Below are 57508 nucleotides of genomic sequence, written 5' to 3'. Positions count from 1 at the left end.
GGTTTCGTTCCAGCCATAGTGCATCGAGAAACTGCTCGACCAGCATTTGGCCATCGTCTGGTTTAGGCACATTTTCTCCTTTATCCTGTTTCCAGGCATTGCTTACAGTGAAGGTAACACCCGCACATTATGCCTTAATTTGGCACAAGTCTGGTACACTCAACGCTATTCATTGATTGACTCAGTACGGCAGCAAGAATAATGAAAATCGGTCTTTTCTACGGTTCAAGCACCTGTTACACCGAAATGGCAGCAGAGAAAATTCGCGAAATTTTGGGCGAAGACTTGGTGGAACTGCACAATTTAAAAGATGTCGAGCCATCCAGAATGGAGGATTACGACATACTTATCCTTGGGATTCCTACCTGGGACTTTGGCGAGATTCAGGAAGACTGGGAGGCAGTCTGGGACCAGCTCGCCACCTTGAACCTGCGCGGTAAAATCGTTGCTATGTACGGCATGGGCGACCAGCTCGGTTACGGTGAGTGGTTCCTTGATGCTCTGGGCATGCTCTACGATCGACTGCTTCCTTTAGGCGTGCAATTCATCGGTTTCTGGCCAATTGAAGGCTTCGAGTTCACCAGTCCCAAGCCTCTAAGCGCCGATGGAAAACATTTTGTCGGTCTGGCGCTGGATGAAGTTAATCAGTTCGAAATGAGCGAAGACCGACTGCAAGAGTGGTGCGATCAAATCCTGCTCGAGATGGACGCCCTGCTTTAGTCGCAGCAAATACCTAACTCTGCAAGTTAAAGGCCTTATGAACAAAAGCAAGAACTGCCAGCCGCCTGCGAGGATCCCTAAAGCGGGTGGTGGTGGTTCTTGGCCGGCTCCGAATCGCGCTTGCCGGTAAGCAAAATTTGCCGTAAATGCCGCCATTCAGCCTCGCTCATGCTGTCAGATGCGAGCCACAGTTTCTGTTTATTGCTGCGAAATATCCGACGCCACCCGCGGCGCTTTTGCTCTCGTGTCAGTGATAACAGTATTCCGCTGTCGATCATCCACACAGGCTGCCTGATGCGCCACTCAAGCTTGCGCCACAGCAGTCGATCCTGTGCCAACAGTGCTATTTCACCGTGTCTGGCGCTGATGCGGCGTTGACTGCGGATTGCCTGCGAAACCATGATCACCAGCAATATCAACCAGATTATCCAGTAGCCCGGCGGCCACGGCAGCAGCAGAATCAGCAAAATCACCATGCCATGAACAGCCAGCGAAAACAGCTGGCTGCGCCACGACACGCGAAGATCACATTGCCACAGGGCCACGGTCTTTATTTCGCGTCTGAATCAGGCTAACAATACGTTTTAACTCGAGATCGTTCGGCTCGCCGTAGTTCATCAGCCAGTTAAACAGATCCGGGTCGTCACACTCCAGCAGGCGAGCAAACTGCGTTTTATCTTCATCGCTAAGGGTATCAAACTCATACACAAAGAACGGCATGATGGCCATATCCAGCTCTTTCATGCCTCGGCGGCAGGCCCATTGGATGCGGGATTTATTGTTTATATCCATTGTGCGGGTATCCATTTTTGTAGAAATACGGCAAATCTGATTTTTATCATTTCAGGGGGGATTCTATCAGCCCAGGGTCTTGAGGCGTAACTTTTCAGCTCACTGATGCCACAGGATGTTAATTTTTGGACGACATGCCGCAAAAGTTCCGGCATCTTCGGCAACAACTAAGCAATCGATGCGAGACATCCCGTAAAGAGTAGCAATAAGTGTTTTCAAAGCGGGTAAGCTCTTTTACCATGCCTGTATACATCCCTGCATCAGCTGCCCAGGATTAGGACATCACATGACGTACAAGTACCCGTTTCCTCCGCAAAAACCTTCATCTTCGTCGCACCTTCCTCTGACCGTTGTGTCTCTGGAAGACTGGGCGCTGGTCACCATGACCGGGGCCGATACTCTCTCTTATTTGCAGGGTCAGGTTACCGCCGACGTCGAGAAGCTGGCTCCTGAACACCACGTGCTTTGCGCCCACTGCGACGCCAAAGGCAAAATGTGGAGCAATATGCGTCTGTTCAAGCGCGGCGATGGCATGGCGTTTATCGAGCGCCGTAACCTGCGCGATCAGCAGATGACCGAGATGAAGAAGTACGCGGTCTTCTCCAAAATTACCTTCGTTGCCGATGATGACGTGGTCCTGCTTGGCGTCGCCGGTTTCCAGGCTAGCGCGGCGCTGAAAGGTATCTTCGCCACCCTGCCTGACGCAACGACTCAGGTGGTGCAAGAAGATGAATCTACACTGCTTTATCTACCGCTGCCTGCCGAGCGCTATCTGATTGTCACTAGCCCGGAGAAAGCGCAGCAGATAACGGAGGAAATCGGCGAACAGGCTCAGTTGAACGATAGCCAACAGTGGCTGGCGCTGGACATTGAAGCCGGATTCCCAATTATCGATACCGTTAATAGTGTGCAGTTTATTCCACAGGCCACTAATATTCAGGCGCTTGAAGGTATCAGTTTTACCAAAGGTTGCTACGCGGGCCAGGAGATGGTTGCACGCGCCAAGTATCGCGGGGCGAACAAGCGAGCACTGTATTGGCTGGCGGGTAAATCCAGCAAAGTTCCGGCCGCGGGAGACGATCTTGAGCTTCAACTTGGCGAGAACTGGCGCAGAACAGGCACAGTATTGGCTGCCGTTCAGCTTAATGATGGCGCAGTGTGGGTTCAGGCGGTGCTAAACAATGATTTAGACACTGACAGTGTGCTGCGCGTGCGTGATGAAGCCAGCAGTACTCTGCGAGTTCAGCCACTGCCGTACTCTCTGGAAGAAGATAAATAATAGGTTAACCAGGCAATCACCCCAGCGCTTCGCCTATGCGCAACGCTGGGGAACAAGTTAGTAGTAATAAATTTTAGACGTAGTAATAAATTGCCAGAAAATGGCAGAAGCACCCGCCCAACACAAAGCCGTGCCAAATTGCATGGCCAAAACGAAAACGCTTGGAAGCATAGAAGATCACGCCAAGCGTATAGATGATGCCCCCGGCTGCCAGCAGGATGACACCTCCTATCGAGAGTTTCATTGCCAGCTGATAAATCACAATCAGCGACAGCCAGCCCATCGTCAGATAAATCACCAATGACAGCACTTCAAAGCGGTGTGCAAAGGCCAGTTTAAAAATCACCCCAAATCCGGCGATGGACCAGATAACGATCATCAGCCCCTTTGCCAACGGGGAATCGAGCCCGACCAACAAGAACGGCGTATATGTCCCGGCAATCAATAAATAGATTGCGCAGTGATCGAGCTTTTTAAGCCAATATTTGGCCCTTTCATGTGGAATAGCGTGATAAAGCGTAGAGGCAGAGAACAGCAAAATCATGCTGCCGCCGTAAAGGCTGTAGCTGGTGATGGCAGTGACATTGGCATTGACGCCAATAGCCTGAACCAATAACAGCACCAGGCCGACGATGCCTAAAACGATGCCAACGCCATGACTTATGCTATTGGCGATCTCTTCTGCCCACGGATATCGATGTGGTGAAACTTTATCCATTTATTGAGAACCTCGAGACCAGGAAGCTAATAATTACCACGACCAGAAATTAAACAATTTTGTGCATTGGCACTCTAGCTGACAACGATTCCAGTGTACACGTGTAAGCTTAAAAATTGTATATGCCGATGTAACTACCCCTTAAGCAACTTTACAATTTATGTCTGAATGCTGAGGGCTGTGTCTGGGATAATTAGTATCAAATATGCTTAAAGCATGATTTTTTTACTCTTTAGCTTTATCGTATTAACTCAAATGCATTTGAAATGCAGGGTTAAAGGATTTTTCTGAAATAGCCGTCTCTAATGACTAAGGTGTAATTATGTCCGTAGCCTCCCCGGCACTTGATTTCGGCCCGATGACCGAAGTTTTTCAATTTCTTATGGAAATCGATAAATTGAAAAGCGTGCAACGCCGTACCAAGGTTCTGGGTACGCAGCGTCAGGAAAACTCGGCGGAGCACAGCTGGCATTTCGCCGTTGCCGCGATGAGTCTGGCACCTTTTGCCGGTAAAGACGTCGATATTCAAAAAGTTATTCGCATGGCGCTGCTGCATGACATCGTAGAGATCGATGCCGGTGACGTGCTTGTCTACGATCTGGCTGCCCGTGAAGCTGTTCATTCCAAAGAGGTCGAAGCTGCCTGTCGCCTGTTTGGCCTGCTGCCTGCTCCTTTGAATCAGCAATTTCGCGACCTGTGGGACGAATACGAAGCTGGCGAAACGCCAGAAGCGCGGTTTGCCCTGGTCATTGACCGTGTCTTGCCGGTGGTGATGAACCTTAGCAATCAGGGGCAGAGCTGGGTCGAGAACAACATTCGCCTTGAGCAGGTATTGTCCCGCAACGCCTTTATCAGCGAAATTAACCCGCAACTGTGGGAGCATCTGCTTGTGCACCTCAACCATGCGTATGAGCAGGGCTGGTTAAAGTAATCTCGCTCTAAAAATTTCATTAGACTTTGATTAATAATGAGATTTAAAACGACAAAGCAGCAATTAAAACCCCGGCAGTCTGGAAAATCCAGTAACCGGGGGAAATGTTGAAATATTTATATGGCTGTGGTGCATAAATGACAGCGGATAAATTAAGGCACTTTTAATGCAGTCTGCTGGTTGTATGGCATCATAATTTCATCAGCCTGCTTTTGCGCCGCTGCGGCTGCCGCTTCCGGCGTCAGCTTGGCGTCATTCATCAAGGCTCCTAACTGGTTTTCCATTGCCTGACGCACAGCCACCGTTTCATAGGTTGCGTACCACGGTTGAGCATATTTCAGCTGCTGCAAGGCGATTTCCGCGCGCGGATCCCTGGCAAGATAGTCCTTCATTTCCGGCGTGTCGTAAGAAGCGATACGCGGTGAGAAGTAGCCGGTAAATCGACTCCAGCTGCCGTTTACTTTCGGGCTGACAAGGTATTGCAGGAAGGTATACGCTGCCTTTTTCTGATCTTCAGAAATACCTTTAAAGCTCACCAGACTTGCGCCGCCAATGGTCACTGCGTTGCGTACTTCTTTTGGCATCATCGCCACGCCCAGCTCAAAATCCTTGGTATTTTCACGCATAAAGCCCAGCGCACCAGTGCTTAACATCGCCATCCCCAGCTTGCCGGAGAAAAAAGCTGCGCTTATCTGTTTAGAATTCAGCACGCCCTCGGGCATGACTTTGTCGCGATACACTAGATTCTGCCAGAAACGCAACGCGCCAATGGTCGATGGCTGGTTGTAATAGACTTCACCGGGATAATCGGCATTGTAGTAGTTACCGCCATTGGCACGGGTCAGTGCAGACAAAATCCAGGCACCGTAATCGTCATTGGTTGAAGGCAGCATCACGCCCCATTGCCCTTTTGACTGGTCGGTCAATTTTTTTGCGTCGGCCAGCAGCTCCGTCCAATCAGTCGGTGGATGATCGATTCCAGCCTTCTTGAACATGTCCTTGTTGTAATAAAGGATTGGCGTCGAGTTATGGAAAGGAATGGCGTAGGTCACGCCATTGACCTGCGCATTTTGACGCATCGCTGGCCAGAAGTTTTCTGTCAGGAACGGCGTGGCTTTTTCATTACCGTATTTGAACAGTTCGTCCATTGGCAGGATTTCATTTTTAATCGCCAGATCGGCAGTAAAGTTGGCAGACATAATCACCAGCGCCGGTGGCTCACCGGATTTCGCCGCTGCTTCGGCCTTGACCTTGGTGGTATCATAGCTGCCAGTAAAAATACCGCGCACCTCGACATCATTCTGTGACTGGTTGAACTCTTTGATTACCCGAGTCATTTCCATTGTCAGTTTGCCGTCTACCGGCGCGGGAAACATAAAATCGATATTCTGTTTAGCTGATACAGCGCCTGCAGTCATCATGGTGACTGCTAAGGTGAGCGCCTTGATATTACGCATGTGAACTCTCCCGGTGTAAATTTTGCTGGTTTTGGCCTGAAAAAAAGTGAAGGTCTTGCAAAGAAAAGCTCAAGCTAACCTGTTGATTGGCCTGTGGTGCATTGCCACGGTTTTCTCTCAGGTAGCGGATTTCGCCGAGCGCCGTTTGTGCATGATTCAGATAATCAGCCCCCAGCAGCTCGCAGTAGGTCAGTGAAGCTTCCAGATTGACCCATTCGTCAGACTGATGAAGTTCCCCGCCGTTGATGCCCACGTTATCGTTGATATGCTCGGGTCTGATGCCCAAATACACCTCGGTCAACTGACGAGCATGAGCAGTATCAGGCAATTTCACTGCCTGATTGGCGACCATCACCACGCCGTCGCGGCAAGGAAGTTTGAAAATGTTCATCGCTGGAGTGCCGATAAATCCGGCAACAAACAGATTGGCGGGATGCGCATACAGCTCCTGCGGCTTGCCTATCTGCTGTAAATGTCCGCCGTTAAGCACCGCAATACGGTCGGCCATGGTCATGGCTTCCATCTGATCGTGGGTCACGTATACGGTGCTGGTTTTTAACTGTTGGTGCAGGACCATAATGCCGTCGCGAACTTCTGTACGGAGACGGGCATCAAGATTCGACAGCGGTTCGTCCATCAAAAACAGTTTCGGATCCCGAACAATGGCTCGCGCCATGGCCACGCGCTGGCGCTGTCCACCGGAAAGCTTGCCCGGTTTGCGGCCCAGCAGCTCACCCAACTGCAACAAATCTGCGACACGATCCACCCGTGCACGATGCTGTGACTTGGGTTCGTTACGCATGCGCATGCCGAAAGTGATGTTCTGCTCGACGGTCATGTGCGGAAACAGTGCATAGTTCTGGAAAATCATCGAGAAATTACGCTCTCGTGGTTCAAGGTCGGTAATGTCAGTGCCCGCCTGCAAAATCCGCCCTTCACTCACCTGCTCCAGGCCAGCCAGCAGCCGCAGCAGCGTACTCTTGCCGCAGCCGGACGGCCCCACCAGCACGAGAAACTCACCATCGGCGATTTCCAGCGACAAATTATTGACCGCCATGCTGCCTTCAAACTGCTTGCTGATATTTTCCAGACGGATACTCGACATTATTTTTCATCCACCGGGCAGCTGATATTCGCGTCGTAAAGATATGGACCCGCGTACTGCGTCAGGGGATGCAGATAGCTGACCAGACCGGTGTTGTTTACCAGGCGATGCATCAGACAGGCGGCTGGCTCGAGGTTGTAATACGGCGCAGGATTTTCGTGGAAGTACGGCACCTGATGCACAGTACCGGGGATTGTCGTGATAATCGCCTGTCGATACTGGGTAAAAATGAGACGATGAGTATGTCCACAAAATACGCGAACCAAAGACGGGAAGCGGTCAATCAGCGCCAGCAGCTGGTCACCATTTTCACAGGCGATGCGGTCCATCTGCGCAGAACCCAGTTTCATGGGTGGATGATGCATAAAAACTGCGGTCGGTTTGTCGCCGCCCTGCTCCAGCTGCGCTTCCAGCCATGACAGCGTTTCCAGCGTCAGCCAGCCTTTGGACTCTCCCGGCAGGCTGGTGTCAATAAACAGCAGGCGCATGTCGAAATCATCGACCGCATAGTGCATGTTTTGCGGATCAGTGCCCAATTGCGGGCACAGCGGGCCCATGGCCTCAAGAAATTGGGCTTTATCGTCGTGATTTCCGGGAATGATATACAGCGGGTAATGCAGATTGCTCAACGTCTGACGCGCCACCTGATATTCGCTGGCTAAACCGCAGTTAACGATATCGCCGGTAATCACCACCGCATCCGGGCGTTCTTCCAGCGCATTGAGTTGGCTCACCACTTCGGCGTTGCAGCCATTAACGTCAATAAAATCATATAGCTTGCGGCCGTGGCTGCGGAAATGCATATCGGAAATTTGAGCTAAAAACATCTGAGATCCTTATTTGATGCCTGAAAAGCCAAAGCTTTTAAGGAACTGTTTTTGAAAGAGAATAAAAGCCAGCATCAGCGGGAAGCACACCATCAGTGTTCCGGCGGTAATTAATCCCCACTGGCCGCCTGACTCGGCCCCCATGGCAAACGACACCAGACCCACGGTCAGCACCTGCTTGTCCGGATCGTTGAGCACCATCAGCGGCCATAAGTATTCATTCCAGTGATAGGTGATGCTGACGGTGGCGAACGCCATGATCGCTGGCCAAGACATTGGGATCAGTACGCGAAACACCACTTGCCACCAGCGGCAGCCTTCCATCAGCGCGGCCTCTTCAATTTCTTTCGGAATAGCGAGAAATGCCTGCCGCATCAGGAACACGCCAAACGCCGAGGCGAAATACGGCATCATGGTGCCGGTTAGCGTATTCAGCAGGCCTATGTGTTTTAGGATCATCATATTGGGCACCATCATGATTACCGGCATAATCATCAGCTGAATCAATAACAGGTAGAACAGCGTCTGTTTGCCGCGAAATTCGTGATAGGCAAAAACATAACCGGCGGTAGTAATGGTCACCAGTTGAACCAGAAAGGTGCCGAAAGCGAAGAAAATCGTGTTGGCGTAGAGGCGCAACCAATCGGCGCTTTCCCAGGCCTGCTTAAAATTGTCTAAAGTCAGCGGAAAACGCGGCAGCATTGAGGCCATATCTGCCGAAAAACTGCTTTCACTAAACGCTGACGACAGCATCCAGATAAACGGCGTTAGCCAAAGCAGCGCGGCGCAGCAGAGCAAGATCGGCAGTGTCATACGCGAGCTGCGTCGCAACAGCAGCGAACTTCGACGAGCCGTTGTTCGCACGGCGGCAGACTTCTTCAACAGGGGCTGTGGCGAAGTTTCAACGCTCATGGTGGGCTCCTCTTTCCAGAACGCGCAAATTGAGAACGGAGAAAGCAAACAGCAGCAGCAGGGTGATAAAGGTGGCGGCAGACGCTTTGCCTAAATCGTGGGTGTCATTTGCAAGGCTTTGAATGTAATAGAGCAGCACGGTGGTGGCGTTATTCGGACCGCCCTGAGTCATTACCGCAACGTGGTCAATTTGAGTTATCGAATAGATAAGCGCGATAGTAATTACAAAACTGAGGGTTGGCCGCAGCAGTGGCAGAGTGATATAGAAGAAAACCTGCGTGCGCGTTGCGCCTTCCATCAACGCGGCTTCGCGGGCTGAAGCAGGAATTGACTGTAATCCGGCGAGGAAAAACAGCATGTAATAACCGGCAAATTTCCACACGCCGATTACGCTCAACGCAATCAGCGCGCTGTTGCTCATGCCGAGATAGTTATTGTTTTGCGGGCCGAAAAGTTTGGCGAGATAATAGTCAAGCAGCCCCATGCCGGGCATAAAGATAAACAGCCAAAGTGTCGCGGCACTGACCAGCGGAATAATCATTGGAAAGAAAAAAGCAGTGCGCAGCCAGCGATTCAGGCCGGTGTTTTCCCACAGTGCCACCGCCAGCAGCAAGGCCAGCACGATACCGGGGATCACTGTCATCAGGATATAGGCGATATTGTTGAGCAGTGCGCGCCAAAAGACGCCATCCGCAAACAGGCGTTGATAGTTTTGCAGACCGACAAACGGCGGATTGTCGCTCGCCATGCGGCTGTCGAACAGGCTGTCCATCGCTGACTGCAGCAGCGGGAAGTAGGTAAAAGCTAACAGAAAGACTAGTGTCGGCAGTAAAATCAGATAAGGGAAAATCTTGTGTCGCATCGCTAATTTCCAGCGGGTCTTGATAGGATGCTTACCCTAGTCCTTCTGTATTTCAGTAAAATGTCATTCTGGTGATTATTTACTACCTAAATGTTATTGAACAAGCAGCGGTTGCGCGCTGTTTTGACGCTCCAGGGCTTCTTCATAAGTTGGCATCGATGACGCAGCGCCAGCCCTTTCAACACACACCGAAGCATAAGCCGAGGCAAAAGTTGCCGCCTCTGCCAGCGCTACACCGCTAGAAAGCTGGGCCGCCAATGCGCCGTTAAAGGCGTCACCTGCGCCGGTGGTATCTTTGGGTACTGCCGGGAATGCGGCAACCAGCTGTGTTTCACCCGCCACCGACAACAGCGCGCCCTGCGTGCCCAAAGTAATGATCAGCGCATTGATACCTTTACCATGTAAAAGCTGCGCCGCCAGCCGGGCAGAAGGCAAATCGTGAACCTGGACTCCGGTCAGCAGCGAACACTCGGTGGCGTTGGGGGTCAGCAAATCGACCTGCCCCAGTAGCGCATCGGATACCGGCTGGAAAGGAGCAGGATTGAGAATAATATAAGTCCCCGCCTCTTTGGCGATACCAATCACTTTCTCGATCGCTGGAAGGTTGTTTTCCAGCTGAGTCAGCAGGATATCGGCGGCGGCAATCGCCGGACGACAAGACTCGATCTCTTCTTGCGTGAAAGTCAGATTGGCCCCCGGATCGACAGCGATCATGTTTTCCGCATCGACCCCTGCGACGTAAATCAAAGCATTACCCGTTGGAAAATCACCGGTAGAAAACAGCGTTACCGCGTCAAATCCTGCGCTATCAAGGTGGCGGCGGGCAAAGGTACCGAAATCGTCGCGCCCTACCTTGCCGATGTAATGCACCCGAGCTCCGGCGCGCAGCGCGGCGACGGCCTGGTTTGCCCCCTTGCCCCCCGCGCCCATCATGCTGTTATGGGCTATCAATGATTCGCCCGGTTGCGGGAAACGTGACATTCCCGCCACGATATCCAGATTAAATGAGCCAAGAACGCAGACTTTGCCTTTTTTCATGCCTTTCTCCTTACGGGCATTTCTATGCCGGAACCCAATGGTTCACCACGCTGATCGGTGGGCTCAAAACGATGAAAATCTCGCTGCGCCGCCAGACAGGCTCCACGACAGCCGGTCTCGTCAGTCACACCACTGAGCACAATCTTCAGGCCGTTGGCCGGTTGCGGGCCACGCAGATGGCTACGGATCTGCTGCTCCAGCCGCGTCAGCGGGAATCCGGCCATCGACGATACGCCGCCACCGAGAATCAGAATTTGCGGATCGAGAATGTTCATCTCGGTAGCAATTGTCCGCCCCAGTCGCTCCACAAACTCCAACAGATCCGGATGATCGCCGTAGATAGCAAACACCTGTTCAAAGGCTGTATTGGCAGCATGCTGTCTTTTCCAGCCGGCCAGCCAATTACCCGAAGTCAGAGTCTCGACGCAGCCGGTTTTGCCACAGGGACAAAATGCCGGATTTCCAGCCAGAGGAATGTGACCCAACTCTCCTGCTGCGCCGTGCGCACCGTGATAAAAGTCCCTGTTCAACCACAGACTGTTGCCCATTCCGGTCCCGAGATACAAACCTACTGCCACATCAGGAAGCTGGGGAAGACGGGTTAAATCCCACCACATCAGATGGTTAACGTCTTTATCCATCACTACCGGTAGCCCCAGACGATCGCTGAGCAACACCGCAACCGGCTGGTCATCCAGCGACGGAATAAACGGCAGCGACAGCACAGTCTGCCGGTCGCGCGAAAGGATCCCCGGCAGACCGAGCATAATCCGGGCGACCTGCAGCGTTTTCCCAACCTGATGCAAATAGTCACTGATAAGCTGTTGAAGTCCGTTTAAAGGATCGCTGAGTCCAGCCCAGGACTGCGTCGCGACCTTTTGATATCCTTGAAAATTCTGATTCTCATCCATCAACATCAAACGCGTGTTGGTGCCGCCAATATCTACGCCGAGAAAATGCTGCATACGGCTCTCCTGCCCTTAGGCTGCCTGACGTGCCAGACGCATCTGATCGAGCATTTTGTCCCAGGCTTTATCCAGATCTTTATCCAGATTAAACAGGCCAGAAGTGCCCACGATTAATACTTCTGCGCCTGCGCCCATCAGATCCTGATAAGTGCGCTCGTTGCAGGATCCATCAATTTCGATCAGGTATTTGTAGCCGTGTTTGTTTTTTAGATCACGCAGCTGGCTGACTTTATTAAGCATTTCCGGGATAAATGGCTGCCCGGCATAGCCAGGATCGACAGTCATGATGGTAATTTTATCCAGCAGGTGAATGTAGTGCTGAATGAATTCTACGGGCGTCGCCGGGTTCAGCACGATGCCGACTTTTTTGCCAAACGATCGGATCTGGTTGATCACCCTAAACGCATCGCGGTTGATCGTTTCGGCATGCGGACAGATAAAATCGGCACCGGCCCTGGCGATCGCTTCGATGAAATCGGTCGGGTTTTCCACCATCATATGAACATCAAGCACCAGCTGAGTGTGCGGGCGGATCTGCTCGATAAAGAACGGCGACAGTGTGATATTTTTCACGTAATGCCCGTCCATAATGTCGATATGCAACATGTCAGCGCGGCGGTTGAGCACCGATAATTGTTCTTTAATATCAAACAGGCTCATGCACATTAACGAAGGAGAAATTTTATATTCCATGGCGTTTTCCTAAAGGCCCCAGAGGCCGATATACAGGTTAAATGTCGGTAATTTCGATTTAAAGTAAGCTTGCTCGCGCTTTTGCAGCACTACGGCGACTGGCCCGACGTTGCAAATAGCGGGTGCGGAAGAATTTCACTGCCAAAACCACAATCAGCACCGCGCCCCACATCGCCAGGCTAAAATGTGGGCTGACGTTTAATAGATTTAAACCAGTGGCAATGACCTGCAAAACAATCAGTGACAGCACCACACCACTGACTTTACCGAAGCCGCCAAACGGGTCGGTGCCGCCAAGAATGATCGCCAACACGGTAAGCAGGAGATATGAGTCGCCGTAGCCCATTCGAGCCGAGTTAAAACGAGCCATCATGATCAATCCGGCAATCACGCACAGCATGCTCGACAACACATAAATGGCGATCAATACGCGGTGAGTGTTCACTCCACTAAAGTGAGTCGCGTTGATATTGCTGCCGCTCATATAAATATATTTACCGAGGCGGGTGCGTTCGAGGAACACTGAAATCAGAACCGCAGTGGCGAGAAACACAATCAGTGGGAACGGGATGCCCAGCACGGTTTCGGCACCGATAAAACGCACGATGTCTGGCATACCACTCAGCGCCGCGCCGCGAGACAGGTAAATCCCGATGCCGTTAACCATGGTCATGGTAGCCAGCGTCACCAGAATTGGGTGCGCGCCAATATATGCCACCAGCGCGCCGGTCAAAATGCCAATCGCCAGTGCCAGAATCATTGCTCCAACCAGTGCAATGGTCAGCCACACTGCCTGCATCAGCATGCTGGCATCCGGCGGCAGATAGGTCATAAATACCCAGGCCATCAGCAGACTGGTCAGGTTGGCGGTAGCGATAATGCATAAATTCAGACCGCCGCTGAGGATCGGAATAAACATCGCCAGCGTTAACAGGCCCAGCTCAGGCAGTTGAAACGCCACGCTCATAAAAGTGGCGTCGCTGAAGAAACGTCCCGGCATGGCAATACTGAAACCAATGACCACCAGAACCAGCAGCAGCGACAGCCCCATATTGGTCGGGTCCATTCTGAAGCGCGGGATCTGTGGCAGATTGCCGTCGGTTTTTTGTTTCATATTCAAACTTTTAGATTTGGCAAACATGGTTACACTCCTTGGAAATCAGGCAAAACCAACGTCGGTTTCTTTGCGTTTTTTGTAGTGCGTAACGGTGATAGCCACCACAATCACGACGCCGATGACCACGTTCATAAAGTAATTGGAGACGCCGATCAGGTTGAGTCCGTTTTTCAGGATGCCAATCAGGAACACGCCCATGAGTGTCCCGACTACGCTACCTTTGCCGCCGTTGAGACTGGCCCCGCCGAGCACTGCTGCCGCAAGCACGTCCAGCTCGCCGCCGACCAGCGCGTTTGGCACCACTTCGCCAACGCGATAAACCTGAACCAGCCCGCCGATGGCCGCCATCGCGCCAAGATAGCCGTAGGCAAACAGGTGCAGCAGGCCAACGCGAATACCGATACGGCGCGCTGACTCCTGATCTCCGCCAACCGCAAACAGTTGGCGTCCAAGGTGCGTTTTGTTAAGCAGAACCCAGGTCAGCGCCGCGACCGCCAACATCACCACCAGCGGCAATCCTATCTGGTAACTTTGAGTCCCTACGCTAAATGGCAGGATTTTCAGCGGCGTAATCAGCCAGTCGGGCAGGTCATACAGGCTAGTGCCCTTGGTCAGCCACATCAGCATCCCGAACAAAAACGACTGCATACTGATGGTTACAATGATCGATGCGATACGCAGGCAGTAAATCAGCACCGCATTCACCATTCCCAGCGTGGTGCCGATGGCGATGGCCAGCACGATGCTGCCCGCTGGATTGCTCATCCCATAGCTGATTGCCAGTGTCGCAATGATGTACTGCACCACCGAGGCTACGGCGGCGAAGGAAATATCAATCCCGCCGGTCACCAGCACGACAAACAGTCCCAATGCGAAAATGCCGCTGACTGCGTAGCTTTCGCTGAGATCCAGCAAGTTGCGCAGGGTAAGAAACTGGCTTGTTGATAAAGAGAAAATGATGATTAATACCACCAGCACCCAGGCCAGATAGCCTTCGTTGGTAGAGGGTTTGAATCGATTAAGGCTAAGCATTGACCGCCTCCGCAAGCTGCTGCTGAGTTATCCCGCGAGGGAAATATTCGCCGAGCACGGTGCCTTCGCTAAAGTGCAGCACCCGATCGCAGTTGAAATACACTTCAGGAACCTCATCAGAGATAAGCAAGATTGAGATCCCCTCTGCTGCCAGTTGGTGGATAAGTTGGTAGATACTGGCTTTCGCGCCGACGTCTACGCCCACGGTTGGCGAGTCGAGGATCAAGATCTTCGGCTGTGTCAGCACCCACTTGGCAAGTACGATCTTTTGCTGATTACCGCCGGAAAGCGTCGAGATCGCCTGATTCGGATCCGCGACTTTGACGCCAAGTTTTTCGATCCACTGGTAGACGATCTTGTTTTTGCGATACTCGTCGATCAGGTGAAAACGGCTGCGCAACTGGTCCATGATCGCCAGCACGGTGTTGTCTCCCACCGACTGCTGCTGCACCAGACCCAGCGTCAGGCGATCTTCCGAGACATAGCCGATACCGGATTTGATCGCGTCTTCATGGCCGCGAAAACGCACCGGCTTGCTGTCGAGATAGATTTTGCCGCTATCAGGTTTAGTCATACCAAACAGGCTCAGCGCCAGCTCGGTTCGCCCGGATCCCAACAAACCACAAAGGCCCAGAACTTCACCCTGATACAGTTTGAGATTAACGTTGTGATACTGTCCGGCCCGGCTGAGGTTATCCAGCTCAAGCATGATTCGCTCGTCGTGCTGGTTAGCAGCTTTCAAGGCATAATTTAGCTTGAGACCGGTCATCAGCTCGGTCAGCCGTTCGCTACTGACTTCGGCGGCCGGGAAAGTGCCGACCTTTTGCCCATCGCGGATAACCGTGACACTGTCGGAAATCTCCAACACCTCATCCAGGCGGTGACTGACGAACACCACGCTGATACCCTTATTTTTCAAGTAATGCACGGTTCGCAACAGCTGATTGACCTCGGTGCGAGTCAACGATGCGGTCGGTTCGTCCATAATCACCAGACGCGCATCCGCCACCAGCGCACGACAAATTGCCACCTGCTGACGCTGGGCAATCGGCAGTGAAGATACTTTGCTGTCAAGATTGAGAGTGAAATTCAGCTCTTCAAGAATTCGCTGCGCGGTTTGGCGCAGACGGCCCGGTCGATACCAGCCGAGCAGGCCGTGCAGGTTGTGTTCGAAAGCGATGTTTTCTGCCACGGTCAGATTCGGAAACAGCGACAGATCCTGATAGATCACCTGTATGCCGAAACTACGCGCCTGATCCGGCGTCAAGCGATTAAATGAACGATCGCCCAATGTAATCGTGCAGCCGTTATCTGGCTGATAGACCCCCGAGATAACCTTGATAAGCGTGCTCTTACCGCAGCCGTTGGTTCCGGCCAGGCAGTGCACTTCGCCCGGCATCAGCCGCAAAGAAATATTGTTCAGCGCGCGCTGTCCGCCGAAAGTCACGGAAAGATCCTTGACGTCGATTAACGGCTTCACGCCTGCAACGTCGGTGGTGTCATGCTGGATAATCTCGGAGATCGCCATAATTACAGCCCCATTTTGACCAGTTTCGGCAAGTTTTCTTTGTCGAGACTTTCTGTACGGTTGCCCACAATAGTGTGTGTCGTTTCATCGACTTTCACTTTGCCCATTCCCTCGATATCCATGCCGTCAGTGATTTTCTCGCCTTTGGAAATCATGCCCGCAATACGCACGAAGATTTCGCCTGCCACCATCGGGTTCCAGATATAACCGCCGGTAATTGCGCCGCTTTTAACCAGTGAAGACCCCTGACCCGGGCTGAACGGCCCGAATACACAAATATCGCCCGCCTTGCCGCGGTTAAGCACCGCGCGACCTGCGCCGATGGGGCCTTGCGAACCGATGGCCAAAATACCCTTCAGATCTGGATACTTAGACATCAAATCATTGGTGGTACGAATGGTGTCATCAAGAGATTCGGCAACGCCAAAGCGGTCACCCACCTGATGCATGTTCGGATAATGTTCCTGCTGGTATTTCACCGCTGCATCGGCCCAAGTCTTGTGGACTGGCACGGTCAGACTGCCGACATAAACTGCATAACTGCCGGTCTCTTTCATACATTTCGCCAGTGCAATCATATGGTTGATGCCGTGCTGCTGCGCATCGACCATTTCAAAATCCCAGTTGGCGTATTTCTGATCCGGTGATTCGTGGGTAATGACTTTGATTCCGGCATCGCGAGCGCGCTTCAGCACTGGCTCCAGCACTTTGGCGTCGTTGGGCACCACGCCGATAATGTCGACTTTCTGCGCAATCAGGTCTTCAATCGCGCGAACCTGCAAGGCCGGATCCGCACCTGTCGGGCCAACCTGCCAGGCATCGATTCCCTCTTTCGCCGCTTCTTGCTTGATGCCGACTTCCATCGCATTGAACCAGGGATTTCCTCCGACTTTAACCACTACCCCCATGCGGATCTTGTCGGCCGCGTGGGCAGACAGAGACAGACATGCCGTGGCAAACAGGCAGGCAAGGACAGTTTTTTTCATGTTATTTACTCCATAAAATGTCAGTTTTTTACCGCAGTCAGTGGATCGCCACGGCTGTTATTGTTGTTGTGACTTATAGGTAAGATGTCATTCAGATGTAGTGGGATTTCCCCGGTGTATCTTGGTGCTGACTTGCTTACTCCTGACCGGCGCAACCTCAATGACGTTGACGTTGCTCCAGGCCAGTTCCTGACGGAATTCATCGTCTTCCAGCGAATCGGTGATCAGCGTATCTATCTCGCGGTAGTGGCAAATACGAGCGAAAGAGCGGCGACCAAACTTGCTCGAGTCGGCCAGCAAAATCTTGTGCTCTGAAGACAGCAACATTTGCTGTTTAAGCCGCGCATGATGCTCGTTGCTTTCGCGAATTCCGCCTTCATGACTGATGCCATGACAGGAGAAAAACAGTTTGTTAATCACGAACTCTTTTAAAATCTTCTCGGCCAGTACGCCGATAAAGTCTTCATATTTCGCAGAATATTCTCCGCCCAGTCCGATAGTTTTCACGTTGGCCTTGGCGGCCAGAGTCTGGATGATATGCAGCGAGTTGGTCAGCACCACCAGTTGAATATCCGGCAATTGACGGGCCAAAAACCAGCTGGTCGAGCTGCTGTCGAGCAACAGGCAGTCTCCTGGATTAATTAACGACAGCGCTCGTTTGGCGATGCGGGTTTTCTGGTCTGCCGACTGATTGCTACGTTCACGAAATGACTCGCCCTGTTCGATTTGCTCGATATGCGAGGCAACATACAGCTTTTCGCTTTCTTGCTGATTAACAAACACCGCCCCGCCGTGGCTGCGTAACAGCACGCCATGTTTTTCAAGCAACGCCAGGTCGCGGCGCGCGGTTTCCATGGATATTTGGCACATGGCGGCCACTTCCTGCACCAGCACTCGACCACGCTGGCTTAGGACTTCGGTAATAAAGCGATGACGTTCAACAGGCAGCATTTTTTTCCCCTTCCCGATGATTAATAAGATACGCAAGCTGTGACTTTCAGAATGCGCGTTGCCTCAAAGCCGACCGTGCAGTCTTTCTGCTGCACTCATCGTGTGACATACATCTAAATAAAATGAAAAAAGATGAAACGTTAAGCTTGGAAAATGTCGTACTGCCTGCATTAGTCAGGAATTACTCTTGCAAGCGGTCATCGTGTTCGCAGCAAACGGTCACAATCCCTCGTTAAACAAAGTGACCGTTTATGACCGTTTATGTGGGATTTACCGAATTAGGTCATCATGCACGGTTCTGTTGAGGAAAAAAGTGACCTGGGTTCGTTAAGACATGTTTAAGATTTATGCCATCGCATTCTCTGCAATGGAAAGAATTAAAAATCGCTCATTTCTTGGCGATGAGCTGTTTTTATAACCAGTGAAACAGAAGGCGGTGATAATGTGTTTATATTGATACGGAGGATGTATGAAATATAAAAAATATCTTGAGAATAGTCACAAGCAACTCTTGGCTAATGCGATATATAAAGCGGACCAGTATTTCCGTTGCCACCTCTCTTTTGGCCGAGTCATTAGCACCTCAAGAGATTGAGCGCCGACTTCACCAACTTCATGACTCAATGCTTAACACTCCCGGAATTTAAATTGGGCTGTATTTAAGAGCTGAACAGCTGAGTCATCAGTTAGTTGAAAAGGTTGAAAATAAATTATGGCCCTCTGTAAATTAGCAGAAAAATATCTAAAAACTATTTGATATTAAACCAGAGCCAAATAAATCATTATTACATTCTAATTAAAAAGCGACCTATTAAGGCCGCCTTTAATATTAAAGACAATGTAATGTACTTACATTACTTATAACGGTTTTTTGGCCGTTTCTTTGGCAGCGAATACCGCGAGCAGGGTGATCAGCAGCGTGACCGTGACATACCCAGAAACAGCCAGCGTAGTGCTGTACTCTTTATATAGCGAGGTGATGATCAGTGGCGCAAAGCCGCCGCCAACGATGCCCGAAAGGGTGTAGGCCAACGAAGAGCCAGCGTAACGGACACGGGTTGGAAACTGCTCGGTCACGAAAGCCGCCTGCGGGCCGTACATAATGGCGTGAACCTGTAAACCGCCAATCACCGCCAGACAAATCAGCACCGGATGCGCACTGTCGAGCAGCATAAAGAATACGAACGACCAGACAATCGCCAGCACGGCTCCCATGATATAGACCGGGCGACGCCCCCATTTGTCTGACAGCGCCCCAAACATCGGCACGGTAATCGCATTACCCAGGGCACCGAGCATGGTTGCAGTCAGCGCCAACGGACGTGGCAAATGCAAAACAGTCGTGACGTAGGTCAGTGTAAAGACTACCACCAGCGCATAAAGCACGTCGGAGCCGATACGCGCGCCACCCGCTACCAGCAACGGGCGAAAATGCTGGGTAAATACTTCTTTAATCGGCGTGTGGGTGGTGTTTTTGCTGCGTTCAAGTTTAAGAAACTCCGGCGTTTCGCCAACGCCACGGCGCAACCATAGGCCAAATAGCACCAACACCAGGCTCAATACGAATGGGATACGCCAGCCCCATTGCTGGAAATCATCGGCGGAGAGAAACACCGTAGCCAGTGTGATAATACCGGTGCCGATCAGCGTGCCGCATGAAGGGCCGACCTGTGCAAAAGAGGCATTGCGGCCACGTTGCTCGGGCTTGCCGTGTTCCATAGACAACAGTACTGCTCCGGCCCATTCGCCGCCGAGAGCGATCCCCTGAATAAAGCGCAGGGTAACCAACAGCAGCGGGCTCCAGATACCCCAGCTTGCGTAACCTGGCAACAGGCCCATCAGCGCGGTGGTTACGCCCATGATAACCAGTGTGGTAACCAGTACAAATTTTCGACCCAATACGTCGCCAAGATGACCAAATACCATGCCGCCAATTGGCCGTGACACATACCCCACCGCATAGGTAGAGAAAGCCAGAATCGTCCCCACTAGTGGGTCGAACGATGGGAAAAATACGTGGTTGAAGATAAGCGCCGCCATAATGTTATAGACGGTGAAGTCGTACCACTCCAATGCAGTGCCGATGGAACTAGCCGCCGCCAAACGCCCGGTATTAGGCCGTTTATGCCCTACGCTTTCTGCATTTGGGGGCAAAGTTTTAGGGTTTTCGGTAGAGGAAAGACTCATGATTTCAACTCCTGTGCGGTAAGTTGCCAGCTGAGGCCGTAATGAATCACATCAGCCAGTGGGCAGTCGAGAGCGTGACAGGCATGAGCAGCCAGGCGTTGGGAAGCCTCGGCGCTGCTGCTTTCAATCAACATCATCGGCAGTAGCTGACGAATGTCTTTAGACTCTTTAGGTAGGGGCGTGCTCAGCGCAGTATCCGGCGTCAGCAGGCTAGAACTGATAAAACCGGCGTGAGCAAACAGCATTTCACCGAGTTCAGTGATTTGGCTCTCTGCTGTTCCGGCAGTCAGTGTAATAATTGCCAGATGACTGCCGCTGCCAAAACCGACTACGGCATCAATGGCGCAAACCCGGCGCATCGGCGAAATCATTTTTTGCAGATTCGCGACCGACCATGCCGTCTGACGGGTAAAGGCGGCGTGGTAAGCTTCTGAAGTGAAGCTTTCCAACGATTCCGTTTTGTACAGGCCGAGATATTTACGCCCGCCCTGCAAGGACTGATAGCGGGTGCCGGAAAGAAATCCTTCAATACGTACGCGTTCTTCCACGTGCTCGCGGTCGTACCATTGGTTAAAGTCCGCTTCATCCTGAGCGGCCACATTGGTGGCTACAAAAAGCATGCCTGGTTTAGAAGAAGTCATCATCGGTCCTGTATTTATCCAGAGTTGTCGTTATGTGTTGTGTTTTTGTTTTTATAAATTTAGGTCTTGAGATTTAAGGCAACGCTCGATTTCCTGCGCCCAGCTCATTAGCGCTTCGTCCTGCATCGGCAAAGCCGCAACCATTAATCCAACCGGTGCCGCGCCGGATTTCTGGCAGGGTAATGACACCGCACAGCCATCGAGAAAATTGATTACCGAAGGGTTACGCAGTGCTGCACCGTTGACGCGGAAATAGGTCTCCTCGTCGGCTTCCAGCTCGGCAATTGTCGGGGCAATAAACGGCACCGTTGGCATCAGCAGGGCATCATATTGCTGAACTTTACTGCTAATCCGCTGCTGCCAGTCAGCACGCTGTTGCACCAGCTGCACTCGGTCTTTCTCACCTAACGGTTCGCCACGGCGAATACGTGAAACGACGCGCGGATCGTAGCCGTCGGCGCGTGCGGCAATCAGCGGTTTGTGCCAGGCCCAGGACTCCAGCGCGGTAAAGCCGCCGGTGGCATTGATGCTGGCAAGCTCAGAGATTTCGCCAAGTGGGATTTCGCTGATTTTTGCACCGGCCTGTTTCAGGGCAGCAATTGCAGCAGCAAAGGCCGAGCTGACCTGCTCGTCGAGCCCGTCCAACACCAGCGTTTGCGGGATAGCGAAATGCGCTGCGGCCAGATCTTTAACGGTGAGTGAAAGAGGTTGCCCGGAGATTGCAGCATCAAGCGCAACGCAGCTGGCTACGTCGTGGGCAATAGTTCCCACCGAATCAAGAGAGGCTGAAAGCGGCAGCACGCCAGCCATCGAGATCCTGCGCGCGGTGGGTTTGAAACCGGTCAATCCGCAGAAAGCGGCGGGAATACGCACCGAACCGCCGGTGTCGCTGCCAACCGCGCCGAAGCTCATCGCGTCACTGACAGACACCGCTGCGCCCGATGAAGATCCGCCCGGAATGCGGCGAGATTCGCGATCCCAGGGGTTTGCAGGCGTGCCGTAATGGGGATTGATCCCTAAACCCGAATAGGCAAATTCGGTCATATTGGTTTTACCGATAATCACCGCGCCAGCGGCCAACAGGCGGGTCACTATTTCTGCATGGGCCGCAGCAGCAGGGGCGTCGGCCAGCACGCGAGATCCCCCTGTCGTGGCCTCGCCCTGCACATCAAACAGGTCTTTAATCGATATCGGCACACCGTCAATCGGCGAAAGCGCCTTATTGGCTGCACGACGAGCGCTAGATGCCGCAGCCTGCTCCCTCGCCCACTGCTCATAAACTTGAGTAAAGGCAAGACTGCCCTCGCCCTCGGTGTCTCGAATATTTTTCAGTGCTGTTTCAGTCAATTGAGCAGAGGTCAGATTGCCTAAAGCCAATTGTTCAATCGCCTGCTGCAAACTTAAAGGAAAAGGAGAAGTCATCACGGTGTTCCTTGCTTCAACTAAATCGGGTTTGATCACCTTTAGGCAACCACGGGCAGTTCAAGGCTTTGGTAGGCATGGCTGATGCTGCGCCCTAAACGTTCATCAACCAGCTCCATGCGAAACTCTGTTGCAGGACGAATGCCACCTATGGCTGCGACAGTGCCACAGGTCATACCCAATCCATTCGCCGGAAGCGCTCCCTGATTCAGATAGCGGCTCAGCAAATCCCCTGGTTCGCGCAGAGTGGAAAGTGGTCCTTGTTGATAAAGATGATACTCGCCGTCTTCTTTTATCCATGCGCGCAGAATCAGTTGGTCCCAATGTTCTGCAACGTCGCTCATACGCCAAGCTGTGGTCGCCACGGGTTTAACGCAGAGCTGCTTGGAGAGCGCAACGCTGTGGGATTCCAATTCACGGTCGGTATGGTCGGAAGCTAACGAAACATATAGCTCACCCTGATGAGTAAAAATAAATACTTCGGCTTCGCCAGAGCTGGCAGATCCAATAACTTCTACTGTTTTATTTTGTGTCAGCTGATTTGCAGCTACGCGATAAAACAGCGGCACTGCACTCGGACGGGGCACGCCCAGCGCTTCAAGTTCACTGATATGGTGCATAATCGCTTCAGGATCTCGCCCGGCCCAACCGGCAATCACCAATTGGTCTATATTGACCTCAAGCGTTGCTGCGCTTGGGCTAGCAGGCTGTGTTACCGATAATTCGGCGGGCAGAGTAAAGGTCAGTTTCATGGGATTAGATCCTTGTTTATCGATTCTTTTTAAAAACACAGTGAAATTTCACTATAACTTCATTCATTAAATAAGCGATTTCCGTGCCATGTTTTTGTGTAGAATGTCTAAAAATCTTTTCAGCAGGAGCTGGATGTGAAGACCGATGTCACACAAACGCAGGAAAGACCGGTGTATAAAGCCGCAGGATTATCATTGAACGAGCAGGCTTACCGAGGTTTTAAGCTGGCTCTGGTCACCCTGAGCTATAAGCCGGGTGAATACTTGAATACCGCGCAGGTGATGAATGATTTGTCGATGGGCCGCACGCCTATCAATCAGGCTATCCATCGCTTGGCGAACGAAGGCTTGCTGCAAATCATTCCGCGCAAGGGAGTAATGGTGTCGCCTTTGTCGATCGACGACGCGCTGGAGTTGATTGAAGTTCGTCTGGCAAATGAAATCTTGTGTATGAAGCTGGCCAGTCAGCGTATCTCGCCGCAGGATATCGTCGAGCTTGAAGCCATTAACCAGCAGATAGAATCAGCCAGTGAGCTGCGCGATCGCAATCAGTTGATGCTGTTGGATAATCAGTTTCATCAGTTGCTGGCGAAAATTACCGGTAACAAAATGCTGATAGATATTCTTAGCGTGCTACACGCGCAGGCTCAACGTTTCTGGGCCAGCTCGTTGTCGAAAGAGGGACATATGCAAGAAGTGATCGAGGAGCATCGGGCGATTATCAGCGCGCTGGCGGCTCAGGATGCGCGCTCTGCCGCCGCCGCCGCAGAGGTGCACATTCTTTCATTCCGCAACGCGTTACTGCGCGGGTAACAGTTAACCCGCGCCGGGTAAAACTATCTTCCACCCGCCAAATCGATAAAACTGCCGGTGACGTAGGAAGCAGAGTCGGACAGCAACCAGGCAATGGCCTCTGCGACTTCTTGTGGCTCGCCGCCGCGCTGCATCGGCAGATTGGCTTTCAATCTATCGACTCGGTCAGGCTCTCCGCCGCTGGCGTGGATTTCGGTGTAAATCAAGCCCGGCCTGACGCAGTTAACGCGTATTCCGTAGGGAGCTACCTCCAGTGACAGCCCGGTAGTCAGAGTATCAACTGCGCCTTTTGAGGCCGCATAATCGATATATTCACCTGGGGCCCCCAGCCGCGAAGCCGCCGAAGAAACATTGACGATCCCTCCACCCTGCCCGCCATGCTTTTTGGACATCACTTTTACCGCTTCGCGACAGCAGAGAAAATAACCGGTCACGTTAGTGCTCATCACTTGATTAATTCGCTCGGCGGTGAGGTTTTCTATCGTTGATTGAGTAAACAGAATGCCTGCATTATTTACCAGCGCGGTCAGCGGCCCGAGTTCACGAGCTATCTGCGTGAACATGGCAACGACTTGCTGTTCATCGGCGATATCAGCCTGAATAGCGATTGCCTGGCTGCCTCTAGCCGTTATCTCGTTAACTACCTTTTGCGCCGCCTGAGCATTATTCAGGTAATTAACCGCGACGCGATACCCCTGTTCAGCCAGCAAAATCGCGGTGGCGCGACCAATTCCACGGCTTCCACCGGTTACTAAAGCAACTTTAATCATCATCTTAAACCTTAAGCTAACGTCATCCATTGATGAATAAAAATAAGGACGTTGTACTGCCCGTTTTTTACCCAATTAAGTATCATGCTTAATGTACTGCCACTAACATAGCCAAAATTAAAGGAATAATTAACAATGAAGCCGATTTATTCTCTGCTCAACCCGCGCGCCATAATCGTATTTTCTGCTTTGACCCGAAAAAATCTTGCTGGCCTGATCCTGGCTTTTACAACTCTCTTCGCAGTAACACTGCACGCGCAAGCCTCTGAAAACGGCAGTCTGCCGGGCCTGATCAACGAGCGGCTTTCTTATATGAAGGACGTGGCAAGCAGCAAAGCCGAGCATCATCAGCCGGTTGAAGCGTTGGAGCAGGAAGAGAAAGTATTACAGGCAACCCAAAAAACCGCTGAAGGTTTGGGACTCGATCCGCAGTCTATAAAACCGTTTATTGTGGCGCAGATGAGTGCAGCGAAGGCGATTCAATATCGCTATCGCGCAGACTGGCTTGCCTCCCCTGAAGATAGCTGGAAACCGCGCCCGCTGGAGGAGATCAGAAAGAATATTGCTGCGTTGTCGGACCAAATACTGCGTCGTCTGGCCGACGAGCTTAAGGCCAGCGGTAAGATCTCTCCTGACAGTCAGGCCGAATTTATTGCAGAAATCCAGCAAAAGAATCTTGGTAAAGCCGATAAGGTTCAATTGTTTAAAACATTAGAGCAGGTTCGATTAAAAGATACACATTGATAACAGTAAGTTATGCAATATGAGCAAAAGTTGCTATTTTGTGAGATAACACATTTCGAATCATTTGGTTCAATGTATAATGCGCCGGATTTCTTTCTGCACACCAGGCCTTATATATAATGAAAACCAAATTTTTAACTCTTTCTCCGTTGGCGGCCAGCATTCTGCTCTGGTCTGCGGGGAGCATTGTTCAAGCACAAGCTACTGATTTTCTTAATCAAGATACGTTGACCGGTGACTGGGGTGGCTATCGCACCCAGCTGAAAAACGACGGTGTCACCCTAAGCGGAGAGTATGTTTCTGAAACTGCTGGTATTTTACACGGTGGTATTAGTAACGGCACTCGCTATGCGCAACAGGTAAAAATTGGCGCAACCTTCGATTTGAGCCGCATGTTTGATGTCGAGCATGCAGGTACTTTTCAGCTAACTATTAATGACCGTCGCGGAAAAAGCGCTTCCAACGATCTGGTCGGCAACCGTTTGCCGATGCAGGAAGATTACGGCGGCGAATATACCAGGCTTTCCGAGTTCAGCTATTCCAACTGGCTGCTGACGCCGAAACTGACCTACAAAGTCGGCCTGATGGCGATGGGTAATGATTTTGGCGGTATGCCGATCCTGAGCAACTTTGTGAACGCCGGATTCGATGCTCACCCGCTCAGTTTGTCCGGCGGTAGCGGCTGGGGCAACTATCCGACCGCACATTTTGGCGGCGAAGTCAGATATGACTTTGACTCGGGCTGGTCTATTCATACCGCTATCTTTGATGTTAATCCGCGCACCAATTCGGCCTCTTCAAAAGCCTTCATGCCGTTCACTCACGGTACGACCGGCGCGATTATTCCTGTCGAAGCGATATATGCCTATCGTGGCGCGTTGCCGGGCCTTTATAAATTTGGCTACTATCACGATACCTCCAAGGTTGCGCGCATTGGCAACAGCAACAGTCGCACCAAAGGCCGTAACGGTGGATACGTACTGGGCGACCAAACCGTTTGGCAATCTGAGACATTAAAATCACAAAACCTGCATGTATTTGGCCAGTGGACCACCGCCGATACTCAGAGCTCGCCATTCCATCACTGGTATTCAACCGGTCTCGTGTTAAACGGTCCGTTTGAATCGCGCCCTAAAGACTCTATCGCTATCGGTTATGGCAGAGCGGTTTACAATAAGAAGAGCCGTGATGTTGATATTGATAGCCTGCTTGGCGCAGGTAACTATTACGCTGCCGGTCAGGCCGAAAATCTGAGCATGGCCGAAAAACTGGTTGAACTGTCTTATAACGTGCAGGCGACGCCTTGGCTTTCTGTTCGCCCAAGCCTGCAATATGACAAGGATCCCGGCGCGTTCTCCAGCAAAAAGATCACTGATGCCTGGGTAGCTGCGGTACAGGTTAAAATCGAACTTTAATCTCGACTCTCCCTGTTGATTTGCAAAGAAAGATGATTCAAAAAGCAAAAATCCCTGACAGTAATGCCAGGGATTTTTTTATTGCCGACTCTGCTGACTTAAAGCAGGGTTAACACGGCGATTATTCGTAATCGCTGATCGGCACGCAAGAACAAAACAGGTTACGGTCGCCGTACACGTCATCAAGACGCTTCACGGTTGGCCAGTACTTGTCTTCGGTGCCTGCCGGGAATACCGCCAACTCACGGGTATAATCGTGAGTCCAGTTGCAGACCAGTTCAGCCTGCGTATGCGGTGCGTTAACCAGCGGGTTGTCTTCCAGCGTCCATTTACCCTGCGCGACGTTTTCGATTTCGCCACGGATTGCCAACAGTGCATCGACAAAGCGGTCGATCTCGACTTTGCTTTCAGACTCGGTCGGCTCAACCATCAGCGTACCCGCTACCGGGAAAGACATGGTTGGAGCGTGGAATCCGTAGTCGATAAGACGCTTGGCAATGTCCATTTCGCTGATGCCGGTCGCTTCTTTCAGCGGGCGAATATCCAGAATACATTCGTGCGCAACGCGGCCGTCGCGGCCGGTGTACAGCACTGGGTAAGCATCTTTCAAACGCGTCGCAATATAGTTAGCGTTCAGAATGGCCACCTGGCTCGCCTGCTTCAGACCTTCGGCACCCATCATGCGGATGTACATCCAACTGATTGGCAAGATAGATGCGCTGCCGAACGGTGCCGCAGAAACTGCGCCATTTTGCGTCAGTACGCCGTCAATCTGTACCACGCTGTGACCAGGAACGAACGGTGCCAAATGCGCTTTTACGCCGATTGGACCCATGCCCGGGCCGCCACCACCGTGCGGGATACAGAAAGTTTTATGCAGGTTAAGGTGCGAAACATCGGCGCCGATATAGCCCGGAGTCGTGATACCAACCTGTGCGTTCATGTTGGCGCCGTCGAGGTAAACCTGACCGCCATACTGGTGAACAATCTGGCAAACTTCGCGAATAGTTTCTTCGTAAACGCCGTGAGTTGACGGATAGGTAACCATGATACAAGACAGCTCGTCGCCAGCCTGCGCCGCTTTCTCACGCAGGTCGCTGAGGTCGATATTGCCCTGTTTGTCACAGGCAACCACCACCACGCTCATGCTGGCCATCTGTGCCGACGCCGGGTTGGTGCCGTGGGCAGAACTTGGGATCAGGCAGATATGACGGCTGCCTTCATTGCGGCTTTCGTGGTAATGACGAATTGCCAGCAGGCCCGCATATTCGCCCTGCGCGCCAGAGTTAGGCTGCATACAGATTGCGTCGTAACCGGTTAATTGCACTAACCATTGAGACAGCTGGCCAATCATCTGCTGATATCCGCTGGCCTGCTCAATCGGGCAGAACGGGTGCAGCGAAGCAAATTCCGGCCAGGTGATCGGGATCATTTCTGCCGCGGCATTCAGCTTCATGGTGCAAGAGCCTAATGGGATCATTGCCTGATTTAGCGCCAGATCCTTTTTCTCAAGACGGTGCATATAACGCATCATCTCGGTTTCGCTGTGGTACTTATTGAATACCGGATGAGTCAGGATCGGATCCTGACGCAGCACGGCGGCCGGGATCGAGTTGCTGTCAATGCTGACAGCCTTGTCCAGCTGTTCGATATCCAAACCGTGATTGTCACCCAGCAGCACGGAGAACAATACCTGCACGTCTTCGCGCGAGGTTGCTTCATCCAGCGTAATGCCTACAGCATGATGAATATCGGTACGGAAGTTCAGACCAAAGCTCAGAGCACGATCCAGCACCGCGGCTTTATCTTGTACTTCGACGCAAAGCGTATCGAACCAGCTGTCGTGACGCAGCGACAGGCCGCCTTTCTTCAGGCCAGCGGCCAGAATATCAGTCAGGCGATGGATGCGACCGGCAATGCGTTTCAGACCTTCAGGTCCGTGGAACACGGCGTACAGGCTGGCAATATTGGCCAACAGCACCTGAGAGGTACAAATGTTGGAGTTAGCTTTTTCGCGACGGATATGTTGTTCGCGGGTTTGCATCGCCATACGCAGCGCGGTGTTGCCTGCGGCATCGCGGGAAACGCCAATGATACGACCCGGCATTGAGCGTTTGAATTCGTCACGGCAGGCGAAGAATGCTGCGTGTGGACCGCCGTACCCCATTGGCACGCCAAAACGCTGTGCAGAGCCGAAGACAACGTCAGCGCCTTGCTTGCCCGGTGCGCCAAGCAGCACCAAAGCCATGATATCAGCGGCAACGCTGGTGATGATTTTGCGAGATTTCAGTTCAGAGAACAGCGCGCTGTAATCGTGTATCTCGCCGGTAGTGCCTACCTGCTGCACCAGCACGCCGAAGATACCTTCGAGATCTAATACTTTTTCTGCTTTATCGACGATTATCTCGAAACCAAAAGTCTCGGCGCGGGTGCGAACCACGTCCAGCGTTTGCGGATGCACATCATCGGCCACGAAGAAGCGGTTAGCATCTTTCAATTTGCTGGCGCGTTTGGCTAACGCCATGGCTTCGGCAGCGGCGGTAGCTTCATCAAGCAAAGAAGCAGACGCCAGATCCAGACCGGTCAGGTCGAGGGTCAGCGTCTGGAAGTTCAGCAGTGCTTCAAGGCGGCCCTGGGAAACTTCAGGCTGATACGGAGTATAAGCGGTATACCAGCCTGGATTTTCCAGCATGTTACGCAGGATAACCGGCGGGGTCAGCACCGCGCTGTAGCCCATACCAATATACGATTTGTAGCACTGGTTCTGGCTGGCAATCGCTTTCAGCTCAGCCAACGCCTGATGTTCGGTAACTGCATCGCCAACAGCCGGAGGGCCAGGTAACTGGATATCCGCCGGAACTATTTGCTGGATCAAGGCGTTCAACGAGCTAGCGCCTACAGTATCCAGCATTTGTTGCTGCTGTGAGGATGAAGGGCCGATGTGGCGACCAATAAAGGCTTCGCTGTGTTCAAGTTGGCTGAGAGTCTGAGTCATTTGCTACGCATTCCTGAAATCTTGCATTGAGGTATCGAGAGCTAACTAAATCTTTGTTTAAATCTGCACCTGCTGTTGCGTTTGCAAATGCAACAGCAGCATTTCTCTCTTTCATTGGAGCTACAGCAAGGCAACAAGTTTGAAGAGTCTCCGGGAACTTACTCAAGTAAGTCACTGAGGCCAACAAACGCTGCCAACGCCGCTGCAGCTTCAAGGACGACGAGAAATTTAGTCTTCCAGAGTGGCCTGATATCCGGCTGCATCTAAAAGATTGTCCAGCTCGGCTTCATCGGAAGCTTTAATCTGGAACAGGAAGCCTTCGCCATAAGGCGCGCTGTTAACCAGCTCAGGTGAGGATTCCAGTTCGCTGTTGATAGCCACAATTTCACCGCTAATTGGCGAATAAATGTCGGATGCGGCTTTAACGGACTCTGCAACTGCGCAGTCTTCGCCCGCGTCAACGGTGCGACCAACCTCTGGCAGATCGACGAATACCATATCGCCCAACAAGCCTTGCGCGTGTTCGGTAATGCCTACGCTATACAGGCCGTTGCCTTCTGAACGAACCCACTCGTGAGAGGTTGCGTATTTCAATTCTGCTGGAACATTGCTCATAAATAATCTCCGAAAAAGTTTGTTCTAAATTTAATAAATATTATTAAATCAAAATGTTAGCTGCGCATTACAGCAGGCTTTTACCGTTGCGAACAAAGCCGGCCCTGGTCACTCGAACCGGCATTTCACGATTGCGGATCTGCACAATCGCCTGCTCGCCAATCCCGGCCGGGACACGAGCCAACGCAATGCTATAGCCTAAAGTTGGCGAGAAAGAACCGCTGGTGATCACGCCTTCCTGCACATTACCGGCAGCATCGGTAAAACGCACCGGCAGCTCATTACGTAATACACCTTTTTCGGTCATGATTAAACCAACCAGCTGTTCGGTGCCAGCGGCGCGCTGTTTTTCCAGCGCATCGCGGCCAATAAACTGACGATCTTCCGGCTGCCAGGCGATAGTCCAGCCCATATTGGCGGCCAGTGGTGAAACGGCTTCGTCCATTTCCTGCCCGTATAAATTCATTCCAGCTTCCAGACGCAGCGTATCGCGAGCGCCCAGTCCGGCAGGCTTCACGCCCGCCACCAGCAGTTTTTGCCAGAAATCAGCCGCTTCTTCTTGCGGTAGCGCAATTTCATAACCCGCTTCGCCGGTATAACCGGTAGTGGCAATAAAAAGAGAACCGGCCTGAACGCCAAAGAATGGCTTCATGCCACTGACGGCCTGTTTTTGCTCGTCGGTAAACAGCGTCTGTGCGCGTTCCTGTGCCTGCGGGCCTTGCACGGCGATCAGCGCCAGGTCGTCACGAACGGTAAGCTCAATTGAATACGGTTTGGCGTGTTCGCTTATCCACGCGAGATCTTTTTCACGGGTCGCGGAGTTAACGACCAGACGGAAGAAATCTTCGTTAAAGAAATAAACAATCAGGTCATCGATTACGCCGCCGGACGCATTAAGCATGCCGGTGTAGAGCGCCTTGCCCGGTTGAGTCAATTTGGCCACGTCATTAGCCAGCAGATAACGCAGGAATTCGCGGGTGCGTGCGCCGTGTAAATCGACGATGGTCATATGGGAAACGTCAAACATACCCGCATCGCGACGAACAATATGGTGTTCATCCATTTGGGAGCCGTAATGCAGCGGCATCATCCAGCCGTGAAAGTCGACCATTCGTGCGCCACAGGCAACATGTTGATCATATAACCGAGTCTGCTTTGTCATCTTATTCCTCATTCTTTCCAGAGCGATTTACTCAATTGCGACCCGCCGCTCATCAATGGATGAGTCAAGTGACGGTGCAAGAATTGTGCCGACGCAAACGATACCTTTATCCAGACGTTATCACTGAATGACCCTGCTAACCATAAGTTAAAATATTCGTTGTTCAGGATTTGTCAGAAAATGGCGGAACGTATAATGCAGAGTTTTTCGCTGGAAAAATGCGGTTTATGACGCAATATCTATAATTAAACAGCAAATTGATTGATGTTATATAACGTGAGGGCCAGATTTCGCACCATTTGCAAAGTGAGAAATCCAGCCCCGGATTAGATAAAGTAATGGAAAAAATGCACTGGAATTAGATTATTTCAGCTGAAGTTCTTTGGTTTGTAGATACTCGGGAAGATCGTTCAACCCCATTGCCTGACGCAGCAGTTTTGGCTTCACGCCCGGCAGAGAATCAGCCAGCGTCAAACCAATATCACGCAGTAATTTCTTCGCCGGATTATTGCCGGCAAACAGTTCACGGAAACCTTGCATGCCGGCCAGCATCACCGCCGCGCTGTGTTTACGTTTGCGTTCAAAACGACGCAGGTACATATGCTGACCAAAGTCTTTGCCTTCGCGCTGCAAGCGTTTGATTTCAGAGGCCAACTCGGCAACGTCCATAAATCCGAGATTCACGCCCTGCCCGGCCAAAGGATGCACAGTGTGCGCGGCGTCGCCAATCAAAGCCAAACGCTGGGCGGCAAAACTGCGCGCATAGCGGCCCGTGAGCGGGAAGGTCTGCCGCTCGCTAACCACCTCACAGACACCGAGGCGCAGGTCAAAGGTACTGGCGAGAACTTTGTTGAATTCCGCATCAGACAGTGCCGCCAGTCGCTCAGCCTCTTCAGGCTCGACAGACCACACAATAGAAGACAGATGCGCATCGGACAGCGGCAAAAAAGCCAGAATGCCTTCACCGTGGAACACTTGCCGTGCCACAGATTGGTGCGCTTCGTCGGTGCGAATTGTCGCTACCAGTGCATGATGACGATAGTCCCAGAAGGTCAGTGGGATATCGGCGTGCTGGCGCAACCACGAATGCGCGCCGTCGGCACCCACCACGAGACGCGTGGTCAGCATGCGGCCATCTTCAAGGGTGATAAAAGCTTCATTCTCGCCCCAGGCGACATTTTTCAACTGCGCAGGTGCCAGAAGCTCGATGTCGTTCAGTTGCTCGGCGCGTTGCCAGAGGGCGCGATGAATGACCTGATTTTCGATAATGTGTCCGAGATGGCTAAAGCCGTACTCGTCGCTGCGAAACGCAATTTTGCCAAAGCTGTCGCGATCCCACACTTCCATACATTGATACGGATTGGCGCGCTGAGCGATGATATTGTCCCAGGCTCCGATATGTTGCAGCAAACGCTCGCTGGCGGCGTTGATTGCCGATACGCGAACGCCGGGAATTTCAGGCAGCGGAGTGTCGCCAGGCTGCTGGTTTTCGAGTACTGCAATACGCAGGCCGCTGCCGCTCAGGCTACAGGCCAGCGCCAGTCCGACCATGCCGCCACCGGCGATAACCACATCAAAAGATTGCATAATTTAATTCATTCCTGTCATTTTCTGCGGTCAGGCTGAGCCTGCGCAAGCGCCTTCAGCGTTCTGTCCAGCCCAAGGTACGGCGGGTAAATGCATCACGCAGCGGAGGGATTCGCTCCATTGCCATCAGGCCAAGATTACGCCCTGCGACCAGCGGCGTATAGCGATTGGCAAACAAACGCACCAGGCCATCGGTAATGCCGACGGTGGCCCGCTGGTCAGGCTGACGGCGCTGTTGATAGCGGCTTAAAATCTGGTAACTGCCGATGTCCTGCTGTTGCTGCCAGGCTTCGGCGAGCGTTTCGCTCAAGGTCATTACGTCGCGCAGACCAAGGTTGAAGCCTTGACCCGCGATCGGATGCAGCGTTTGCGCCGCATTGCCAACCAGCGCCAGACGATGGCTGATATGCCCGCTGGCGGTTAATAATTGTAGGGGATAACTGTGACGCGCGCCGGTTTGCAGCATTTTCCCAAGACGCCAGCCAAAGGCCTGCTGTAGCTCAAACAAAAACTGTTCGTCGCTCCAGCCATTCACTTCGGCCTGCTTTTCAATAGGATGGCACCACACCAGCGAGCTTCGCCCTTTCGACATTGGCAACAGTGCCAGCGGGCCGTGCTCGGTGAAACGTTCGAAAGCGCGTCCGCCGTGTGGCAAACTCGTGGTGATATTGGCGATCACGCCGACCTGCTGATAGCTCTCGCGCTGCCAGCGGATGCCACAGGCCTGCGCCAGTGTAGAGTTTGATCCGTCAGCGGCCACCAGCAAGCGGGCCTCCAGTGTTTCGCCGTTATCCAGCGTGACGCTGGCGCTGTCCGCATGGCGGTTCACTGTCACCACGCGAGCCGGACAATGCAAATGCACGCCCGGTGCCTTCGAGAGCAAAGCAAACAGGCGTTGCCCCGCGTCGTGTAGCTCAACGACCTGCCCCAGCGCCTCGACGCCATAATGTTTGGCATTGAGATTTACTGAACCTGCGTGACCGCGATCGCTGACGTGGATATCGGTAATCGGCGTCGCGCAGTTGGCCATAACCGACCAGACGCCAATAGCCGACAGCTGTTGGCAGGTGCCCTGTGCCAGCGCGATCGCTCGGGCATCAAAGCCGGGATGGGTAAAATCTTCCGGTGAGGTCGCTTCAATCAAGTGCACCGGCAGGCGTCCCTGAGTCAGCGAAGAAATCGCCAGCGCCAGAGTCGCACCAGCCATGCCCCCCCCTACAATAATCATGCTCATGCTATTTTCTTGCCGCCGCCATCAGTGCTTCGATATCGTCGGCCTCTTTGACCACGTCGCCAGTCAGGATTTCGATACCCGTTTCAGTAATCACAATGTCGTCTTCAATACGGATACCAATCCCGCGATAGGCTTCCGGCACGTCGGCGTCCGGGGCAATGTACAAGCCCGGCTCAACGGTGAGCACCATGCCCGGCACCAGCGTGCGGCTGCGCTCGACAGTGCCGTAATTACCCACATCGTGGACGTCCAACCCCAGCCAGTGAGACAAACCGTGCATAAAGAACTGGCGGTGGGCCTGCTCGGCAATCAGCTGATCAACGTCACCTTTCATCACGCCAATCTCCACCAATCCCTCAACCATGACACGCACGGCGGCTTCGGTAGCTTCCTGAATGCTGCGACCCGGTCCAAACACCTCCAGCGCCTTGTATTCGGAGGCCAGCACGATGTCGTAAACCTGACGCTGTGCCGGAGTAAACTTGCCGCTGACCGGGAAGGTGCGAGTGATATCACCGGAGTAATTCTGGTACTCGCAGCCGGCGTCGATCAGCACCAGATCGCCATTGCGCAGCTCGCATTCATTTTCGGTGTAATGCAAAATACAGCCGTTTTCTCCACTACCGACAATAGTGTTATAAGACGGCGTGCGCGAACCGTGACGACTGAATTCGTAATGAATTTCGCCTTCAAGATGATACTCATACAAACCGGCTCGGCAGGTTTGCATTGCACGGGTATGGCCTCTGGCGGTGATTTCACCAGCGCGGCGCATAATGGCGATTTCCTGCGGAGATTTGATCAGGCGCATCTCATGCACCCACGGACGCCAGTCGGTGACAGTTGCTGGAGCAGAAAGATTCTGGCGAAAACCCTTGCGCAGTTTTTCCATTGCGCAATCGACAATACGGTCAGCGTAAGCGTAATAACCCTGAGCGTGATAAACCACGTCCAGCCCGTTCAAAAGCAGGTGCAGCTGCTCGTTGATATCATCAAACGGCAGCGCGCGGCTAACGCCCAAATGCGCAGGGGCAGCATCCTGACCGAGGCGGCGACCAAACCAGATCTCGGCGGTTAAGTCACGTACTCGATTAAATAGCACCGAGTGATTATGATTTTCATCGCTTTTTACCAGCACCAGCGCCGCTTCTGGCTCGTTGAAACCGGTTAGATACCAAAAATCGCTGCTTTGACGATACGGATATTCGCTGTCGGCGTTGCGAGTTGCCTCCGGTGCCGCAAAAATAATTGCCGCGCTGCCGGGGGCCATTTTGGCGATAAGTGCCTGACGACGAGCCTCGTATTCCTGCTGAGTAATGGTCACTGTAGTCATCACCTGCTCCTGAAATCGGATGTTATCCACGTTAACTGTTTTTATTGTAAGGACTTAAGGCTCAATAGTCTGAGCAATTAATGCAGGGTACGCTGATTCTCGGGTGCCGTCGGATGGCTGCGGCTAAATTCGCCAAAACAAAGGATTGAAGCCACGCGAACGTATTCGACGACCTCTTCCAGTGACTGAGCCAGCATCTCCTGATCTTCGTCATCATCGTAGCCCAACTGACCAATACTGCGCAGATCATCAATGGCTTCGCCGACTTCGCCTTTAACTTTGGCAAGCTTGGGCTGCATCATGCCGAGGCCCAGCAGGAAATGGTTGACCCAGCCAGCCAGCGCATCGGCGCGTTCGAAAACGCTGGTATCGTCGGAGGGCATCAGCATCTTAAATTCAAAGCTGTCGTCTTCCAGCGTATCGGCGGTGATTTTTCGCAATTGTTGAAGCATATCGGCCAACTGGTGGCTAAAAGCCATCCCCTCGTTGGTCAGGTCATGCACCATCGTCAGCCAGCTGCCGTCACGGTTGCCGCCGCAAAGTAAGCCACTGATAAGCCCGTGCATTTCTGCCGGGGTCAAGGCTACGGACTGCTGTTTCAGGCTTTGATTCAGCGAATCATAGTTTGGATAGGTATTCTCAATAGACATGCGCATTCGCCATCGTTGGCAGGTTAAGTTCGTGTTATGCTACCACCAAGGCAAGTCTCAGTACCAGATTAGCTCGCCATGCTTAAGTGCTTAACGGCGTTGCAAATCAGGAGTGGGGTATATATAGTTGCGCCCGTTTTCGATGTCCTGTGCGTTTCGGCAGTGTTTCAATCGGAGGCCGGCGAATAATATGGCAGGAAGGTGGCATGTCTGCACAACCGGTAGATATACAAATTTTTGGTCGCTCATTAAGAGTAAATTGTCCGCCAGAACAACAAGAAGCGTTGAACATGGCTGCAGAGGATCTTAATCAGCGGTTGCAAGATCTTAAAGTTCGCACTAGAGTCACAAATACAGAGCAACTAGTATTTATCGCGGCATTGAACGTCTGTCACGAACTTGCTCAAGAACGCTTGAAAACTCGCGATTATGCCTCCAATATGGAACAGCGTATTCGGATGTTGCAACAAACCATCGAGCAGGCTTTGCTCGAACAAGGACGCATCACTGAACGTGAAGGGGCGCCTTTCGAATAAGTCAAGCTGTTGATATTTATCTCTTTCTATGAGAGACTGTGTCCACAGTAAGAATACAAAATTTCTCTGAGATGTTTGCCAGCGGGCCCGTCCCCTGAGCCGATAATTAGTACCAACAGAATGTGATGATCCGCAATCGGTGCGCATGCTCGGTCCGCCGAGAAGCCTAAAGATTGTGACTGAACGTTCACCTTGAACCATGGGTTCAAGGGTTACAGCCTGCGGCGGCATCTCGGAGATTCCCCTTTCTCCCCTGTAATATTTTCTCTGGCTTTCTCTATGTCTTTTACAGCTCAACACGCGCTGGTCAGGCAGGCGATTCGTACCGAAGTACGTCAGCGCAGAAAACAACTTACCCAGCAGCAACAGCAAGTCTTTGCCTTTCAGGCAACTCAGCGTATTGCCCGTCATCCCAAAGTTCAGCAAGCTAAAACGCTGTCAGTGTTCCTGTCGTTTGATGGCGAACTCGACACTTCTCCGCTGATCGACCGCCTGTGGCAAGACGGCAAACGACTGTGTCTTCCAGTGCTGCATCCATTCACCGAGGGACATTTACTGTTCTTAAACTATCGTCCCGGCACCAAACTGGTACGGAATCGTCTGAATATTTTCGAGCCGGAGCTGGACGTCCGCGAGATTTTGCCGCTCGGCGAACTGGATATCATCCTGACACCGCTGGTCGCCTTTGACTCAACCGGTCAACGACTCGGCATGGGCGGTGGCTTTTACGATCGCACCCTGCAAAACTGGCGCGAAAAAGGCCCCTATCCGATCGGTATTGCCCATGACTGTCAACAGGTTGACACCCTGCCGAGCGAAGAGTGGGACATTCCGCTACCGGAAATTCTCACCCCAAATCACAGCTGGCGGTGGATAAGCTGAACGCTGGAATGCAAAAAGGGCCTCAATTGAGGCCCTTTTGTTTTGCTTAACAATTTTTAGAACAAGCGTTAAGCAGATTAGTACAGCAGGCGAGCACGAATGGTGCCCGGAATGCCTTTCATCAGCTGCAATGCGGTGTCGACCGTTTCAACGTCGGCTTCAACGTCAATAACCACGTAGCCCACTTCAGGGCTGGTTTGCAGATACTGAGCGGCAATGTTGATACCCTGCTCGGCGAAGATTTTGTTGATGCTGGTCAGCATGCCTGGACGGTTTTCGTGGATGTGCAGCAGGCGACTGGCATTTTTGCCGTGCATCGGCAGCGAAGCTTCCGGGAAGTTAACCGCTGACAGCGTTGAACCGTTGTCAGAGTATTTCGCCAGTTTACCCGCCACTTCCAGACCAATACCTTCCTGCGCTTCCATGGTAGAACCACCAATGTGCGGAGTCAGGATCACGTTATCGAATTCACACAATGGTGAAATAAACGGATCGCTGTTGGTTGCTGGCTCTTCAGGGAATACGTCGATAGCCGCGCCAGAAAGATGCTTGCTGCGCAGCGATTCACACAGCGCCGGGATATCAATAACCGTGCCGCGTGAGGCGTTGATCAGCAGTGAGCCCGGTTTCATCTGTGCCAGCTGTTCTACGCTAATCATGTCTTTGGTATTAGCGGTTTCTGGCACGTGCAGGGTCACGACATCGCTGGTATTCAGCAATTCATTCAGTGTCGGGATCTGTTGCGCGTTGCCCAGTGGCAGCTTGCTTTCGGTGTCATAGAAGAAAACGCGCATGCCCAGGCCTTCGGCCAGGATGCCGAGCTGTGTGCCGATGTGGCCGTAACCAATGATGCCCAGACGCTTGCCACGCGCTTCATAAGAACCTACAGCAAGTTTGTTCCAGATACCGCGGTGTGCTTTGGCGTTGGCTGCAGGAATACCACGCATCAGCAGCAGCATTTCACCCAGCACCATTTCTGCTACAGAACGGGTGTTGGAGAACGGCGCGTTGAACACGGGAATACCGCGCTTGGTCGCAGAGTTCAGGCTTACCTGGTTGGTGCCGATACAGAAACAACCGACGGCAACCAGTTTTTCAGCAGCGGCAAAGACTTCTTCGGTCAGTTGGGTACGGGATCGGATCCCTACGAAATGAGCATCACGGATCGACTCTTTCAGCGCTTCAGTATCCAGCGCTCCTTTATGAAATTCAATATTGGTATAACCAGCGGCGTGAAGGGTGTCGATCGCACTTTGGTGAACACCTTCAACCAGCAGAAACTTAATTTTGTCTTTTCCGAGTGATACTTTTGCCATTTCCCGACCCTACTGTTTTATTCATACCGGCAGTAATGCATACCGAAAGTGATTTTCATGCTGAATGCAGACTTCAGAAGTCACTGCTTTATGCAGTTCACAGTCAACATAACAAAATTTTTGCGTGGGGCAATACAAACGATTGCCTGCCCCATAGCACAAGCCCTGAGCGGCTTGGCATTTTTCAGAACTAAACACTCACAATGCAGGCCATGCCGGAGGTAAACATTAAAACTGCGCAGTTATGTGACATAAGTCACCAAATTCGCCGCTTTAAATAAAAGATGATTCAATCTAAAAATTATCATCTTCATAACATTGCATTATGGCTAGCCATTTAGGCAGAGCTTCTGCTTATCGAAAAACGACTATTTAACGATTTTTTTAACGCCGTCCGCCGTACCTACCAGCGCGACATCTGCACCACGATTGGCAAACAGGCCGACGGTTACCACACCGGCAATGCTGTTGATCTTGTTTTCCAGCGCGATGGCGTCGAGGATTTCCAGATTGTGCACGTCGAGGATTACGTTTCCATTGTCGGTGACGACATTCTGTCGATACTCCGGCAAGCCGCCAAGTTTGACCAGTTCACGAGCCACGTAGGAGCGAGCCATCGGAATGACTTCAACCGGCAGCGGGAATTTACCCAGCACGTCGACCTGCTTGGAGGCGTCAACGATGCACACAAACTTGCGCGCGATGGCAGAGATGATTTTTTCACGAGTCAACGCCGCGCCGCCGCCTTTGATCATCTGCATGTGGCCATTGATCTCGTCGGCACCGTCAACGTAAACGTCTAACTCATCGACTTCATTGGTATCAAAAACGTGAATGCCGTAGGCTTTAAGCTTGGCGGTCGAAGCTTCTGAACTCGACACCGCACCTTCAATCTGATGTTTAATCGAAGCCAGCGCGTCGATAAAGTGCGCCGCCGTTGTCCCGGTGCCGACGCCAACAATAGTACCCGGCGTGACATACTCCAGCGCAGCCCAACCTACCGCTTTTTTCAATTCATCTTGAGTCATAATGATTTCTCTCTGGCAAACAACCCGACGTTGTTGAAGTGTGAGTAGTATAAAGCAAGGCTCGAAGGAACGGTGAGCAGACTCTCACAGGAAAAGCATAAGATTTTGTGCGCCACAAATTTAAACAAACTGTGGCATAGTGTCTGAATATGTACTAAATCCCGAACGAGCCAAGGAATAGATTTTCGATGAAACGCCCAGACTATAGAACGCTGCAAGCGCTGGACGCCGTGATCCGTGAACGCGGTTTTGAACGCGCGGCACAAAAGCTGTGCATTACCCAATCCGCGGTTTCGCAACGAATTAAACAGTTGGAAAATTTATTTGGTCAGCCTCTGCTGGTGCGAACTGTGCCGCCTCGACCGACCGAACAGGGTCAAAAGCTGCTGGCGCTGCTGCATCAGGTTGAATTACTTGAAGAAGAGTGGCTCGGCAGTGACAATACGAATGACAGCAATGACACGCCGCTGCTGCTGTCGCTGGCGGTCAATGCCGACAGTCTGGCAACCTGGCTGTTACCGGCGCTGAAATCCGTATTGGTCGACTCGCCAATTCGTTTAAATCTGCAGGTTGAAGACGAAACCCGCACTCAGGAGCGCCTGCGCCGTGGTGAAGTGGTCGGTGCGGTCAGTATCCAGCCGCAGCCGTTACCGAGCTGCCTGGTGGATCAACTCGGCGCGCTAGACTACCTGTTTGTAGCCTCGAAAGGTTTCGCCGAACGCTATTTCCCCAACGGCGTCACGCGTTCTGCACTGCTGAAAGCCCCCGCGGTAGCGTTTGACCATCTTGATGATATGCATCAGGCATTTTTACAACAAAACTTCGACCTATCGCCCGGCAGCGTGCCCTGCCATATCGTGAACTCGTCCGAGGCTTTTGTGCAACTGGCGCGCCAAGGCACCACCTGCTGTATGATCCCGCATTTGCAGATTGAGAGAGAGTTGGAAAGCGGTGAGTTAATCGATTTGACGCCGGGATTGTTCCAGCGTCGTATGCTGTTCTGGCACCGATTCGCGCCGGAAAGCCGCATGATGAGAAAAGTCACTGACGCCCTTTTGGCACACGGGCGTCAGGTTTTACGTCAAGACTGATTTACTTTTCGTTCTTCAGCTCGAAAACAACATCGACCTGATCGTCAAAGTGAATGCTTTGCTGCTCGTAGGTTTGAGCGGCATCACTTTGGCCCGCAGCGTCAGCAGTTTTGTACATTCTGGCAACCGGCATCGGCTGATAATTGGCGACGTGGTAGCGAATGCTGTAAACCTGCCCAAGCTGGCTGTGGAAACCTTCAGCCAGCGCTTTCGCCTGCTGGGTGGCATTATCAATCGCTTTCTGACGCACCTGATTACGATAGCTGTCAGGATTGGCAACGCCCAACTCTACCGCACGGATCTCGTTCAATCCTGCACTCAATGCCCCGTCCAGCAGTTCGTTAAGTTTATCTAGCTGGCGCAAAGTAACCTGCACTTCACGCACCGCACGATAACCTTTTAGCACGCTGCTACCGTCTTTCAGGTAGTTATAGTCCGGCTGAGTACGCAGGTTGGCGGCATTGATGTCTTTTTTATCGATCCCGTTCTTTTGCAGGAAGGCAAAATACTCGGCAACGCGCTGATCGGCCTGTTTCTTGGCAGAAGCAGCGTCTTTCGCAGAAACATTGACTTCAATAGCCAACGTCGCAATGTCCGGAACGGCATCGACGCTGGCTGTACCTGAAGTTACCACATGCGGTCCCTCTGGAACTTCAGCAGCCTGAAGTGCAGCGGGCAGTGTCCCTAATCCCAACATAGCGGCCATAGCCAATGCTTTCAATTTCACAGTGTTTCCCTCATTCATCTGGTGAGCGACAACCCTAGCATAGTAGTTTGGCAGCGAAATTAAGATTAGTGAGAAATATTTCAAAAATGCAGGTTTTGTAACGCCAGTTGTAGGGCAATTGCCCACATCACAGTGCCGACTACCAGATTAATCGCCCGCTGAGTTTTCCCCTGATTAAGCCACGGTGAAAGCAACGCCGCGAGCACTGCCAGACCAAAGAACCACAGTGTGGAAGACAGCACCGCCCCAAGAGCAAACCATGAACGTTCATCGCTGGCGAGACGCCCGCCAAGACTGCCCAGCACCACAAAAGTGTCGAGATAAACGTGTGGATTAAGCCAGGTCACCGCCATCATGCTGGCCACAATGCGCCAGCGACTTTGACCCATCGCCCTGGCTTCTACCTGCTGCGGGTTAGGAGAGAATGCCGTGCGGAATGCACCCCAGCCAAACCACAGCAGGAAAGCCACACCACCCCAACTGACGATAAATAACAGTGTCGGATAAGTATCGAGCAGCGCGCTACCACCGAAAATACCGGCGCAAATCAGTGCGATATCGCTAATCGCACACAGTCCGGCAATCATCAGATGATACTGGCGGCGAATCCCCTGATTCATAACAAAAGCATTCTGCGGACCGATGGGTAAAATCATCGCCGCGCTGAGCATCATTCCCTGCAAGAAGATCGAAAACATTGTCGATATGTCCTTAAAACATGTGTCATAGAAAGTAATGATGCAAATTGTAAGGCACGGCCATCATTAGAGGAAATTGATATTTCTAATCGAACATTAGCTGAGCTAATTTCACTCAAGGGCTTTTATATTAAAAAAAAGCAAATTTAATATAAATAAATAATTATGTTTACTGATTAAATAGCTTAATTAATAGCTAAAAAAAACGTCTCCAATTTTAATCAAATAAATACTTTTAATTGAAAATACATTTGATAACTAACTCTACTGGAGTTTAATAATTTCAGTTAGTTAAATTAGGCCTTCTAAAGAGCTGGCAATATAAACTACGCAAAACAAATATGCCGCCCATCAGCATGATTTACTTTTAGGATAAAAAAGAAATATTAAAGGAATATTATGAAAAAACTAATTAAACTTTCGGCTATTACCATTACAATCTGTTCTGTATTCTGCGGTGCAAATGCTTTGGCCACCCATAACAGTAAGGCTTTAACTTCATACCCAGATGAAATAGCAGTAATAGATTCTAGCGCGCAGCCCGTTGCGAAGACCAAATTAAACTTAAGACCAACGGTTGGCCGGGTTCAATGAATTTACTTGACGGTAGATTGAGTAAAAACGCTGTCTCCTATCATTGGGAAATCCTTCACAGCACTGTACCTATGGAGCTAGAGTCGGGTGGCGAAGGTCCAATAAAAATCGGTCGCTCGAAGGAAGGTAAAACTGTTTTTGCAAATGTTGCAGATGGCACGCAAGATCCGAGGGAAGCTCATCAAAATGAGGCTATTTTCGAATTAACTGTCACCAATAAAGACGGCAAAAAAGCCTTTAGCAGAATGAAAATGATCTTTGTTCCAGCCACGGCCAACATAAAAGGCAGCAGAGTAATCGCTCAAGGTGAACCCTTGAACTTATCATTTGAAAGCAATATTACCGGCAACGTTAAATATATATGGGAAATTTATGCCAAAGACGTGGACTATTCATTAATCCATTACACAAGTAAAACACCCGATTTTACGTTCGATACTGCGGCTTTACCTCAGGGTGAATATCAACTGATAGGTTATATTAAGAGAAGTGGAGGCAAGGACTTTCTTGATGCTAAAAAAATCGAAAAGCTGACTATTATAAAAAAAACGTTAAATCAATTTGATGGCACAATCAGGCCGAATCAGCTTGTAACTTATAATTAATAAATAATATAGCAAAAAGCAAAACGCCCTGAGCTCAGGGCGTTTTTCGAACATAGCGGACGTTATTCAGCCTTGGCCTGTGCAGCTTCCCTGGCTTTTGTTTCGGCAGCAATAGTTTCAGCGCTGCGGAACAGATGCACGTCCATTTGCGGATAAGGGATGCCGATGCCGTTAGCATCCAGCGCTTCCTTAAACTGCTCAAGCAGGTCCCAGTTAACGTTCTGACCATCGGCATTCGTTGTCCAGTAGCGCACGACGAAATCCAGGGTTGAGGCGCCCATGGCGTTCATACGGATCACAATGCCTTTATCTTTCAGAATACGCTCATCGGCATTGGCAATATCGCCCAGCACTTGTTTAACTTTAGCGATTTCTGCGTCGTAAGAGACACTGACGATAATATCAGTACGTCGAGTCGGCTCACGGGAGGTGTTGATGATGTTACCGGCGATCACTTTACCATTGGGAATAACAATCACCTTGTTATCAGGGCTCAGCAGCGTAGTTGAAAAAATCTGCACGTGAGTTACGGTACCTGCAACTCCGCCAAGATCGACATATTCACCCACGCGGAACTGGCGGAACATCACCAGCAACACACCGGCGGCGAAGTTTGAAAGTGAGCCTTGCAATGCAAGACCTACGGCCAAACCTGCAGCACCAATAACAGCTATCACCGAGGTAGTCTGCACGCCAATTCGCCCTAAAACAGCGATAATGGTAAAGGCAATAATGGCGTAGCGTACCAGCGCCGCCAGGAAATCAGATACCGTCAGGTCAATATTACGCAAGCGCATTACGCGGCTTACCGTGCCGGAAATAAGCTTCGCAGCCAGCAAGCCGATCACCAGAATAAACACTGCGGCAACGATATTGACCGCATAGTGAATCAGCAATTCCTGATTTTTGGCTAACCACATTCCCGCACTGTGAAGTCCACCCACTACATTTAAATCTTCCATTTAACACACCCTAGCAAGCAATAATAAAACCAGACATTCGCACTCAATCGCAGGACGAATGATGCCTAAGCCCTTAAGGGTACCCAAGATTTAGCCTGACTGCCAATCGGTGTGGCCGTTATGCAGACTTTTTACACGTTGTTAATTGGCTTTTCGCTGACTCGTTGAACCGTTTTGAATGCTTGTAACGGACCGCGTCCGCTGAGGGTGAAAACTGATACCAGCGTAAACGCCAGCGCAATCAACCCAAGGATAAGATAGGTGCCATGGAAGCCCACTTTGCCATACATATCGCCAGCGAATATTGACATAAAGATCATCGCGATTTGCTTGAAGAAACAGAAACACACCAGATAAATGGTGGCCGAGAAACGCACCTCAAACACCGAGGTAATGTATTTGAAGCAGCCGACAATCAGGAACGGGATCTCAAACATGTGCAGCGTTTTCAGTAGCACCACTTCTACCGGCGTGCTGGCGAATGAAGAGCCGATGATGCGCACGGACATAATAGTGCCCGCCAGTAACAGCGCATTCTTGCCGCCGATGCGATTAACGATAGCCGGGGCAAAGAACATGATAAACGCGTTGAGCAACTCGCCCAGCGTGGTGATGTAACCGAACACACGCGTCCCCTGATCAACATTGCTGAAGAAAGAGGTAAAGAAGTTGGCGAACTGTTGGTCGAATACTTCGTAGGTGCAGGAAACACCCACCACATACAGGCCGAGGAACCACAGTTTTTTATCTTTCAGCAGCTCTGCGGCGAGACGCAGACTAAACGGTTTGGAATTGGCACCCAGCTCGTTGGCGACCTTGGCGGTTGAGCCGACTGCCGGTTTGGCGAGCAACAGCAGAATAGCCAAGATAACCGCACAGCCGGACCCCAACCAGAATACAAACTGGTTGTTAATGGTGAACATAATGCCCACCACCGAGGCGCAAATAGCCCAACCGACGCAGCCAAACATTCGCGCGCGCCCAAACTCGAAGCTGCTACGACGGCTGACCTTCTCGATGTAAGCCTCAATTGCCGGTGCGCCGCCGTTGTAAATGAAGCCGAGGTAAATCCCGCCAACTATCGATCCCATAAGAATATTAGTTTTCAGCAGCGGACCGAACACGTAAATAAAGAACGGCGCAAACAGAACCAACATGCCGGTGATGATCCACAGCAGATGTTTTTTCAGCCCAAGCTTGTCGGACAACAGACCAAACAGCGGCTGGAATACCAGTGAGAAAAACGAAATACAGGCAAAAATAATGCCGGTATCACTCTGATTGATATGATTAATATCATGCAGCCAAATCGGGAAAAACGGAAAATAGGCACCCATGATGAAAAAGTAGAAAAAGAAAAACAGTCCAAAGGTCCAGAAATTAGTATTTTTTAGATAATTCATTGGTCACTCCTCGGCCGAAACGGCAGCCGTATCCCGCGCTGGAATACGGCAACATGCTTACTTACGCACCCAGATAAGCGAATAGCGATATTCGTTGTCCGACAGTAAAAAGTCCGGGCTCACACTGGGACTCCACGAATCATCGCCGCCGATACCCATACGGAAGGCGTCGATGTTCAGCCAGGTGCCCTGCTCTTCATGCAGCAGATGGCGATGGCTGGTATCCATCAGCTGACGCAGGCTGTAACGACTGAGGCCGAAGGCAAAATCGCCCTGCAGCTGCCAGTCACCATAATTTAATTCGTGAGTTCCACCGCGCGAACCGTTTTCAGACGGAAAGACGTAAGGCGTATACAGCTGTTCCAGTGGCAACTGCCAGCGGGAGAACTGTGCCGCCAGTTGGCGATCCGGATAGTTCTCGTGCGGCCCCAGTCCCAGCCATTCGACCGTTTCTGCTACCTGGCGCAGCTGGCAACTCAGGCCAATACGCGCCGGAGAAGGCAGGCTGCTGGCAACTTGCACCCGCACGTCAATACGCAACTCTCCCAGTGTGCTGATGTGGTAGTTTTTACGGCTAATCAGCACTATGTTCTGCGCATAGGCAAAGGTGTGCTCAGTTTCAATATTTAAGCCATCGACTAATTGATGAGTTTCGAAACGCAGCAACTGGCTTTCGAGTTCATACATCCCGGCCTTTTTCCAACGCTCGACCCAGGCATTAGGATCGATGCGCGTGGCCTCGCTGACGCCGATGTCATTATCCAGCGGCGCGCGAACAAACTGGTCACGCAGCGGAGAAAGCAGCTGCGCCTCTTCGCCATGCCACCACTGTTCGAGCAGTCCGTTTTGCTTGTTGAACTGCCAGCGCTGATCGCCGACGGCAACCGTGAGCTGATTTTCTGTTGTTGCCAGCTTAGGTGCGCTTGAGTTTTGCTTGACGGCAACAGGCAGTGGAAGCGCGCGCGGAAGTGACCATTGATGCCAGGCAGTACGATGCTCCTTGCCAGACCATTGCGTAGCATCCGGCTGATAAATATCAATATTCAGCCATAGTTGACCCGGTGTTTCGACTGCTGGATAGTCGCCGAGCTGAATACGCTGGCGGCCCTGCGGCGGGATATCCAGCGGTTGTTCGCCCTGGCAGACTGCCTGACCATTCAGCTCAACCCGCCAGTTCAGGCGCTCGTTATCGCTGTGACGGAACAGATAATCGCTGCGCACCTCAACCACCAGCGGTTCAATGCTGACCAGATCGAAATGGAAAAACTGTTGCGCGCGCTGGGCTTCAAACAGTGCCGGATGCGGCGTGCGATCCTGAAAAACCAGGCCGTTCATGCAGAATTGGCGATCGTTGGGCTTGTCGCCAAAATCACCGCCGTAGGCAGAATAGCTGACGCCATCGTCACCGACGCGAGTCAGGCTCTGGTCAACCCAATCCCAAATAAAACCGCCCTGCAAACGGGGATAATCGCGAAACGCCTGCCAATATTTGTCGAAACCGCCCAGACTGTTACCCATGGCGTGAGCATATTCACAAAGGATCAGCGGACGGGTTTCGTCAGGCATGCCGATCCATTTTTTGATCGACCATTTAGGCACCGCATCAAACGGCTGATCTTGATCGACGCGGGCATACATCGGGCAAATAATGTCGGTGGCCGCCGAGTTGGCCCCCCCGCCCTCATACTGCACCGGGCGAGTCGGGTCGGTAGATTTTATCCAGCTGTATAAAGCATCGTGAGTTGAACCATGCCCTGACTCGTTCCCCAAAGACCAGATAATGATGCAAGGATGGTTGCGATCGCGCTGCACCATGCGGGTTACTCGTTCGCTGAAGGCATTGAACCACTGTGGATCGTCGGAAAGGCGGTTCATCGGCTGCATGCCGTGAGTTTCAATATTTGCCTCATCAACTACGTAGAGTCCGTAGCGATCGCAAAGTTTGTACCAAAGCGGATGATTCGGATAATGCGAGCAGCGCACGGCATTGAAATTATGCTGCTTCATCAGCAAGATATCTTGCAGCATGGTCGCCTCGTCGATCGCCTGTCCTTTTTCAGGATGATGTTCGTGACGATTGGTGCCGCGAATCAGTAGCGGTTGCCCGTTGAGTTTCAGCAGGCCATTAGAGATTTCAACCTGACGAAATCCCACGTCGTAAGCTTCGGCTTCAATCAATCGATTATCGGCATCGAGCAAGGAAATCACGGCTCGATATAGATGCGGCTGTTCGGCGCTCCATAAAAGCGGTTTTGCCAACGGCAGACGCAGCGTCACTTTGTCGAAATAGGCGCCCCGTTCGTCAATGGTTTCGCTGCCAAGTTGCTGCGTTTGATCGGCAACCTTCTGATCACCTTGCCAAAGTGTGACTTGAATTTTGTGCGTGCTGGCCTGTTCAGGCGTGGCGTTCACCACGATTTTGGCTTCCAGCTCGCCGAGTGTGAAATTGGCATGCAAATGAGTATTTAGCTGGATATCACTGAACTGAACCTCTGGCTTATGCAGCAGGCTGACATCGCGGAAGATGCCGCTCATCCGCCACATGTCCTGGTCTTCGAGGTAGCTGCCGTCGCTCCAGCGCAGCACCATCACCGCAAGGCGGTTATTGCCTGCCTGCAAATAATCGCTCAAGTCAAACTCGGCCGGCAGTCGGCTGTCCTGTGAATAGCCTACCCACTCGCCGTTGCACCACAAATAGAACGCAGAATTAACGCCGTCGAAGATAATTCTTGTCTGACCCTGCTTGCGCCAATCCTCTTGAACTTCAAATGTGAGCGAATAACATCCAGTGGGGTTTTCATGGGGTACAAACGGCGGATTTACCGGAATAGGATACTGTACGTTGGTATAAATTGGCGCATCATAGCCCGCCAGCTGCCAGTTGGCAGGAACCTGAATGGTGTCCGACGCGGGCAGATCCTCACTTAGCCACGAAACAGGGACCCTCTCCGGGCTGGTGAAATAACTAAAGGCCCATTCGCCATTTAACAGGTGACGGCTGACGGAATCACGATCTTCTTTAGCTTCTTCAACGCTGCGCCAGCTCTGAAAAGGAGGATGCGCCGCCAGGCGATTAACCTGGGTGCAAACCGGATTCTCCCAATCTCTACGCGCCAGTACTTCGATTAACGGTTTTTTTACCTGACCATTATTACGCTTCATAAATCCACCCAAAAAATGTTATGCGCTCACATTAATGAGTCAAACATGGGGCGATATGAAAATTAAGTAAAGAAAGCAGCGTTCAGAAGGCGACGAGGATCACAAAATCCCCGCCAGATGCGCACGGAAAGGCTTAAAGCTGTTCCAGCTGACGAGCGATTCGTTTGAGCTCTAACGCCAGTGACTTGGCGGAATCGGTCCGCTCACCCGGCGGCGAGGTGGTCTGACGTTCCATCAAAGTGGTATTAAGCAGCAGTGAGCCCGGATTGGCCTGCGATGGATTTTCCAGCATCTGCACCAGACGAGTTACACTTTCGCGACCGCTCAGGCGAAAGTCTTGCGCGATAGTAGTTAAAGGAGGTTGAAAATAGGCGCTGTCTTCGGTGTCATCATAGCCAACCACCGAAAGATGCTGCGGTACCGCAATGCCGCACTGATGCGCAGCTCGAAGCACGCCGAGAGCCATCTGATCGTTAGCGACCAGAATCGCCGTCGGCCGCTGCGGCTGGTTAAGCAGAGTCAGAGCCAACTGATAGCCAGAAGCCGAGCTCCAGTCACCGTGCAGCACATTAAAAGGTGTAAGCTGCTGTTCGGTCAGTCCGCCAAGCCAGCCCTGATAGCGCAGGCGGGCAGATACTGACTCCAATGGGCCGGTCAACAGGGCAATGTCACGATGGCCCAGCGCCAGCAGATGGTTCAGCCCCTGTCGCGCACCTTCGCCTGGATCAAACAGAATACTCAGCAGATCTGCCTGTGGATCAACATCGAGAAACAGCACTGGCAGATTACCGCAACACTGCTTCACTTCAAGGGCGTTAGCGGTTTCCAGCGGCACGTTGATCAGAATGCCGTCAACGCGCTGGGCAATCAGTTCGTTTACCGCCGCGCGGCAGGACTGCAGCTGCAAATCTTCGACCATCGATATCACCACGTGATAACCGAGCTGGCTGGCCCGGGTTTTAATCGCCGAAGCCCCCTGAGAAGGCGCATTAAGGGCCAGATTAGTACTCGCCAGCCCGAGGGTAAAACTCTGCTTTCCTGCCAGCTGCTGCGCCATGCGGTTCGGCACATAGTTCAGCTCATTCATTGCGGCTTCAACCCGGATGCGCGTTTTCTCAGCCACCTGAGCCGCCTGATTCAGCACGCGCGAAACCGTCTGATAAGAAACACCAGCGTGGCGGGCGACATCCTCGAGCGTAACTGACCTTGGCTTATTCAACGGCGATTTCCTGTCTGGGTTGATAAAAGACAATGGGTCGAGGCGATGTATCCATGCCCCTGACAATGAATTAATGATAACAGATTTCACCGCTGTTCGAAGAGCAGGCGCAGGTAACCCGATGCGTCGCACTAATTTGGTTCAACATTGGTCACTTTCAGAGAGTTTACTGCTCAAATCATGCACCGAATGCCATTTAAAAGCGTAAATCACAGCCTGAGGGGATTATTTACGCATATCCTGCGCATAGCCATTAAAAATATTTATATAAATATTTCAATATGTTATGAAAATTAAAGTTTTGTGCGTCATGCAATGGCCTAAGAATTGCTTTATCCGCTGCCAATAACAGTTTCTAATTTTGGGGAAAATTAATGGATAAGTTGCAGAAGGATGGTCAGCTGAAAAGAGGGTTAAAAAACCGCCATATACAGCTGATCGCTTTGGGTGGTGCTATCGGCACTGGTCTGTTTCTCGGTATCGCTCAGACGATAAAAATGGCCGGACCCTCGGTACTTTTGGGCTATGCGATTGCAGGGATTATCGCCTTCTTTATCATGCGTCAGCTCGGTGAAATGGTAGTTCATGAGCCAGTAGCCGGATCGTTCAGCCATTTCGCCAACAAATATTGGGGCAGCCTGGCGGGCTTTATGTCTGGCTGGAACTATTGGGTGCTGTATGTGCTGGTCAGCATGGCGGAACTCACCGCAGTGGGCATTTATGTTCAGTATTGGTGGCCTGAGATCCCGACCTGGGTCTCGGCGGCGGTATTCTTTGTCGCGATTAATGTCATCAACATGAGCAGCGTGAAAATTTACGGTGAAGTGGAATTCTGGTTTTCGATCATCAAAGTGGCGGCAATTGTCGGCATGATCGGTTTTGGTGCCTGGCTGTTGGCCAGCGGTCACGGCGGCCCGGAAGCCAGCGTGGCAAACCTGTGGCAATTCGGCGGCTTCTTCCCTCACGGCGTTAAAGGTCTGGTGATGGCGATGGCGGTGATCATGTTCTCGTTCGGCGGCCTGGAACTTATCGGCATCACCGCCGCCGAGGCCGACAATCCGCAGAAAAGCATTCCGAAAGCCACCAATCAGGTGATTTATCGCATTTTACTGTTTTACGTCGGCGCGCTGGCAGTGCTGCTTTCACTCTATCCATGGCAGAAAGTAGTCACCGGCGGCAGCCCATTTGTTCTGATTTTCCATGCGCTTGACAGCAATCTGGTGGCCACTCTGCTCAACGCCGTAGTACTTTCTGCCGCACTTTCTGTTTATAACAGCTGCGTGTTTAGCAACAGCCGCATGTTGTTTGGTCTAGCTAAACAAGGCAATGCCCCTGTCGCCTTGCTCAAGGTTAACGGTCGCGGTATTCCATTCAATGCGTTGAGCGTTTCGGCAATCACCACCGCGCTATGCGTGCTGCTTAACTATTTGATGCCGGGTCAGGTATTTGAAGTACTGATGTCTCTGGTCGTGGCTGCGCTGGTGATCAACTGGGCGATGATCAGCATTACTCATCTGAAATTCCGTCGCGCGCTGCATACCGCAAAACAGAAAACCAGTTTCCAGAGCCTGGGTTATCCGCTGACTAACTTGCTCTGCCTTCTGTTCCTGGCCGCGATTCTGTTCATTATGTATATGACGCCGGGCATGCAGATTTCAGTCTGGCTAATTCCTGTCTGGCTGCTGGTGCTGCTGGTCGGCTATCAGTTCAAGAAAAAGAAAAATACCGCTGCGGCGATAAAAGTTGCCTAAAAAATCAATAACCTTGAAACAGGGCTAAAAATGAAAAAGTTATTACCTTGGGTATTGCTGGTCGCCGCCGGGAGCGCCAGCGCAGAATCACATCTTCAAACCGTTATGAAACAAGGCACCTTAAACGTCTGTACCACCGGCGATTACAAGCCTTACACGTTTTTAAAACCTGATGGCAGCTATGAAGGTATAGATGTATCAATGGCAGAGTCATTGGCAAAAAGTCTGGGCGTGAAAGTTAATTTCGTGAAATCCACCTGGAAAACGCTGACACCGGACCTGGTTGCGGGCAAATGCGATATCGCGATGGGCGGCATTTCAGTTACGCTGGCGCGTCAGCAACAGGTGTTCTTTGCCGAAAGAATGGATGTTGATGGAAAAATCCCGTTGGTGCGTTGTACTGACGTGAAAAAATATCAAACCCTCGCGCAAATTAATAAGCCAACGGTACGCTTGATTGAACCGGCAGGCGGCACCAATGAGGTGTTTGCACACGTCTTCTTGCCTGAAAGCAACCTAACGTTGTCGCACGATAATGCAGGCATCTTCCAACAACTGGTTGATAAAAGAGCCGACGTGATGATAACCGAGGCTTCCGAAGCGCTTTACCAGAAAAAATCGCATCCGTCCCTATGTGCGGTAAATCCTGACAAGCCGATGCAGTATGGCGAGAAATCTTACATGCTGCCCACCGACGATATCAGCTGGAAGCTTTATGTTGACCAATGGCTACATCTTGCGCGGGCCACTGGCGAATATCAGAAAATTGTCGCAGGCTGGATGTAATCCGTTTCCGCAGATTTCAGATATAAAAAAGGGGCCATCTGGCCCCTTTCGTCTGTTTGCACCAAAAGGCGCAATTACAGAGTGTTAACGTCGTTCAGCTCTTCGAAAGCCTGTTCCAGACGAGTCACCATAGAGGACTGTGCAGAACGCAGCCATACGCGTGGATCGTAGAATTTCTTGTTCGGCTTGTCTGCGCCTTCCGGGTTACCCAGTTGCGCCTGCAGGTAAGCTTCGTTCTTTTTGTAGAACTGAAGGATACCGTCCCAGTTAGCCCACTGAGTGTCAGTATCGATGTTCATTTTGATAACACCGTAGCTGATAGATTCTTTGATTTCGGCAGCAGAAGAACCTGAACCACCGTGGAACACGAAGTCCAGGGAGTTGTGCGGCAGGTTGTGTTTCTTGCTGACGTAATCCTGAGAATCACGCAGGATAGTTGGGGTCAGTTTAACGTTACCTGGCTTGTAAACGCCGTGAACGTTACCGAATGAAGCCGCGATAGTGAAGCGTGGGCTGATTGCATTCAGTTTTTCGTAAGCGTAATCAACGTCTTCTGGCTGAGTGTACAGCGCAGATGCGTCCATGTGGCTGTTATCAACGCCGTCTTCTTCACCGCCAGTGCAACCCAGTTCGATTTCCAGCGTCATGTCGATCTTGGCCATACGCGCCAGATACTTGCTGCAAATCTCGATGTTTTCTTCCAGCGGCTCTTCTGACAGATCGATCATGTGAGATGAGAACAGTGGCTTACCGGTAGCTTTAAAGTGTTTTTCACCTTCGTCCAGCAGACCGTCAATCCAAGGCAGCAGTTTCTTCGCACAGTGGTCAGTATGCAGGATAACCGGCACGCCATAGTGTTCAGCCATCAGGTGAACGTGACGCGCACCTGAGATAGCGCCCAGAATCGCGCCGCCCTGTGGAACGTCAGTTTTCAAACCTTTGCCCGCGATAAATGCAGCGCCGCCGTTAGAGAACTGAATAATGATAGGACCTTTGACTTTCGCAGCGGCTTCGAGAGCGGCGTTGATAGAGTCGGTGCCTACGCAGTTAACTGCAGGGAGAGCAAACGCATTTTCTTTAGCTACTGCGAATACTTTCTGAACGTCATCACCAGTGATAACACCAGGTTTTACGAAATCAAAAATTTTAGACATATTACGTTGTCCTGTATCGTCGGTCGTAGATGGATTGAATCGGATTACAAAAATTAGCGTGGGCAGACAAGCAAACTCATCCGCCCTGTATTATTACTTTTTAGCACGCTCTTCCAGCATCACAACGGCTGGCAGCTCTTTTCCTTCAACGAACTCGAGGAATGCGCCACCACCGGTAGAGATGTAGGAGATTTTGTCAGCAATACCGAACAGGTCGATTGCTGCCAGAGTGTCGCCGCCGCCTGCGATGGAGAATGCGTCGCTATCGGCAATGGCGTGCGCCACGATTTCGGTTCCTTTACGGAAGTTAGGGAACTCGAACACGCCAACCGGGCCATTCCACAGAATGGTTTTGGCGTTTTTCAGGATCTCGGCCAGACGCTGTGCAGACACGTCGCCCATATCCAGAATTTGCTCTTCGTCTTTGATATCGCTGGTTGATTTCAGCGTTGCGGTTGCGGTCTCGGAGAATTCGGTCGCTACGCGCACATCAGTTGGAACCGGAATATCGCAGGTTTCCAGCAATTTTTTGGCAGTGCCTACCAGGTCAGCTTCATAAAGTGATTTACCCACGTTATGACCCTGAGCGGCCACGAAGGTGTTGGCAATACCACCACCGACGATCAGCTGGTCAGCAATTTTGGACAGCGCGTCAAGCACGGTCAGTTTGGTAGAAACTTTTGAACCACCAACAATTGCAACCATTGGGCGAGCCGGGTTACCCAGCGCTTTGCCCAGTGCTTCAAGCTCTGCAGACAGCAGCGGGCCTGCACAGGCGATTGGAGCAAACTTGCCCACGCCGTGAGTCGAGGCCTGCGCGCGGTGCGCGGTGCCGAAAGCGTCCATCACGTAGACGTCGCAGAGGGCAGCATATTTTTTAGACAGCGCTTCGTCGTCTTTCTTTTCGCCTTTGTTAAAGCGAACGTTTTCCAGAACAACCAACTCGCCTTCAGCAATATCAACGCCGTCGAGGTAATCTTTAGCCAGACGAACTTTTGAACCGAGCTTGTCTTTCAGGTAGTTAACAACCGGCAGCAGCGAAAACTCTTCGTTGTACTCGCCTTCGGTAGGACGACCCAGATGCGAGGTCACCATTACGCGCGCACCCTGCTTCAGGGCCGTTTCGATGGTTGGCAAAGAGGCACGAATACGTGCATCAGACGTCACTTTACCGTCTTTAACCGGCACGTTCAGATCCGCACGGATCAGTACACGCTTACCTGCTAAATCCAGGCTGCTCATCTTAATTACAGACATGGTGAATCCTCTCGTTGATTCTTTTAAAGTTGCTGAGGGCGTAACCAGCCGTGGCTGATTTGCCTTACTAGAAACCGCTTGCGGACATGGCCAACGTGGTATCCAACATCCTATTGGCAAAGCCCCACTCATTGTCGCACCAGACCAGAGTTTTGATCAGGCGCTGTCCACTGACCCGCGTCTGGGTGCCATCGACGATGGCGCTGTGCGGGTCATGGTTAAAATCAGTAGAAACTAATGGTAGTTCGGTATAGTCAACAATACCACGAAAAGTACCGTTCGATGCCTTTTGCAGCAGCTGGTTAACCTGCTCAACGTCTACCTTTTTGGAAACAAAAACGCTTAAATCGATAGCAGTTACGTTGATGGTTGGCACACGCACCGAGATCGCTTCAAAGCGGTCACAGAACTTCGGCATAATGCGTGTGATGCCGGCAGACAGCTTGGTATCAACGGGAATAATTGACTGGCTGGCCGCGCGGGTTCGGCGTAAATCCGGATGGTAAGCATCGATTACCGGCTGATCATGCATCGCAGAGTGGATGGTGGTGACCGTGCCAAATTCGATGTCGAACGCGTCGTCCAGAAGTTTGATAATCGGAATAATACAGTTGGTGGTGCAGGAAGCGTTGGAGACGATGCGGTGCTCGCGTTTGAGTAGATGGTCATTCACACCATAAACTACGGTGGCGTCCAAATCGTGCCCGCCGGGATGAGCGAAGAGGATCTTCTTGGCTCCGGCGGCAAGTTGGGCTTCACCATCTTCACGACTGCCGAAAACGCCGGTGCAGTCGAGCACCACGTCAATGCTCAGCTCACCCCAAGGTAACAGGCTGGCATCGGGCTGGTGCAGCAAACGGATGGTGTCATCGCCGACTGAAAGCACATCGCCTTCCTGCCTCACGTCCCAGGCGAAGCGGCCATGGCTGGAGTCATACTTCAACAGGTGCGCCATCCCTTCGGGGCTGGCCAGCTCATTGATTGCCACGACGCTAATTTCTGCACGGCGACCAGATTCGTATAAAGCGCGCAATACGCTACGGCCAATGCGACCAAAGCCATTAATTGCGATACGTATTGGCATACTTCTCCCTGTTACACGGTTGTTACCTAATTACGATAACCCTATAGTAATGCAGTGCGCCTTTGCGGTGAATCATCATTGCACCTTATTGGATGCAATTCGGAACTCAACACCCCTTCCAATCTGAACACGTTAACAACCAGCATCGGACGTTCACTAAAATAACCACAACTGAAACGGTTCAGCTGAGCATAAACCAAACTATAGACAAAGGAAATATTTCGCTGCAATTTGGAGCACTGCCCTTTGCGTTCGCTGAAAAAATCAACAACCCACGCGCTTTTTCCGTTAACAAGATGGCTATTCTATTAAAAAAGAGATTTAAAGGGATTGATGCAAGTCAGGGCACGGGTTTTTTATTCGAATTTAAAACCCAAATTTTAGATAAAAAAAAGCCCCGATTTTCATCGAGGCTTTTGATCACCACGGCGCGTTCAAAGCGCTGTGGCGAGAGTTGAATTTACTTCAACAGTGACTGTGCTTTGGCAACGACGTTATCCACGGTGAAGCCGAACTCTTTGAACAGCAGCTCTGCCGGAGCAGACTCACCGAAGGTGGTCATGCCGACGATAGCGCCGTTCAGACCAACGTATTTGTACCAGTAGTCTGCAATGCCGGCTTCCACGGCAACGCGTGCGGAAACCGCTTTCGGCAGCACGGATTCGCGGTAGGCCGCATCCTGCTTGTCGAAGGCGTCGGTCGATGGCAGTGAAACCACCCGCACCTTGGTGCCCGCTGCGGCCAGCTTGTCGGCGGCTTCTACGGTGATGCCGACTTCTGAACCGGTGGCGATCAGAATGACGTCCGGCGTGCCTTCACAGTCTTTAAGAATGTAACCGCCGCGCGCCACGTTGGCCAACTGCTCGGCGGTACGCGGTTGCTGGGTCAGATTCTGACGAGAGAAGATAAGCGTGGTCGGGCCGTCGTTGCGCTCGATAGCGTATTTCCACGCCACCGCAGACTCAACCTGGTCAGCCGGACGCCACAGGCTCATGTTCGGGGTCACGCGCAGGCTGG

At 51.7% G+C, this 57508-nt stretch carries 55 protein-coding genes and 1 other RNA gene (1 of these 56 cut by a window edge); 15 read left to right on the top strand and 41 right to left on the bottom strand.

Annotated features, from left to right (window positions below; all coding sequences use genetic code 11):
- On the bottom strand, positions 1-46 hold the start of the coding sequence (xerD, locus tag SPM24T3_RS16590; protein ID WP_037378917.1) for a site-specific tyrosine recombinase XerD. The gene continues 836 nt to the left of window position 1, outside the view; the window shows 46 of its 882 coding nt (coding positions 1-46); it begins with the start codon at positions 44-46; its stop codon lies beyond the left edge, outside the window.
- A gap of 155 nt (positions 47-201) precedes the next feature.
- Here xerD and fldB point away from each other — a divergent pair, with 155 nt between their 5' ends.
- Positions 202-720, top strand: a complete 519-nt coding sequence (fldB, locus tag SPM24T3_RS16585) for a flavodoxin FldB (RefSeq protein ID WP_009637947.1) — start codon at positions 202-204, stop codon at positions 718-720.
- Positions 721-797: 77 nt separating this feature from the next.
- Here the strand turns inward: fldB and SPM24T3_RS16580 are convergent, their stop codons facing one another.
- Together SPM24T3_RS16580 and sdhE are read right to left on the bottom strand one after the other, a co-directional pair.
- Positions 798-1265 (bottom strand): protein YgfX, encoded by a 468-nt coding sequence (locus tag SPM24T3_RS16580; protein WP_037378902.1) that lies wholly within the window; start codon positions 1263-1265, stop codon positions 798-800.
- Positions 1246-1512 carry an FAD assembly factor SdhE gene (gene sdhE, locus SPM24T3_RS16575; RefSeq protein ID WP_009637945.1) on the bottom strand — a complete coding sequence of 89 codons (267 nt, stop codon included), beginning with the start codon at positions 1510-1512 and terminating at the stop codon, positions 1246-1248. The genes SPM24T3_RS16580 and sdhE overlap by 20 nt, the downstream gene beginning before the upstream one ends.
- Before the next feature lie 286 nt (positions 1513-1798).
- On the opposite strand from sdhE, the gene ygfZ reads away from it, so the two are divergent.
- On the top strand, positions 1799-2791 hold the full coding sequence (ygfZ, locus tag SPM24T3_RS16570) for a tRNA-modifying protein YgfZ (RefSeq protein ID WP_009637944.1): 993 nt from the start codon (positions 1799-1801) through the stop codon (positions 2789-2791).
- A 73-nt stretch (positions 2792-2864) separates the two neighbouring features.
- Here ygfZ and SPM24T3_RS16565 read toward each other — a convergent pair whose 3' ends face one another.
- Positions 2865-3509: a hemolysin III family protein gene (locus tag SPM24T3_RS16565; protein ID WP_009637943.1), complete on the bottom strand. Its 645-nt coding sequence runs from the start codon at positions 3507-3509 to the stop codon at positions 2865-2867.
- A gap of 322 nt (positions 3510-3831) precedes the next feature.
- On the opposite strand from SPM24T3_RS16565, the gene SPM24T3_RS16560 reads away from it, so the two are divergent.
- Complete coding sequence (locus SPM24T3_RS16560) at positions 3832-4440, top strand: HD family hydrolase (protein ID WP_009637942.1); 609 nt, start codon at positions 3832-3834, stop codon at positions 4438-4440.
- 152 nt (positions 4441-4592) lie between these two features.
- On the opposite strand, the gene SPM24T3_RS16555 is transcribed toward SPM24T3_RS16560, so the two are convergent.
- From SPM24T3_RS16555 to SPM24T3_RS16475, 17 genes are all read right to left on the bottom strand, one after another.
- On the bottom strand, positions 4593-5897 hold the full coding sequence (locus tag SPM24T3_RS16555; RefSeq protein WP_009637941.1) for an ABC transporter substrate-binding protein: 1305 nt from the start codon (positions 5895-5897) through the stop codon (positions 4593-4595).
- Entirely contained in the window at positions 5890-7002 is a 1113-nt protein-coding gene (locus SPM24T3_RS16550) for an ABC transporter ATP-binding protein (protein WP_009637940.1), read from the bottom strand. The genes SPM24T3_RS16555 and SPM24T3_RS16550 overlap by 8 nt, the downstream gene beginning before the upstream one ends.
- Positions 7002-7829 carry a phosphodiesterase gene (locus tag SPM24T3_RS16545; protein ID WP_009637939.1) on the bottom strand — a complete coding sequence of 276 codons (828 nt, stop codon included), beginning with the start codon at positions 7827-7829 and terminating at the stop codon, positions 7002-7004. The genes SPM24T3_RS16550 and SPM24T3_RS16545 overlap by 1 nt, the downstream gene beginning before the upstream one ends.
- Before the next feature lie 9 nt (positions 7830-7838).
- The gene (locus SPM24T3_RS16540) at positions 7839-8741 is read right to left on the bottom strand and encodes a carbohydrate ABC transporter permease (RefSeq protein WP_009637938.1); all 903 of its coding nucleotides are present in this window, start codon (positions 8739-8741) and stop codon (positions 7839-7841) included.
- Complete coding sequence (locus SPM24T3_RS16535) at positions 8731-9603, bottom strand: carbohydrate ABC transporter permease (protein ID WP_009637937.1); 873 nt, start codon at positions 9601-9603, stop codon at positions 8731-8733. The genes SPM24T3_RS16540 and SPM24T3_RS16535 overlap by 11 nt, the downstream gene beginning before the upstream one ends.
- A 93-nt stretch (positions 9604-9696) precedes the next feature.
- Positions 9697-10641 (bottom strand): ribokinase, encoded by a 945-nt coding sequence (locus tag SPM24T3_RS16530; protein WP_009637936.1) that lies wholly within the window; start codon positions 10639-10641, stop codon positions 9697-9699.
- Positions 10638-11606 (bottom strand): allose kinase, encoded by a 969-nt coding sequence (alsK, locus tag SPM24T3_RS16525; protein WP_009637935.1) that lies wholly within the window; start codon positions 11604-11606, stop codon positions 10638-10640. Before alsK ends, SPM24T3_RS16530 begins: the two co-directional genes overlap by 4 nt.
- Positions 11607-11621: 15 nt before the next feature.
- Positions 11622-12302, bottom strand: a complete 681-nt coding sequence (alsE, locus tag SPM24T3_RS16520; RefSeq protein ID WP_009637934.1) for a D-allulose 6-phosphate 3-epimerase — start codon at positions 12300-12302, stop codon at positions 11622-11624.
- A 58-nt stretch (positions 12303-12360) separates the two neighbouring features.
- Complete coding sequence (locus SPM24T3_RS16515) at positions 12361-13443, bottom strand: ABC transporter permease (RefSeq protein WP_009637933.1); 1083 nt, start codon at positions 13441-13443, stop codon at positions 12361-12363.
- Between the two features lie 18 nt (positions 13444-13461).
- Positions 13462-14451: an ABC transporter permease gene (locus SPM24T3_RS16510; RefSeq protein WP_009637932.1), complete on the bottom strand. Its 990-nt coding sequence runs from the start codon at positions 14449-14451 to the stop codon at positions 13462-13464.
- Positions 14444-15979: a sugar ABC transporter ATP-binding protein gene (locus tag SPM24T3_RS16505; protein WP_009637931.1), complete on the bottom strand. Its 1536-nt coding sequence runs from the start codon at positions 15977-15979 to the stop codon at positions 14444-14446. Before SPM24T3_RS16505 ends, SPM24T3_RS16510 begins: the two co-directional genes overlap by 8 nt.
- A gap of 2 nt (positions 15980-15981) precedes the next feature.
- On the bottom strand, positions 15982-16965 hold the full coding sequence (locus SPM24T3_RS16500) for a substrate-binding domain-containing protein (protein WP_009637930.1): 984 nt from the start codon (positions 16963-16965) through the stop codon (positions 15982-15984).
- An 87-nt stretch (positions 16966-17052) separates the two neighbouring features.
- Complete coding sequence (locus SPM24T3_RS16495) at positions 17053-17916, bottom strand: DeoR/GlpR family DNA-binding transcription regulator (RefSeq protein WP_009637929.1); 864 nt, start codon at positions 17914-17916, stop codon at positions 17053-17055.
- Between the two features lie 858 nt (positions 17917-18774).
- On the bottom strand, positions 18775-20103 hold the full coding sequence (locus SPM24T3_RS16490) for an MFS transporter (RefSeq protein WP_009637928.1): 1329 nt from the start codon (positions 20101-20103) through the stop codon (positions 18775-18777).
- Complete coding sequence (locus tag SPM24T3_RS16485) at positions 20100-20744, bottom strand: DUF4286 family protein (protein ID WP_009637927.1); 645 nt, start codon at positions 20742-20744, stop codon at positions 20100-20102. The genes SPM24T3_RS16490 and SPM24T3_RS16485 overlap by 4 nt, the downstream gene beginning before the upstream one ends.
- Positions 20745-20795: 51 nt before the next feature.
- Positions 20796-22166 carry an amidase gene (locus SPM24T3_RS16480; protein WP_009637926.1) on the bottom strand — a complete coding sequence of 457 codons (1371 nt, stop codon included), beginning with the start codon at positions 22164-22166 and terminating at the stop codon, positions 20796-20798.
- Between the two features lie 41 nt (positions 22167-22207).
- Entirely contained in the window at positions 22208-22918 is a 711-nt protein-coding gene (locus SPM24T3_RS16475) for a DUF2848 domain-containing protein (protein WP_009637925.1), read from the bottom strand.
- Between the two features lie 135 nt (positions 22919-23053).
- On the opposite strand from SPM24T3_RS16475, the gene SPM24T3_RS16470 reads away from it, so the two are divergent.
- Positions 23054-23731 carry a GntR family transcriptional regulator gene (locus SPM24T3_RS16470; RefSeq protein ID WP_009637924.1) on the top strand — a complete coding sequence of 226 codons (678 nt, stop codon included), beginning with the start codon at positions 23054-23056 and terminating at the stop codon, positions 23729-23731.
- A gap of 23 nt (positions 23732-23754) precedes the next feature.
- Here the strand turns inward: SPM24T3_RS16470 and SPM24T3_RS16465 are convergent, their stop codons facing one another.
- Positions 23755-24498, bottom strand: a complete 744-nt coding sequence (locus SPM24T3_RS16465; protein ID WP_086013230.1) for an SDR family oxidoreductase — start codon at positions 24496-24498, stop codon at positions 23755-23757.
- Positions 24499-24636: 138 nt separating this feature from the next.
- Between SPM24T3_RS16465 and SPM24T3_RS16460 the strand changes: the two genes are divergently transcribed.
- Complete coding sequence (locus tag SPM24T3_RS16460) at positions 24637-25245, top strand: chorismate mutase (protein WP_009637922.1); 609 nt, start codon at positions 24637-24639, stop codon at positions 25243-25245.
- Between the two features lie 119 nt (positions 25246-25364).
- On the top strand, positions 25365-26660 hold the full coding sequence (locus SPM24T3_RS16455) for a carbohydrate porin (protein ID WP_009637921.1): 1296 nt from the start codon (positions 25365-25367) through the stop codon (positions 26658-26660).
- A 121-nt stretch (positions 26661-26781) separates the two neighbouring features.
- Here the strand turns inward: SPM24T3_RS16455 and gcvP are convergent, their stop codons facing one another.
- The 7 genes from gcvP to SPM24T3_RS16420 all read right to left on the bottom strand — a co-directional run bounded on the left by gcvP (position 26782) and on the right by SPM24T3_RS16420 (position 36236).
- Positions 26782-29655, bottom strand: a complete 2874-nt coding sequence (gcvP, locus tag SPM24T3_RS16450) for an aminomethyl-transferring glycine dehydrogenase (protein ID WP_009637920.1) — start codon at positions 29653-29655, stop codon at positions 26782-26784.
- 228 nt (positions 29656-29883) lie between these two features.
- Positions 29884-30270, bottom strand: a complete 387-nt coding sequence (gene gcvH, locus SPM24T3_RS16445) for a glycine cleavage system protein GcvH (protein ID WP_009637919.1) — start codon at positions 30268-30270, stop codon at positions 29884-29886.
- Between the two features lie 67 nt (positions 30271-30337).
- Positions 30338-31432: a glycine cleavage system aminomethyltransferase GcvT gene (gene gcvT / locus SPM24T3_RS16440; protein ID WP_009637918.1), complete on the bottom strand. Its 1095-nt coding sequence runs from the start codon at positions 31430-31432 to the stop codon at positions 30338-30340.
- A 363-nt stretch (positions 31433-31795) separates the two neighbouring features.
- The gene (gene ubiI / locus SPM24T3_RS16435; RefSeq protein WP_009637917.1) at positions 31796-33019 is read right to left on the bottom strand and encodes an FAD-dependent 2-octaprenylphenol hydroxylase; all 1224 of its coding nucleotides are present in this window, start codon (positions 33017-33019) and stop codon (positions 31796-31798) included.
- A gap of 55 nt (positions 33020-33074) precedes the next feature.
- The gene (gene ubiH / locus SPM24T3_RS16430; RefSeq protein ID WP_009637916.1) at positions 33075-34253 is read right to left on the bottom strand and encodes a 2-octaprenyl-6-methoxyphenyl hydroxylase; all 1179 of its coding nucleotides are present in this window, start codon (positions 34251-34253) and stop codon (positions 33075-33077) included.
- Between the two features lies 1 nt (position 34254).
- The gene (gene pepP / locus SPM24T3_RS16425; protein ID WP_037378910.1) at positions 34255-35571 is read right to left on the bottom strand and encodes a Xaa-Pro aminopeptidase; all 1317 of its coding nucleotides are present in this window, start codon (positions 35569-35571) and stop codon (positions 34255-34257) included.
- Between the two features lie 92 nt (positions 35572-35663).
- A complete protein-coding gene (locus SPM24T3_RS16420) occupies positions 35664-36236 on the bottom strand; it encodes a YecA family protein (protein ID WP_009637914.1) in 573 nt (190 codons plus the stop codon).
- Positions 36237-36442: 206 nt separating this feature from the next.
- Between SPM24T3_RS16420 and zapA the strand changes: the two genes are divergently transcribed.
- The 3 genes from zapA (at position 36443) to SPM24T3_RS16410 (ending at position 37654) form a co-directional block, all read left to right on the top strand.
- Positions 36443-36772, top strand: a complete 330-nt coding sequence (zapA, locus tag SPM24T3_RS16415) for a cell division protein ZapA (protein WP_009637913.1) — start codon at positions 36443-36445, stop codon at positions 36770-36772.
- 60 nt (positions 36773-36832) lie between these two features.
- A non-coding RNA gene (ssrS, locus tag SPM24T3_RS24790) (6S RNA) lies at positions 36833-37015 on the top strand.
- A 36-nt stretch (positions 37016-37051) separates the two neighbouring features.
- Positions 37052-37654: a 5-formyltetrahydrofolate cyclo-ligase gene (locus SPM24T3_RS16410; protein WP_009637912.1), complete on the top strand. Its 603-nt coding sequence runs from the start codon at positions 37052-37054 to the stop codon at positions 37652-37654.
- 77 nt (positions 37655-37731) lie between these two features.
- Here SPM24T3_RS16410 and serA read toward each other — a convergent pair whose 3' ends face one another.
- Both serA and rpiA read right to left on the bottom strand, forming a co-directional pair.
- Positions 37732-38970, bottom strand: a complete 1239-nt coding sequence (gene serA / locus SPM24T3_RS16405) for a phosphoglycerate dehydrogenase (RefSeq protein WP_009637911.1) — start codon at positions 38968-38970, stop codon at positions 37732-37734.
- A gap of 368 nt (positions 38971-39338) precedes the next feature.
- On the bottom strand, positions 39339-39998 hold the full coding sequence (gene rpiA / locus SPM24T3_RS16400) for a ribose-5-phosphate isomerase RpiA (protein WP_009637910.1): 660 nt from the start codon (positions 39996-39998) through the stop codon (positions 39339-39341).
- Positions 39999-40186: 188 nt separating this feature from the next.
- Here rpiA and SPM24T3_RS16395 point away from each other — a divergent pair, with 188 nt between their 5' ends.
- The gene (locus tag SPM24T3_RS16395) at positions 40187-41089 is read left to right on the top strand and encodes a LysR family transcriptional regulator ArgP (protein ID WP_009637909.1); all 903 of its coding nucleotides are present in this window, start codon (positions 40187-40189) and stop codon (positions 41087-41089) included.
- Position 41090: 1 nt separating this feature from the next.
- Here SPM24T3_RS16395 and SPM24T3_RS16390 read toward each other — a convergent pair whose 3' ends face one another.
- Both SPM24T3_RS16390 and argO read right to left on the bottom strand, forming a co-directional pair.
- Positions 41091-41816, bottom strand: a complete 726-nt coding sequence (locus tag SPM24T3_RS16390; RefSeq protein WP_009637908.1) for an oxidative stress defense protein — start codon at positions 41814-41816, stop codon at positions 41091-41093.
- 80 nt (positions 41817-41896) lie between these two features.
- On the bottom strand, positions 41897-42514 hold the full coding sequence (gene argO, locus SPM24T3_RS16385) for an arginine exporter ArgO (RefSeq protein WP_009637907.1): 618 nt from the start codon (positions 42512-42514) through the stop codon (positions 41897-41899).
- Between the two features lie 399 nt (positions 42515-42913).
- Between argO and SPM24T3_RS25525 the strand changes: the two genes are divergently transcribed.
- Entirely contained in the window at positions 42914-43108 is a 195-nt protein-coding gene (locus SPM24T3_RS25525) for a hypothetical protein (protein WP_157135319.1), read from the top strand.
- The gene (locus tag SPM24T3_RS16380) at positions 43105-43713 is read left to right on the top strand and encodes a hypothetical protein (protein ID WP_157135318.1); all 609 of its coding nucleotides are present in this window, start codon (positions 43105-43107) and stop codon (positions 43711-43713) included. Before SPM24T3_RS25525 ends, SPM24T3_RS16380 begins: the two co-directional genes overlap by 4 nt.
- 62 nt (positions 43714-43775) lie before the next feature.
- Here SPM24T3_RS16380 and mscS read toward each other — a convergent pair whose 3' ends face one another.
- From mscS to SPM24T3_RS16360, 4 genes are all read right to left on the bottom strand, one after another.
- Entirely contained in the window at positions 43776-44675 is a 900-nt protein-coding gene (gene mscS / locus SPM24T3_RS16375) for a small-conductance mechanosensitive channel MscS (protein ID WP_009637905.1), read from the bottom strand.
- Positions 44676-44806: 131 nt separating this feature from the next.
- A complete protein-coding gene (locus SPM24T3_RS16370) occupies positions 44807-46078 on the bottom strand; it encodes an MFS transporter (RefSeq protein WP_009637904.1) in 1272 nt (423 codons plus the stop codon).
- A 57-nt stretch (positions 46079-46135) separates the two neighbouring features.
- The gene (locus SPM24T3_RS16365; protein ID WP_009637903.1) at positions 46136-49240 is read right to left on the bottom strand and encodes a beta-galactosidase; all 3105 of its coding nucleotides are present in this window, start codon (positions 49238-49240) and stop codon (positions 46136-46138) included.
- Positions 49241-49373: 133 nt separating this feature from the next.
- Positions 49374-50459 carry a LacI family DNA-binding transcriptional regulator gene (locus SPM24T3_RS16360; RefSeq protein WP_009637902.1) on the bottom strand — a complete coding sequence of 362 codons (1086 nt, stop codon included), beginning with the start codon at positions 50457-50459 and terminating at the stop codon, positions 49374-49376.
- A gap of 374 nt (positions 50460-50833) precedes the next feature.
- On the opposite strand from SPM24T3_RS16360, the gene SPM24T3_RS16355 reads away from it, so the two are divergent.
- Both SPM24T3_RS16355 and SPM24T3_RS16350 read left to right on the top strand, forming a co-directional pair.
- The gene (locus SPM24T3_RS16355) at positions 50834-52210 is read left to right on the top strand and encodes an amino acid permease (RefSeq protein WP_009637901.1); all 1377 of its coding nucleotides are present in this window, start codon (positions 50834-50836) and stop codon (positions 52208-52210) included.
- A gap of 30 nt (positions 52211-52240) precedes the next feature.
- Positions 52241-52996, top strand: coding sequence for a transporter substrate-binding domain-containing protein (locus SPM24T3_RS16350; protein WP_009637900.1), 756 nt, complete (start codon positions 52241-52243; stop codon positions 52994-52996).
- A gap of 74 nt (positions 52997-53070) precedes the next feature.
- On the opposite strand, the gene fbaA is transcribed toward SPM24T3_RS16350, so the two are convergent.
- From fbaA to epd, 3 genes are all read right to left on the bottom strand, one after another.
- Entirely contained in the window at positions 53071-54150 is a 1080-nt protein-coding gene (gene fbaA / locus SPM24T3_RS16345; RefSeq protein WP_009637899.1) for a class II fructose-bisphosphate aldolase, read from the bottom strand.
- A gap of 93 nt (positions 54151-54243) precedes the next feature.
- Positions 54244-55407 carry a phosphoglycerate kinase gene (gene pgk / locus SPM24T3_RS16340; RefSeq protein WP_009637898.1) on the bottom strand — a complete coding sequence of 388 codons (1164 nt, stop codon included), beginning with the start codon at positions 55405-55407 and terminating at the stop codon, positions 54244-54246.
- Positions 55408-55474: 67 nt separating this feature from the next.
- On the bottom strand, positions 55475-56491 hold the full coding sequence (gene epd, locus SPM24T3_RS16335; RefSeq protein WP_009637897.1) for an erythrose-4-phosphate dehydrogenase: 1017 nt from the start codon (positions 56489-56491) through the stop codon (positions 55475-55477).
- 92 nt (positions 56492-56583) lie between these two features.
- On the opposite strand from epd, the gene SPM24T3_RS16330 reads away from it, so the two are divergent.
- Positions 56584-56949 carry a hypothetical protein gene (locus SPM24T3_RS16330; RefSeq protein WP_009637896.1) on the top strand — a complete coding sequence of 122 codons (366 nt, stop codon included), beginning with the start codon at positions 56584-56586 and terminating at the stop codon, positions 56947-56949.
- Between the two features lie 2 nt (positions 56950-56951).
- On the opposite strand, the gene SPM24T3_RS16325 is transcribed toward SPM24T3_RS16330, so the two are convergent.
- Positions 56952-57508 (bottom strand): transketolase C-terminal domain-containing protein (locus tag SPM24T3_RS16325; protein ID WP_009637895.1); only part of this gene is annotated, 557 nt, incomplete at its 5' end.

It is taken from the genome of Serratia sp. M24T3, assembly GCF_000257645.1.
Lineage (GTDB): Bacteria > Pseudomonadota > Gammaproteobacteria > Enterobacterales > Enterobacteriaceae > Rouxiella.
This window is presented reverse-complemented; position numbering and strand designations above follow the sequence as displayed.

What these genes read in the sequence shown, in the direction of transcription:
- fldB (WP_009637947.1), top strand. Translation starts at nt 202, where the DNA reads ATGAAAATCGGTCTTTTCTACGGTTCAAGCACCTGTTACACCGAAATG.
- sdhE (WP_009637945.1), bottom strand. Translation starts at nt 1,512, where the DNA reads ATGGATATAAACAATAAATCCCGCATCCAATGGGCCTGCCGCCGAGGC.
- ygfZ (WP_009637944.1), top strand. Translation starts at nt 1,799, where the DNA reads ATGACGTACAAGTACCCGTTTCCTCCGCAAAAACCTTCATCTTCGTCG.
- SPM24T3_RS16565 (WP_009637943.1), bottom strand. Translation starts at nt 3,509, where the DNA reads ATGGATAAAGTTTCACCACATCGATATCCGTGGGCAGAAGAGATCGCC.
- SPM24T3_RS16560 (WP_009637942.1), top strand. Translation starts at nt 3,832, where the DNA reads ATGTCCGTAGCCTCCCCGGCACTTGATTTCGGCCCGATGACCGAAGTT.
- SPM24T3_RS16555 (WP_009637941.1), bottom strand. Translation starts at nt 5,897, where the DNA reads ATGCGTAATATCAAGGCGCTCACCTTAGCAGTCACCATGATGACTGCA.
- SPM24T3_RS16550 (WP_009637940.1), bottom strand. Translation starts at nt 7,002, where the DNA reads ATGTCGAGTATCCGTCTGGAAAATATCAGCAAGCAGTTTGAAGGCAGC.
- SPM24T3_RS16545 (WP_009637939.1), bottom strand. Translation starts at nt 7,829, where the DNA reads ATGTTTTTAGCTCAAATTTCCGATATGCATTTCCGCAGCCACGGCCGC.
- SPM24T3_RS16540 (WP_009637938.1), bottom strand. Translation starts at nt 8,741, where the DNA reads ATGAGCGTTGAAACTTCGCCACAGCCCCTGTTGAAGAAGTCTGCCGCC.
- SPM24T3_RS16535 (WP_009637937.1), bottom strand. Translation starts at nt 9,603, where the DNA reads ATGCGACACAAGATTTTCCCTTATCTGATTTTACTGCCGACACTAGTC.
- SPM24T3_RS16530 (WP_009637936.1), bottom strand. Translation starts at nt 10,641, where the DNA reads ATGAAAAAAGGCAAAGTCTGCGTTCTTGGCTCATTTAATCTGGATATC.
- alsK (WP_009637935.1), bottom strand. Translation starts at nt 11,606, where the DNA reads ATGCAGCATTTTCTCGGCGTAGATATTGGCGGCACCAACACGCGTTTG.
- alsE (WP_009637934.1), bottom strand. Translation starts at nt 12,302, where the DNA reads ATGGAATATAAAATTTCTCCTTCGTTAATGTGCATGAGCCTGTTTGAT.
- SPM24T3_RS16515 (WP_009637933.1), bottom strand. Translation starts at nt 13,443, where the DNA reads ATGTTTGCCAAATCTAAAAGTTTGAATATGAAACAAAAAACCGACGGC.
- SPM24T3_RS16510 (WP_009637932.1), bottom strand. Translation starts at nt 14,451, where the DNA reads ATGCTTAGCCTTAATCGATTCAAACCCTCTACCAACGAAGGCTATCTG.
- SPM24T3_RS16505 (WP_009637931.1), bottom strand. Translation starts at nt 15,979, where the DNA reads ATGGCGATCTCCGAGATTATCCAGCATGACACCACCGACGTTGCAGGC.
- SPM24T3_RS16500 (WP_009637930.1), bottom strand. Translation starts at nt 16,965, where the DNA reads ATGAAAAAAACTGTCCTTGCCTGCCTGTTTGCCACGGCATGTCTGTCT.
- SPM24T3_RS16495 (WP_009637929.1), bottom strand. Translation starts at nt 17,916, where the DNA reads ATGCTGCCTGTTGAACGTCATCGCTTTATTACCGAAGTCCTAAGCCAG.
- SPM24T3_RS16490 (WP_009637928.1), bottom strand. Translation starts at nt 20,103, where the DNA reads ATGAGTCTTTCCTCTACCGAAAACCCTAAAACTTTGCCCCCAAATGCA.
- SPM24T3_RS16485 (WP_009637927.1), bottom strand. Translation starts at nt 20,744, where the DNA reads ATGACTTCTTCTAAACCAGGCATGCTTTTTGTAGCCACCAATGTGGCC.
- SPM24T3_RS16480 (WP_009637926.1), bottom strand. Translation starts at nt 22,166, where the DNA reads ATGACTTCTCCTTTTCCTTTAAGTTTGCAGCAGGCGATTGAACAATTG.
- SPM24T3_RS16475 (WP_009637925.1), bottom strand. Translation starts at nt 22,918, where the DNA reads ATGAAACTGACCTTTACTCTGCCCGCCGAATTATCGGTAACACAGCCT.
- SPM24T3_RS16460 (WP_009637922.1), top strand. Translation starts at nt 24,637, where the DNA reads ATGAAGCCGATTTATTCTCTGCTCAACCCGCGCGCCATAATCGTATTT.
- SPM24T3_RS16455 (WP_009637921.1), top strand. Translation starts at nt 25,365, where the DNA reads ATGAAAACCAAATTTTTAACTCTTTCTCCGTTGGCGGCCAGCATTCTG.
- gcvP (WP_009637920.1), bottom strand. Translation starts at nt 29,655, where the DNA reads ATGACTCAGACTCTCAGCCAACTTGAACACAGCGAAGCCTTTATTGGT.
- gcvH (WP_009637919.1), bottom strand. Translation starts at nt 30,270, where the DNA reads ATGAGCAATGTTCCAGCAGAATTGAAATACGCAACCTCTCACGAGTGG.
- gcvT (WP_009637918.1), bottom strand. Translation starts at nt 31,432, where the DNA reads ATGACAAAGCAGACTCGGTTATATGATCAACATGTTGCCTGTGGCGCA.
- ubiI (WP_009637917.1), bottom strand. Translation starts at nt 33,019, where the DNA reads ATGCAATCTTTTGATGTGGTTATCGCCGGTGGCGGCATGGTCGGACTG.
- ubiH (WP_009637916.1), bottom strand. Translation starts at nt 34,253, where the DNA reads ATGAGCATGATTATTGTAGGGGGGGGCATGGCTGGTGCGACTCTGGCG.
- SPM24T3_RS16420 (WP_009637914.1), bottom strand. Translation starts at nt 36,236, where the DNA reads ATGTCTATTGAGAATACCTATCCAAACTATGATTCGCTGAATCAAAGC.
- zapA (WP_009637913.1), top strand. Translation starts at nt 36,443, where the DNA reads ATGTCTGCACAACCGGTAGATATACAAATTTTTGGTCGCTCATTAAGA.
- SPM24T3_RS16410 (WP_009637912.1), top strand. Translation starts at nt 37,052, where the DNA reads ATGTCTTTTACAGCTCAACACGCGCTGGTCAGGCAGGCGATTCGTACC.
- serA (WP_009637911.1), bottom strand. Translation starts at nt 38,970, where the DNA reads ATGGCAAAAGTATCACTCGGAAAAGACAAAATTAAGTTTCTGCTGGTT.
- rpiA (WP_009637910.1), bottom strand. Translation starts at nt 39,998, where the DNA reads ATGACTCAAGATGAATTGAAAAAAGCGGTAGGTTGGGCTGCGCTGGAG.
- SPM24T3_RS16395 (WP_009637909.1), top strand. Translation starts at nt 40,187, where the DNA reads ATGAAACGCCCAGACTATAGAACGCTGCAAGCGCTGGACGCCGTGATC.
- argO (WP_009637907.1), bottom strand. Translation starts at nt 42,514, where the DNA reads ATGTTTTCGATCTTCTTGCAGGGAATGATGCTCAGCGCGGCGATGATT.
- SPM24T3_RS25525 (WP_157135319.1), top strand. Translation starts at nt 42,914, where the DNA reads ATGAAAAAACTAATTAAACTTTCGGCTATTACCATTACAATCTGTTCT.
- SPM24T3_RS16380 (WP_157135318.1), top strand. Translation starts at nt 43,105, where the DNA reads ATGAATTTACTTGACGGTAGATTGAGTAAAAACGCTGTCTCCTATCAT.
- mscS (WP_009637905.1), bottom strand. Translation starts at nt 44,675, where the DNA reads ATGGAAGATTTAAATGTAGTGGGTGGACTTCACAGTGCGGGAATGTGG.
- SPM24T3_RS16370 (WP_009637904.1), bottom strand. Translation starts at nt 46,078, where the DNA reads ATGAATTATCTAAAAAATACTAATTTCTGGACCTTTGGACTGTTTTTC.
- SPM24T3_RS16365 (WP_009637903.1), bottom strand. Translation starts at nt 49,240, where the DNA reads ATGAAGCGTAATAATGGTCAGGTAAAAAAACCGTTAATCGAAGTACTG.
- SPM24T3_RS16355 (WP_009637901.1), top strand. Translation starts at nt 50,834, where the DNA reads ATGGATAAGTTGCAGAAGGATGGTCAGCTGAAAAGAGGGTTAAAAAAC.
- SPM24T3_RS16350 (WP_009637900.1), top strand. Translation starts at nt 52,241, where the DNA reads ATGAAAAAGTTATTACCTTGGGTATTGCTGGTCGCCGCCGGGAGCGCC.
- fbaA (WP_009637899.1), bottom strand. Translation starts at nt 54,150, where the DNA reads ATGTCTAAAATTTTTGATTTCGTAAAACCTGGTGTTATCACTGGTGAT.
- pgk (WP_009637898.1), bottom strand. Translation starts at nt 55,407, where the DNA reads ATGTCTGTAATTAAGATGAGCAGCCTGGATTTAGCAGGTAAGCGTGTA.
- epd (WP_009637897.1), bottom strand. Translation starts at nt 56,491, where the DNA reads ATGCCAATACGTATCGCAATTAATGGCTTTGGTCGCATTGGCCGTAGC.
- SPM24T3_RS16330 (WP_009637896.1), top strand. Translation starts at nt 56,584, where the DNA reads ATGCAATTCGGAACTCAACACCCCTTCCAATCTGAACACGTTAACAAC.